Genomic DNA, 57,671 nt, shown 5'->3' on the forward strand with positions numbered 1-57,671 from the left:
GCTTTCTAGGCATGACTACTGGTGTGATTGTTAATGAAGCATCTTTTGTTTATGACAAGAATTTTGATAATGAAGAGCATACTGATCCTCGCATGCGTAAGCTACGTCCTGTCACTCGTAAGGAAGCCTATGCAGCTGATATCACGTATGGTACCAACAACGAATTTGGATTTGATTATCTGCGTGACAACATGGTGAATGAAGTTGATCTTCTTCGTCAGCGTGACCTTCACTTTGCTATCGTAGATGAAGTCGACTCGATTCTTATTGATGAAGCACGAACGCCATTGATTATTAGCGCGCCAGCAGCTGAAAACCCAGAGAGCTATTATCAATTTAGTAAAATTGCTGCGAAATTGACAGAAGAAGACTACACTCTTGACGAAAAACGACGTAGTGTTGCGTTGACTGATGAAGGTGTTGAAAAAGTACAGAAGATGCTTGGTATAAAAAACTTATACACTCCTGATTATGTCCGCTCTGTCTATCATATGGATCAGTCTCTTCGTGCACAAGCGTTATTTAAAAGGGATAAAGATTACGTCGTAACAACCGAAGGCGAAGTTATTATTGTTGATGAGCACACGGGTCGTTTGATGCAAGGGCGCCGTTACAATGAGGGTCTTCACCAGGCAATTGAAGCTAAAGAAGGTGTTCCAGTTCTTCAGGAGAGCATGACGCTTGCTACAGTATCATTTCAAAACTATTTCCGCCTATATAGTAAGTTGTCGGGTATGACAGGAACGGCATTTACTGAAGCTGAAGAATTCCAACAAATTTACAGCCTTGATGTTATTCAAATTCCATCAAATAAGCCAATTCGTCGTAACGATCATCAGGATTTAATCTTCAAAACCGAAAAAGGGAAGCTTAAAGCAGTAGCCGATGCAATTAAGCAGTACCACAAAGATGGTCGTCCAGTTTTAGTCGGATCAGCATCAATTGCAAAGAATGAACTTATCGCAGCATGGCTTGATAAAGAAAATGTTCCATACGAACTATTAAATGCAAAAAATAACGAACGTGAAGCAGCTATTATAGAAAAAGCAGGTGAGAAAGGCGCAATTACTCTTGCGACAAATATCGCCGGTCGTGGTACAGACATTAAACTCGGCAAAGGTGTAGTTAAACTTGGCGGTCTAGTCGTCATCGGTTCTGAACGCCACGAGTCTCGTCGTATCGATAACCAGCTTCGTGGTCGTGGTGGCCGTCAAGGTGATCCAGGTGAAACACAATTCTATGTTTCAACTGAAGACGATCTTATGCGTATTTTTCAAGGTGAGCGTATCGCAAGCCTTATGGACCGTCTAGGTGTCGACGAAGACCAGCCAATTCAAAACAGTGCCGTCAGTAAGACACTTGAAGCTGCGCAAAAGCGAGTCGAAGGATACAACTTTGATACTCGTAAAAATGTCGTGCAGTATGACAACGTCATTAACCGACACCGTAGGGTTGTGTATGTGATTCGTCGCAAGATCTTAGAAGGTGATGATATTCGTCCAGAAATCGAGAGGCTTTTAGAGGCCAAGATTCGTGAATTAACGCTTCTTCCAGCTAAGAATAATCCTAACTTTGCTGAAAACTTCGGAAGTGTCTTCCCGCTAAGTGATAAGAAAATTAAATCGATTGGTCTTGAGAAGAAAGATAAGCTACGTTTTGAGCTTGCACAAAAAGAAGTCGAAACATTGTATAAGGCAAAAGAACAAGAACTGACGAGTGAAGTTATTCGTAAGGTTGAACGCGAAGTTTATTTACAAGTACTTGACACTCTTTGGATGCAACACCTTGAAAATATGCAACATCTTCGTGAAGGTATTCATTGGCGTAGTGTTGGTCAGCGTGACCCATTAGTCGAATACCGATCAGAATCACAAAATTTGTTTGAAAGTCTTCAAGCGACACTTCGTGATGAAGTACTTCGTGCGGTTTTCCATGTTCACAAGCATGATGTGGTCGCAAGTGAAGAGGAAGATCATGACACTGAATTAACTCGTCTTGCAGAACATTCTGTCGAACGCGGTGTTAACGAAATAACTAGTGGTGAAGTGAGTCGTGATGGCGATTTCAAAACAAAGAAGGCAAAGACCGTTGGTGAGGTTCAAAAAGTAAAAAATGATGCACGTAAGAAAAAGAAAAGTCAGCGCCAAAATCGTAAAAAGAACCGTAATTAATCCTTCAAGAAAAGTAAACGAGAATATATGCAACACACCACAACAGAGGTACGTTTAAAAAACGGCGCACGAGGCTTACTCATAGACATACCAGGCGCAACAGTTATGAGTTTTCAGTTCCAGTTCCGAGCGGGCAATCGATACGTCAAATCACCAGACATTTATGAGACAGCTCATATCATGGAGCATATGGCGTTTGGTGCTAATGCCAGATTTAAGACCGAGCATGATTATGAAGCTGAATTTACAAAAAACGGTGCTTACCATAATGCATACACAAGTGATTTGTCTATGGTTTACGTAGCTGATTGTGCTGATTTTGAATGGGAAAGAATTTTTGATCTACAGCGTGTTGCTATATGCCAACCAAAGTTTAACAAGAGTGAGCTTGAGGCTGAAAAAGGTAATGTTCGCAGTGAATTAACAGGATATTTGAATAATCACAACCGGGTGTTATGGCCAAAAGTACAGCAAGTGCTCGGTGAAGATATACTAACGTTTCCGCAGCGTCTAAAGACAATTCAGAATGTTACACTCGCAGATATCAAGCGACATCACTTAGAAACACATACTGCAACAAATATGAGGTTTGTGATCGCGGGCAAGCTAACTGGGCGAAAAGCCGAGATTCAACGTCAACTAGAGGAGTGGGAGTTACTTCCAGGTTCACGGTTTGATGTGCCTAAAGATGAACTCTCACTTGCAAAGCCCGTACTTATTCGTCGTAAGGAAGCATCAAACCTGACATTTGGTTGGTCAATGGTGTTACCTCGTGAGTTAACAGATGAAGAGTCAGACGCAATGGATTGTCTTGACCATATTTTAACTGGAACGATGCACTCACGTATGTATGGTGCAGCTCGTAAAAAAGGTCTTGCATACGGTATGTTCAGTGATACGTCGGTTGGATTCCATGATAGTAGCTGGGACTTTGGTGGACAGGTGAATCTTGAAACAGCGGATGAACTATTTGATATCATTGTTCGAGAAATGAAACATGTTCTTGATGGTAAGATTACAGAAGACGAGATAAATGCAGCTAAGTCCTATGCACTCGGTAGGCATCAGATGGGAGCTCAAACTGTTTCTCAAATCAGTAATTTTTATACTGGTCGTTATTTTGCTGACGATGTCGTAAAAGACTATGAAAAAGTGCCCGATTCAATCAACAAGACCTCTCGAGACTGCATGATCTCAACTGCACGCGAGTTCATTCAGCATAACGCATGGGTACTTGCTGGTGTTACGAGTGGCGAAAAGAGTGATCTGAACGAATTAAACGCTAAACTCGAAACTTTGTTTGAAACGCGCTAAACTAAAACAATGAAGATAGCAATCGCTGGATACGGAGTTGAGGGCAAAGTAAACTATCTTTACTTTCGTGAAAAAGGTGAAATCACAATCGTTGATGAGCAACTCGATATTGATGATATTCCTGAAGGTGTTGATACAATTCTAGGAAACGGATGCTTTTCGAAGTTAGAGGATTTTGATTTGGTTATACGAACGGCAAGTTTGGCTCCAAATAAGATTGTTACGAATGGTAAAGTTTGGTCGGCAACAAACGAGTTTTTCGCCGGCTGTCCAGCGAGAATTATTGGTGTTACAGGGACGAAAGGAAAGGGTACGACGTGCAGTCTCATTGCTGGCATGCTACGTTCGGCAGGTAAGACAGTACATCTTGTCGGGAATATCGGCATACCAGCGCTAAGCGTACTACCACATATCACATCAAATGATATTGTTGTTTTTGAATTGAGCAGTTTTCAATTATGGGATATTAAAAAGTCACCTGATGTAGCAGTAGTACTTATGGTTGAACCAGATCATTTGAATGTTCATGCCGACTTTGAAGATTATGTGTCTGCTAAAGCTAACATTGCAAGGTTCCAGCGTGCTACAGATTCTATTATCTATCATCCAACAAATGAAAATAGCGCAAAAATCGCAAATTTATCATTAGCGGATATAAAAAAGCGATATCTAACCCCAGAAGCTGCTCATATTGAAAATAACGAGATCATTATTAATGAACAAAGTATTTGTTCGGTCAAAGATGTTGCTTTGCTTGGAGAATATAATCTTCAAAATATATGCGCTGCCATAAGTGCGGCATGGATTTTTACTCAAAACCAAGCTGCAGTTTCTCAAACAGTCCATGATTTCAAAGGTCTCGAGCATAGACTTGAATATGTTGGAACTAAGCAGGGCATTAAATTTTATAATGATAGTTTTTCATCTGCACCAACGGCAACGATCGCAGCAATTACTGCATTTAATGATCCAGTAGTCCTAATCGTTGGAGGATTTGACAGGGGTTTAGATTTAACTCCTTTAGCTGAAAAAATATGTCAAACATCCGTAGTCAAAAAGGTAATTATCATTGGTCAAGTTAAGGAAAAATTAGCTAAAATTTTGAATGATCTGAACTACGACAGGTATGAGGTGACTTCTGAAACTGAGATGCCAAGTATAGTTAGTGAGGCAGTTAAGGCAGCTTCAAGCGGCGATGTTATTCTATTGAGTCCTGGATGTGCCAGTTTTGATATGTATAAAAACTTTGTGCATAGGGGGCTGCTTTTCAAACAAGCGATAGGAGCATTAGATGAATAAGTTTATCTTTGAAGAGTACTATTTTGACCGCACAACGTTGACGGCAACCTTTTCTTACAGATTTCAGGCAGGTATGTATTTCAAGGAAAGTATTACATTTAAGAATGCTATCGAATATAACGAGGAACTATTAGATAGAGTATTATTTCTCAGTTTTATGTTAGTTGGAACATCATACTATAAGCTTTTTCCGAGTTCAGAGATAGAGATTCAAACAGGTTCTCTTGACGATTGGCAAGTAAATTTTTTTAGCCATGTATATCAAGAAGGCCTAAGCCAATTTGCTTATGAAAATGGATTAACGCGTAATGATTTGGCACAATTCCACTCTTCTGCAACTGAGCTGCCTGAAGTCATCAACTTTGATGGTGAGGGTATAATCGCACTTCAGAGTGGCGGTAAGGACTCATTACTCACTGCGTCGTTACTGACAGGCATGCACCAAGCATTTAGCCCATGGTATGTTTCGTATTCTGAGCATCATCCCTTGGTGCTTGATACGCTAGGAAGCTCTTTGAACATTGCAGAGCGCCATTTGGACAAAGAAATGTTGAAAAGTGGAGCTAAAAATGGTGGCCTTAATGGACACGTTCCTGTTACGTATATAGTAATGTCATTTGCGCTAATTGAAGCTGTGTTAATCGGTAAGAATAAGATTCTTGTGTCTATTGGTCATGAGGGCGAAGAGCCTCACGGTTGGATAGGTGATTTACCAGTAAACCATCAATGGTCTAAAACATGGCCCGCGGAAAAAGCGTTCTCAGACTATGTTAAACGCTATATATCACCAGATATTGGTGTTGCATCGCCACTTCGAAGTTATAGCGAACTTAAGATTGCTGAACTATTTGTAAAAAATGCTTGGTATAAATTTGGCCATAAATTCAGTTCCTGTAATCGTGCTAATTATGCGCAGGGGAGCGATAATACAGCCTTGAATTGGTGTGGTGAATGTCCAAAATGTGCTAATTCTTTCTTGCTCTTTGCTCCATTTCTGCCAGCAGAAGAGCTAAAAAGTATATTTAATGGTCAAGATTTATTCAATAAACCACAATTACGAGATACGTTCAAGGGTCTTCTTGGTATCGACGGAGCTATGAAGCCATTTGAGTGCATAGGAGAGATCAGTGAGCTACGTTTTGCATATCATAAAGCACAAGCTACTGGAGACTACGACGGATTACCATTCGAAGTTCCGGTAGCAGAATTTAATTATGATCAGATTTACCCTCATCAAGAATGGGCAAGTCAACTTCTTGGTCAGCCTCTGTAACAGGTGAGCAGTGTTACAATAGATATAACATGCAGCCTCTAGAGAAAAGAATCAATCATTTACAACTGGAAGTAGATAATGCCTACGAACGTTTGAAAATAGCTAGTAAACAACGCGAAGCTCTTGATATAGAAACTGAGCTATCTGCGCCTGAAATTTGGAATAATCCCGCATACGCACAAGATAAGAGTAAGCAGTTGTCAGCACTTAATTCGATGACTGAGCCTTGGATAACTTTAAAAACACAGATTACAGACATTATGGAGTTAATTGAGCTTGGTGACGACTCTCTGCTGCCTGAGTTTGATGTTCAAATAGGGGCACTTGAAGCTGAGTTTGCCGCACGACGTAAGGAACTACTCTTTAATGGTGAGTATGATGATCATAATGCGATTATTCGCCTAAGTGCTGGAGCTGGGGGTACAGATGCGCAGGATTGGACGCAAATGCTCGAGCGCATGTATCTCCGTTGGGCAGAAAAATCTAGACTCACCTCAACCTTAATTGAACGTTCAAATGGAGAAGAGGCTGGTATAAAATCTAGTGTTATAGAGATCAGCGGTCCCTATGCGTATGGCAAGCTTAAAAGTGAGCACGGGGTTCACCGCTTAGTTCGTCTTAGCCCGTTTAATAGTGATAATTTGAGACAAACGAGTTTTGCACTTGTTGAGATACTACCGCAAATTGATCAACCTGATGAAGTTCAAATTGAAGATAAAGATTTAAGAATTGATGTTTATCGTGCCGGCGGACATGGTGGCCAATCTGTTAATACGACTGATTCAGCTGTACGTATTACGCATCTTCCAACAAATATTGTTGTGGCAATTCAAAATGAAAGATCACAGTTACAGAATCGTGAAACGGCAATGAAAATTTTGCGATCAAAACTAGCTCAACTCCAACTGGAACAACATGCTGAAAACATCACCGATCTACAAGCAGGTGAGTCTGCTAGCTGGGGCAGCCAGATCCGAAACTACGTTCTTCACCCCTATACAATGGTGAAAGATACCAGAACAAAATATGAAGATCGAGACACAAGTGGGGTTCTTGACGGCAAGCTTGATGGCTTCATGGAAGCATATCTTGAAAGACCTCTGTAATTGACGAATGTATATAAGTATAGTATAATCATACATATTAGTAAAAGAACGGCGCTGCCGTTTTTTGTTATACTGTACATTTAAAATAAGTAGATATGAGGCTCCAACCGGACCTCTACACATCCTATTCATAGGAGCCATGACATGTTCGAATATTTCTCAGATCGAGCGCGCCGGGTCATCGTGCTATCCCAAGACGAGTCCCGTTCGCTTGGCCACAACTACATTGGGGTGGAGCACGTGCTACTTGGCCTTATTCGTGAGAACGAAGCAAAGCGAGGCGCTAATACTGGTGTTGCGGCTATGACCTTGAAGGCCATGGGTATTGACCTTACTGCACTTCGACTCCAAGTTGGAGGTGCTGTCAAACGAGGCACGTCCGTGCCATCTGGACACATTACGTTCACTGACGAGGTCAGGAACATGCTCATTTTGAGCCAAGAAGAAGCAAAAGTGATGCACCATGATTATACTGGTACTGAGCATCTTCTACTCGGCCTCATTGGGCAGGGAGGTGTCAACTCAGCTGTCTTCACAACGATGGGTATCGAGCTCAATGCTGTTCGTAATAAGGTAATTGAATTGCTTGATTACCCTGTTCGATCCTCTGACAGATCCTCATTCGCACGTCTCAATGAGATTTTCGAACAGAGAAGAGGGCAACGACTCAGAAAAAGCGACATTGCGGATATCAAAGCTATCGCACTGGAGCTATCGCGACGAATATGACTCACGTGGATAGGATTTCCCAAAATGCAGCTGATGGTTCGGTTGCATTTTGGGCTATCCCAAGAACTTCATACCTGCTTATTTTACCACTCCTATGGTCCTTCGCTTATGCTATAATAAGTCAAGTAATGATTCTTTTAGATAGGGTAACTAAAACGTACGGTAAAGACATGAAACCGGCCATTAACCGAGTTAGTTTGCATGTCGAACCAAAAGAATTTGTCATACTTGTGGGGACATCAGGGGCTGGAAAGTCTACGCTTTTGAGATTACTAACACGCGAAGAGAAACCAACTAGCGGCAAAATTGTCGTAGGTGGTATCGACTACGACACGTTAAAGGATAAGCATATCCCATTGCTTCGACGTAAAATAGGTGTTGTGTTTCAAGATTTTAAACTCCTTCCACAACGTACAGTTTATGAAAACGTGGCTTTCGCACTCGAAATTGCAGGTATGACTGGAAGAGAAATCCGATCAACTGTACCAAAAGTTATCGAACTAGTCGGCTTAACAGGCAAAGAGAAGAATTTTCCACATCAGCTATCAGGTGGTGAACGCCAACGTGTTGCGATTGCGCGTGCGGTAGTTCGTCAGCCAAAGATTTTAATTGCTGACGAGCCAACTGGTAATTTGGATCCGCGCCACAGCTGGGATATCGTACGACTACTTGAGAAAATTAACAAATATGGAACAACAGTTCTCCTTACGACACATAATGTTGAAATTGTGAATCGCTTAAAGCGACGAGTCGTTACACTGGATCACGGCAAGATTACAAGTGATCAAGCAGAAGGGAGCTACAGACAGTAATCATGGGATCTAAACGTAAGCTAGACGCTAGATCATTTGCGCAACAGAAACGCAAACGTCGCCAGTGGCTGACGTTTGTTCGCATGTGTCGCTATGGTATTAATAACTTCAGTCGTAATGCTTGGCTTACTGTCGCTGCAACTGCGGTGATGACCATAACTCTTTTAATTGTCTTTATGACTATGGCCGCTCGTCAGACATTAGTTGACACTGTTGATCAAATTAAAGAAAAAGTTGACATGTCTATTTATCTCAAAAGCGACACTTCCGATTCTGATGCGAATACCATTAAATCTCAATTGCAGAAATTATCATCAGTTCGACGAGTAACATTTATTAGTGCAGAACAGGCTAGGACTGATAATGCAAATAACAATAAAGATAATATTGATGTACTTAACGCTATAAAAGAAGCTACCAATAAGCTACCAAGTACTCTTCGTATTAACCTTAATGACATTAATGATACTAGCCAACTTGATAATTTTGTTAAGATGAATAAAGATCTTAAAGATCACATCGATCCAAATCGTCCGCCATCATTCGCGGGTGAAAGGCGAGATGCAATTCAAAATATCGGTAGATGGGTTGGATTTGCTGAAAAAATTGGTTTAGGTGCAAGCGCACTCTTTGTCATCATTTCATCACTCATAGTCTTTAATACGATACGTATGGCAATCTTCAATCGCAAAGAAGAGATTCAGATGATGAAGCTTATTGGTGCTGACCGTAGCTTCATCCGTGGTCCATTTGTCGTAGAGGCAATTGTCTATGGTTTTATTGCTGCAATTACCGCAACTGTGCTTGGTATGGTCATTTTGTATACCTCAAGCGAAAAACTGTTAAGTTATGGCGTTGTCATTCAGCCAACAATAGATTTTGCTACAACCTATATTGGTCTCGTACTACTTGCTATGATTATCCTGGGTGCTATTATTGGAGTTCTTTCATCCTTGTTTGCAACACGTAAATATTTAAAGATTTAACGAAGGTGAATAGATTGACATTATATAAAGCTTATGCTAAAATCAAATTAATGAAACAGCGGTCCGCCACACCAGTTTCGATCTCTCTTCCGACAAAGATTTCTCTTGTCGCAGTTGCTATCTTAATGGCAGCAGCAGGACCTCTTGCTATGACTCAAAAAACGTATGCAGATAAGTACGATGATCAGATTAATTCAATTCAAAATGATATTAATCAGTACGAGGCTCAAGCTGCAATTCTTCGTGGTCAAGCTGACACGTTACAACAGAAGCTTACTTCACTTTCAATTGAGAAGGCGCAAATTCAAGCACAAGTTGACATCAGTCAAGCACAATACGATCAATTGATCGCGAAAATTGTTCAAACTGAAAAGGATATCAAAAGTAATCAAGATGGTCTAGGCGAGATAATCGCAAATATGTATGTTGATGACTCTATTTCACCTCTTGAAATGCTTGCAAGTAGTAAAAACATTGGTGACTACGTCGATAAGCAGGAGTTTAGAACTGTTATTCGGGATCAACTTAGCACAACGATTGATTCTATTAAAAAGTTGAAAACTGACCTTGAGACACAAAAGGCTGATGTTACGAAAGTTCTCGCTAATCAGAAGAACTCACGTGATGCACTCGCGGCTAAAGAAGCTGAACAGCAAGCACTCGTTGACCAAACGAGAGGTCAGGAAGCAGCGTACCAACAACTTTCAGCTCAACAACATGCGAAACAGGATCAGATTCGTCAGCAGCAGCAGGCTGCAATCGCTGCGGCGATCGCTTCAAGTGGCGGTAGTACACTAATTGCAGGTGGTGCTGCTCCAGATTACCCATGGAATAGTGGTAACTGTCCTATGACTGGCTACTACTCTCTAGGTGGTGCAGATGGTAATGGCGGTGATGGCAAAGGCTACGGTTGTCGTCAATGTGCTAGTTATGCTGCGTGGCGTGTTGCTCGTGAAACAGGGTTGTATCCGATAAACTGGGGTAATGCGACTAACTTCCCAGCAAGTGCACGTGCTTCTGGATTTAGCACCGGCTATTCACCTCGAGTTGGATCACTTGCGGTTATGCATGCTGGTACAGGTCCAGAAGGACATGTAGCTTGGGTTGAGGCCGTGAACGGTGATGGTACTCTTATCGTCAGCCAATACAACTACAACTATGGGGCTGGGTGGGGTATGTATAGTAAGATGCAACTATCAGCAAGTATTTTCCAAGAATACGTCTATATCAAATAAATATTAACTGCAGTTAAAAATACATAGCGCATCACAAGAGTGGTGCGCTATAATCATAAGAGTTATTTAGATAGAAATAGGGGCTAACGTGCACGTAAACCAGGATATCGTAGAAGCAAAGTCACGCGAACATGGCGTATCAAAATCGACACTTTTCATTGCAATTGCACTTACTGCAGTCATTGGATTTATCGGAGGAACAAGAAGCGACGAAATTATTGGTGCAGTCGGACCTGTACTGGGTCTTAAGGTAGCGACTGGAAAAGTCGATCTAAGTTCTGTTCAGGCGACATACCAACAACTAAAGTTACATTTTGATGGTACACTCGATGATAAAAAATTAATAGAAGGTGCAAGCCGTGGACTAGTTGCAGCGGCGGGGGATCAATACACTGTATATATGAATGCCCAAGAAGCTTCTGACTTTGACAAAGAGCTTACTGGTGACATCGGTGCTGGTGTAGGGGCTGAAATAGGAGTTAAAGACGGCCATCCGTATGTTATCCGTGTCCTTGCGGATAATCCAGCTGAGAAGGCAGGGGTGCATGCTGGTGATGTTATAATCACCGTCAATGATGAGGCTACGAGCGGCTGGACATCTGATAAGACAGCGACGAAAATTCGTGGTGACGCAGGGACGACAGTTAAGCTAACTGTGCAGCGAGGTGCTGAATCGAAAGAATTCACGCTCACGAGGGCAAAAGTAAACAATCCAAGTGTTAGTTCAACTATTGATAATAACATTGGCATTATGACCATTACGCGTTTTGATGAGCAGACAGGTGACGAGGCACGACGTGCAGCACAGTCATTTAAACAGGCCGGTGTGAAGGGTGTCATTCTTGATCTTCGTGGTAATGGGGGTGGTTACGTAACTGCCGCTCAGGATGTGGCCGGGCTGTGGCTAAATGATAAAGTTGTCGTAAGCGAAAGAACGAATGGTAAAGTTACAGATGAACTACGATCTGGCAGTAACGCGATCCTAGAGGGTCTTCCGACAGCCGTAGTCGTTAATGGCGGAAGCGCCAGTGCCAGCGAAATAGTCTCAGGTGCGTTACAAGACAATAAGGCCGCTACATTAGTTGGGGACAAGACGTTTGGCAAGGGAACCGTACAGCAAATTATAGATTTTGCAAATGGTACTAGGCTAAAAGTTACTGTCGGCAGGTGGTATACACCAAACGGTAAGAATATTACAAAAGAAGGCATCATGCCAAATACAAGTGTCTCGCTTACGCAGGCGGACAGCGATGCGGGCCGTGACCCGCAGCTTGATGCCGCTAAAGCGGTAGTCACGAAGTAGCACCGCTTGTGCTTTTTGTGATAAGTATGTAGTATAAGGATATATATGGACGAAAAGAAAAAGATTTTACTCGTAGAAGATGACGTGGCATTGGCTGCGGTATATAAGTCCCGACTAGAGTTGGAAGGATTTATCATTCAAGAAGTCAATAACGGCGAGGAAGCGTTATCTGCAGCGGTATCATTCAGGCCTGACTTGATTTTACTCGATGCAATGATGCCGAAAATTAGTGGTTTCGATGTACTAGATATTCTACGTAATACACCAGAAACAACTAATATCCGCGTCATCATGCTTACCGCTCTTAGTCAGACGAAGGACAAAGAGCGTGCTGAGTCGCTTGGGGTTGACGATTATCTTGTTAAGTCACAGGTTGTTATCGGTGATGTAGTTGCTCGAGTGAAATTTCATCTTGGCATAACAGTTTAAGTTTTTTAAATTCTAAATTATATACAGCTCCCTTCGAGGAGCTGTATTGACTTATTAGTATAAGTATGATATTATTTGTTTATAAAAGAATAACATAAACATGTCTGAAAAATTATACATTACACCAGAACCAGGCAAGACAGTACTTGTCGAAAATCCAGAAACAAATGTTATTTCTGTTGAAAATATGACAGGTAGATCTTACTCTCCAACGAATAATGGAGGTGACTATCTCATTGAAGTTGGCACTCCATATGAAAGAAATAAAGGCGCTATATTGTCTGTTGACGCTGCTCATGAAATGTCACACGAGCTTTTAACTGATGCCTATCAAGCGCATTTAGCCGAACAACTAAGTGGCTTATCTGGAAAAGAGCCTTTCTATCTTCCACCTGAGCACGTTCGTTCCATGAGAATGAATCTTGGAAATGGAAAGGTACTTGACTACAATCACATCGGCTATATAAAACGTTCAAATGGAGATAGAGGTTCTATTATTCAGCATACTGACGAGAATGGTCGTCTTCATACCGAGAAGGCTGAACTGTTATTTGCAGATCCTATGTATGAATACATTGATGATATTGAAATAACTCGATCACGAAAAATCGGCTTATCAGTTTTAGATAAAGTTAAAGTAGAAGCTCCATCTACACATGAAATTGCAAAAAATCCTCGACTTCAAAAACTATTTGAACCATTTGTACGTTCAGACAATTCTCGAGAAAAACAAATTCAATATGATAGATTCGTTGATGAAGATACAAAACTAATAGCAGAAGATCGACTTAAGAGAACAGTCATGTACGAGGATGGTCTGAGGGCTATCCTGGAGAGTCACGCACACTCCGAAATTACAGCATCTACGGTTGATGCGCTCCGCGAGGATGCTAATTTACGATATGAAGTAGGAGTGTACTTTATAGATAAGATAAATAGACTTGTAAAATCTGACGGTGCAATAAAGGAATATGGATTTGGTGATAGGATTATACGTAACGGCCAAAAAAATCCGAATGCTCGTACTATTCCCGTTCCTATAACTAGTCGAGAGTGGTCGGCTGCGTTGGCCCTATCGATGATAGACGGCACGTTTAATGGTCTTCATGGTGGTAAGAACGATACTGTTGAATATAATGACAATAACCAAGCAATTCAAGGTCAGCACCGAGATGCTGCCTACACATTACTACAAACTAGATAGCAAATAAATAACTCCGCCACAAAAGCGGAGTTATTATAGAGATGAATTGTTTCTACTTAACAGAAACTTGCGTACGAGAAACACTCTTGCCAGTAAAATGGCCTTTTTTAACTTTACTAAATTCAATGATGCCATCGATAGCAGCATGAATAGTAAAATTACGGCTGATGAACGTACCAGGACCAGCAACTTTTGTACTACCAGTTTGGCGTACGAGTACTTCGCCCGTACGAACCGTTTGACCACCAAAACGTTTGACACCTAGTCGTTGACCGGCGTTGTTGTGGATATTTTTAGCGGAACCGCCAGCTTTCACATGTGACATAGAGCAAACTCCTTATAGTTTCTAAAATCAATCTGTTCAATTGTAGCGAAATTACGACTATTCGTCAAGGGCTAGGCTGTATGTTTCTAGATCTTTGTTAAAACTAGCAGCTCACGTGCTACGATTTGATCATCACGGTAGTACAAGAGGTCAGATCGCTCTAAGCCAGCAAACTTAACATGTTCAAATCCATATTTTTCAACGGCCTGAGTTAACTGGAGATGAGTGAATCGTCCAGATTCATCACGCCATGCGGGGATAGCTATGCAGAGTGGAGTACCAGCCTGTAATTGAGTGGAAATATTAGCGAGAAAAGTACTCATGATATGCTGGCAATTCTTACGTACTTGATCGAGCTTTACCGGAGAGGGCGGTGCGCTAAATGGCTGCCCTAAATAACCTTCACAAATAACAGCATCTATAGGGCTATTCCAGGTAGCTGTCATCGCATCATCAATTTTTAAGGTAATAGTAGGATTCACTTGATGTGTTTCTTTCAGCCAATCAAGGTTAACTTCTGAATATTGAATCATTTTTTCTGATATATCAGTACCGTAGGTATCGTAGCCTATCAGGGCTGCTTCTTGTAAGACAACACCTGTTCCACAAAAAGGATCGAGGATTCGTGGACGTTTTGTAGTATCCGTTATATGAATTTTGGCGAGATTAATCATGATTTGAGCTAGTTTTGGCGGCAACATACCAACAAAGGCGTCACGCTTAGGTCGCATTTGATCACGACGAGTGTATGCTGTGATATTTTGCGCGCCAGTACTTTCGGCAATAATAATACGACCACCTCGCGAACGAACTACGAGCAGTTCGACTTTATTATTAGATAGCCCAAGTTTATTATGGTGTGAAGTTGCAGAATTTAATGCGAGGTCATTGTTAGGTATTAATCTAAGGCTAACACCTGATTTTTTTAGCTTTTGTTTAAGAATAATTCCTGTTTTTTGGATATCATATGGCGAAGTATCAAATCCGTAGGTACTAATACCGAGCGTGATTTTACCTTCAAACTGTGCCCAGATTCGTAGATACTCTTGTACAATTTTTGTGCTTGTTTTATGCCAGTCACCAGTAGGGAGTTCGGCAATCACTTTTCCTGCTTTAAGGGTGCCACCAAGTTTAGTGATATCAAAATCATCACTCAAGATGGTTGCTGATGTGTCAGAAAACCAACGAACATTGTCACTTTCGAAGTAACGTTCTAATTCGGCGACACCTATAACGGGCTGTCTGCCAAGGATCGCAATATACATATCACTTAGTATATAATACATATATGTCTTTTCGAGCATGGATGAGTATTTTTACCTTTTTATTGATTGCAGTAATTGTATTTTTTTCAAGGCACGAACTTTACAGAGCCTGGGAGCTACTAGGTCAAGTTAATATCTGGCTTCTTTTATTGCTTATACCTTTGCAAATCCTTTCATACTACGCAGTAGGTGAGATGGTGTTCTCGTATCTTCGTTCAAAAAAATCCATTGATCATATACCACCACTAACACTTGCTAGATTGTCTCTTGAAATGAATTTTGTAAATCATATTCTGCCAAGCGGTGGCGTTAGCGGCGTCTCATACATGAGCTGGCGCCTTGGAGGTTATGGTGTATCGGCTGGACGAGCCACGATGGCGCAGGGTGTTCGCTTTACTATGGGATTTGCTGCATATATTACGCTTCTTCTTTTGGCACTTCTAGCAGTAACTATCGACGGTAATATTAATCGATGGATTATTTTAGTGAGTGGTGCGCTAATCACATTTCTTGTTGGTACGATGGTCGGAGGAGTATTTCTTATTAGTAGTTCTGCGAGAATTACAAAGTTCGGCCAATGGCTAACGCGATCCATCAACACACTTGTTCGGAGGGTGAGTTTCGGTCGTGTTAAGAAACTATTAAAGGATGACAAAGTTCATAATTTTCTTCATGATATACATACCGATTTTGTTGAACTACGCCGTGAAAAAAGAATCTTACTGAAGCCCTTCTTGTGGGGTATTCTTATGAATATTACAGAAGTTGGGTTATTCATGGTGACGTTCTGGGCACTGGGTGAGAGTGTTAATCCAGCGCCAATTATGATTGCCTTCGGAGTGGCTACTTTTGCGGGTGTGTTCGTCGTAACCCCTGGTGGAGCAGGTGCATATGAGGCAATTATGGTGGGCTTTGTGACACTTGCTGGGGTGTCGGGTAGTGTTGCGATCGCTGGAATTGTTCTTACTCGTGTTATTTTGCTCTTTGGCACCATCGTTCTAGGATATGTGTTTTATCAACTTGCACTTTTAAAATATGGAAAAGGCAACAAACCCAACCTTCAGCGTTAGCGATTTCATTGCGCTAACTAATCAAACTCTCGAGTATTCGTACCCGACTGTTGAAGTCGAGGGTGAGGTGAGTAGCTTCAAAATTAATCAAGGTAAGTACGTTTTCTTCGACATTAAGGATGCTGGAGCAAGTGTTGGCTGTTTTATGACTGTATGGCAGTTACGTGTTCCGATCGAAGATGGTATGAAGGTAGTTGTCACTGCAACACCTAAATTAACGCAGTGGGGCAAGTTCAGTCTTACCGTTCGCATGGTTCGACCTAGTGGTGAAGGGGGTCTGAAAAAAAGTTTTGAAATCCTAAAAGAAAAACTTGACAAAGAAGGACTGTTTGCGGAAGATCGTAAACGTTCTTTACCGACAATTCCGACTCACGTTGCGGTAATTAGCTCAATTCAAGCAGCAGGATATGCAGATTTTATGAAAATTATCGATGATCGCTGGGGAGGTATTGTTATAGATGTTGCGCATGTACAGGTTCAAGGTACGAGCGCACCGGATCAAATTATCAAGGCACTTGCATACATAAATGCACAGGAAACTCCTCCTGAGGTCATTGTCATTATTCGAGGGGGAGGAAGTGCTGATGATCTCAGTGCATTTAATGACGAGCTCCTCGTGCGTGCAGTAGCCGCAAGTCGCGTCCCAACGTTAGTCGGCGTTGGTCATGAGATTGACACAAGCTTAGTAGATATGGTGGCTGACGTACGTGCGGCGACTCCGAGCAATGCGGCTCAGCTATTAGCTCCGGATCGCCATGAATATATCCGTCATGTTCAGCGGCGAGTGGTTGGGCTCCTTCCTCGTGTTGAACAGAGTATTCTAGGCCAACAAGATGCAGTACGGAAAGTAATAGGTTCGACTATTGATAAAATTGATTTGCGTATTAGTGATAGACTCACGCTTATAGCCGGTGTTCGCCGAGTTCTAGATGAACTTGATCCAAATCGCGTTCTTACTCGAGGCTACGCACTTATACGCGGTACCATAAAGATCGGCTCAATTATAGAAATTGAAAAGACAGATGCTATTATAAAAGCAGAGGTAAAACATGTCGACACGAAGTAAAACAATCCAGGAAAAGATGAGTGAGCTAGATCAATTAGTATCTTGGTTTGATGGAGATGCGTTTGAACTTGAAGGTGCTCTGGATCGATTTAAAAAGGCTGAGGCTCTAGCTGCAGATATTGAAAAAGATCTTCAATCTCTTAAGAATGATGTGAAAGTGATAAAACAAAAATTTGATAGTGAGACCTAATTCGTGATTTGGATATTTTGGGTAATTGCAATTCCAGTCCTACTATTTGGTTTCGTAGTTTTTCGAGGCGCACCGTACGTTCCAAGTAAGAAACGCGATGTTATATTAGCATTTACGCAACTATATCCACTTTCAAAAAAGGATCTAGTTGTTGATATTGGATCTGGCGATGGTATCGTACTGCGTGCTGCTGCAATGCTCGGTGCTCGTGCAGTCGGATATGAACTCAACCCTTTATTAGTGATGATTGCACGATTTCTGTCTCGTAATCAACCAGACGTACAGACAATACTAGCTGATTTTTGGCGAATCAAGTTACCACGCGAAACAACAGTTATCTATACATTTGGTGAATCGAGAGATATTAAAAAAATGGCTGCAAAAATTCAGAATGAGGCTACCAGGCTTCAGAAAACACTAGCATTTATTAGCTATGGTTTTGAAGTCCCCGGTCTCACTCTTAGCAATAAAACAAATGCTCATTTTTTATATCACATTACGCCTTTACAGCGACATGAACCATAAGTATAATGGCAACATGACGAGACATGAATATAAAAATGAAGACGGTGCTGTTAGCGGTTCACTAATTACAATTATTGGACTAGTTATCTTGGCTGCTGCATTTGGATCGCTCGCAATCTGGGCTTTTTTGAATTATAACGAACAAAAAACAAATGTTGATGGAAAAATTGCAGTCGCCCAAGCTGATGCAAAAAAAATGCAGGCTGATTCAGACGAAAAGAAGTTTGCTGAGCGTGACAAAGAACCAAATAGAACATTTGTTGGCCCAGAAGACTACGGTCGTCTATCATTTGATTATCCAAAAACCTGGAGTGTATACATAGCAAAAGATGTGACTCAGGGTGGTACGTACGAAGCATATCTAAATCCAGTAACGGTACCACCAGTCAGTTCAAAGCAACAGTATGGCATTCGAGTGCTTATTGAAGAAAAAAGTTCTGACTCAGTCATCAGTTCATACCAGGCATTGGTTAAGAAGGGTGATCTTCGTTCGAGCGCAACCAGCTCTGATGGTAATGACGGAACCCGCCTAGATGGTAGTTTTAGTCCCGACATTCGTGGAGCTGCTGTTATCTACAAGATACGAGATAAAACGGTTACGATTAGGACTGATGCCGATACATTTAAGCCAGATTTTGAAAATATTATTAAGACTATTAAGTTCAATACATAGCAACTTATCCCATGCTACACTATATGTAGGATGAATGGGGATGTCAGTGCAAAGAAATACGTGTCAATGGGGTTATCTTTGTATGATCTTCCATCGCTCGTAACTGCTGCCCATGAGCTAAAAGCGCCTCTTGCATTAATTCGTCAACTGGCACTTGAATTAGAAGCAGGTGAGCTGTCACGTGCTGATCAGAACCGGCTTTTCCAGCAAATGACATTGACGAGTGAACGAGCGCTACGTCTAACGACTGACTTAACAAAAGCACAGCGATTGCAGGACAGTTTATTTGAGGTCGAACCACTTAACCCACAACAATTATGTGAGGAAGTTGCACACGAACTAGCACCACTTTATGAAGCGATGGGTCGCTCGATATATGTTGTACCAAGAGTAAAGCCTCTTTTAGTCGTTGCCAATAGGGAATTACTGCGGAGAATTATGCTAAATTTTGGCGATAATGCGCTTCACTATGCGGTATCAGATGTACCAACTGAATTACGTGCTGTATCTTATAATATGGGTCAAAAGGTAAGAATTGGTGTTCGAGATTTTGGACCAGCACTTGCCCAGAACACTTGGAATCTAGTTCGGGATGAACTGGGCGTAGCAGCAAAAAGCATTCATGCGCGCCCCGCAAGTAGCGGGCTTGGACTATATATTGCAGCGCAGTTTGCAGAAGCAATGCATGGGTCGATTGGTGCGACAAGACATCGTGATGGTGCGACATTTTTTGTAACCATAGATGCTTCGACGCAGTTATCGTTATTATGATTACTCAAAAAAAAGTTCTAGTTGTCGAAGATGATGCTTGGCTTGGTGATCATCATGTTCGTATGCTTGAAAGTGCAGGGTATAAAGCCTGGACAGTACCGCACGCGCTAGCAGCAATTGATGATATAGATACCTACAGACCAGATATTCTTGTACTTGATATGCTATTAGTTGGTTCAACTGCCTTTGCATTACTGCACGAGGTGCGTTCGCACGTTGATATTGGAAATACCCCCGTTATTTTATGTACAAACGCTGCTGGAGAACTTGCAGGCGAAGATATGACTGCATATGGTATTAAAGCAGTTCTCGATAAGACGACTATGCAGCCGATCGATCTCATTCATGCTGTCGACAAGGTTCTGCTATGAGCACACAACGAACATCTGCTATAGTACTCCGACGAACAAACTATGGAGAGGCTGATAGAATTCTGCAATTATTAACTCCACTCGGTAAATTTAGTGTTATAGCTAAAGGCGTTCGTCGTGAGAAGTCACGGCTTGCTGGTGGCATCGAGCTATTTGCGATTAGCGATATCGTCATAACAAGTGGGAAGGGTGATCTTGGTATTCTTACGTCTGCCCGGCTAGATGATTTCTATCATCATATTTTAGAGGATTATGATCGTATGCAATTTGCATACGAGGTATTAAAGCAAGTAAACCGTGCAAGTGAAATGGTAAATGAACCAGAATGGTTTGATGTTCTTCTAGAGGTTCTTGCTGGACTTGATGCGATTACACTTGATCTGAGAATTGTACAGACATGGTTTTATCTTCGATACGCTGCATTACTCGGCCATGAGTTGAGTGTGTGGCGTGATGTTTCCGGAGATGAGCTACTTGCGAATGAAACATATCGATACGATGAAGGTGAGAAAGGATTTTTACAGTCGAAAAACGGTGATATTACCGAGGGTCATATTAAATATCTCCGACTTGTGAGCCAGAAACCACTCAAGATTATTGCACAGATTGGTGGGGTAGAACTAATCCTTCCGAGTTGTCTAGCTATTACTCGCCAGCACGCTGCTATCTACTAGTATCTGTTATAATAGTAGAATTATGGCATCACAAAAAAACGAAAAGATGGAAGCAATTGTTAGTTTAACGAAACGCAGAGGCTTTATTTACCAAGGTTCCGAAATCTACGGAGGATTATCGGGAACATGGGATTACGGTCCACTAGGTATCCAGTTAAAACGAAACATAGTAAATAATTGGTGGAAATTTTTTGTTGAAGATCGTGAAGATGTATATGGCATTGATGCTGCGATTCTTATGAATCAAAATGTCTGGAAAGCAAGTGGTCATGTTGGTGGATTTAATGATCCACTTGTAGAAGATTTAAAGACAAAAAAGCGCTACAGAGCTGATACGCTCCTAGAAGACAACAATGTTGAAGGCGTTACTTCAATGACATTTGGTCAAATGGATCAAACGATCAAAGATCAAGGTATTAAAAGTCCAGATGGTAATGAGCTTAGCGAAGTCCGTCAATTTAATATGATGCTTAAAACTCATGTTGGTGCGGTCGAAGACGACACCAGCGTAAGCTATCTCCGTCCAGAAACTGCCCAAGGAATGTTTGTGAACTTCAAGAATATCATTGATAGCTTTAGTCCAAATATTCCATTTGCGACAGCACAGGTTGGTAAGGCATTTCGTAATGAAATCAGCCCACGAGATTTTATTTTTCGTGTTCGTGAATTTGAACAGATGGAGATTGAAGTTTTTGCGCACCCCGATAACTGGCGGGAAGTCTATGATGAATGGTTGGCTTTGCAAATGAATTTTTTTGTTAACCTTGGATTACCAGAGGATAAGATTCACCACATTGAGGTGCCTGCTGAAGACCGAGCGCACTATAGCAAACATTCAATTGATACAGAATTTGATTTTGCAATTGGCCAAAAAGAACTTGGTGGTTGTGCATATCGAGGTGATCACGATCTTTCGGCACACATGCGTGCGTCCGGTAAGAATCTTGAATATCGCCCAAAAGATGGAAGCACTGCATATATTCCACATGTGATTGAACCTACTATTGGTCTAGACCGAACATTTCTCGCTGTCATTGATTCAAGCTATCGTGAAGACGAACAGAATGGTGAAAAACGCATATATTTAGCGCTACCAGAGCATCTTGCGCCAGTTAAATATTGCGTTTCGCCGCTTTTGAAAAATAAACCAGATTTAGTTGCCAAAGCTCGTGAAGTATATGTTGCATTAAAGAAAAAACATGGAGCAGTTATGTGGGATGACAATGGAAACATTGGTAAGAGGTACCGTCGTCAAGATGAGATAGGCACACCTTACTGTGTCGTTATAGATTTCGACTCACTCGAAAACGACACCGTTACAATTCGAAATAGAGACACAACAGAACAGACACGCATTAGCATACAAGACCTAACTAATCGATAAGTTTAAGTACAATTTATTGCGCTCGGCTTATGTCAGGCGCATAATAGGGTTATAAACAAAGAAGAGGTATATAAAATGAGAGCTATATGGAACAACACGACAATTGCCGATGCTGCAAAAGATGATTTAATTCGTATTGAAGGCAACTGGTACTTTCCAGCTGAAAGTATGAAAAAAGAATATTTTACGCCAAGTGATCACCATACGACATGTTTTTGGAAGGGCGAAGCTAGTTATTACGATGTTGTCGTAGACGGACAAACGAATGAGTTTGGAGCATGGTATTATCCAAAGCCAATGGATGGATCAATTGAAAAAGTAGGCAAGGACTTTACGAATTATGTGGCGTTTTGGAACGGTATTACCGTCACTGAGTAGTACTAGTAGGCTATACTTACATAATGACTATTTATTATACTGACGGTAGCGCCAGCCCAAATCCTGGCCCAGGTGGCTATTCGGTCATTTCTGACGGTAAGCCTGTTGCGCTTGGTAGTGAGCCAAGTGGTAAAGAAACAACAAATATTCGTATGGAAGGATATGCGATTATTGCGGCGTTAAAGCATGCAGCTGGATCGGAGTGTCAAATCTATACAGACAGTGAATTCTGGATAAATGTTATCACTAAATGGTCGCTAAGCTGGGAGGCGAATGGCTGGAAGAAGAAAGGTGGTGAGATCAAAAATCTTGATATTGTTCAAGAAGTTTGTCCACTTTTTCGACAGTCAAGAGCAACACTGATTTGGGTACGCGGTCATATGGGTGATGAAGGCAATGAGTTAGCTGACGAATGGGCAAATAAAGCAAGAAAAGGCTCAAGATTGTGAAAGCCGAGATTGAAGCTAAGTTTCTAGACATTAACCACGATGAGATACGTGAGAAACTAGAGAAATTAGGTGCGACATGTGAGCAGCCGATGCGTCTCATGAGGCGAGTCACAATTGACACACCTGATATGAAGAGTAAGGATGCTTTCCTTCGTGTTCGTGACGAAGGTCATAGGGTAACAATGACATATAAACAGTTTGATAGCTTATCTGTTGACGGTGCAAAGGAAATCGAAGTCATAGTAAGTGATTTTGATGCTACGATTCAGCTACTTACTGCCGCTGGACTACCGTATAGTTCATTCCAGGAATCAAAGCGTGAGACATGGCATTATGATGATGTAGAAATTGTACTTGATGAGTGGCCATGGCTAAAGACTTATATTGAAGTTGAATCACATAGCGAGCAGAAGCTACATGATATTGCGAGCAAGCTTGACCTCAATTGGAGTAGCGCCGTATTCGGTGATGTAATGGCTGCATATCGCGTAGAGTATCCACATCTTAGTGAAAAACAAACTGTTGGACGACTACCGATCGTAAAATTTGGTGATCCACTACCTAATTTACTGAAAAGTGATATACCACATGCGTGAAATCGAAATTAAAGCAAGAGTACTTGACCGGGCTTCACTACTTGATGTCCTAACTTCTAAATCGATTGATTTATCGGATCCGATTACTCAACACGACGAGGTTTATGGAGAGCCTGGTATCAACGGTGGAGATGAGAATTCAGCAGCATGGCTTCGTATCCGTACCGAAACGAAAAATGGCAATACAGTTCAAATCCTCACTTTAAAAAAATCTGTAACAAACCAGATGGATAGTATTGAACACGAAACGATAATAGGCAACAGTGATGAAATGAAAAAAATTATTCATCATTTAGGTTATGAACCGTATTCAGACATTACGAAAACAAGACAAAAAGCAATGATAGGCGGTATCGAGATCTGCGTTGACGAAGTAGCGCCATTAGGCGTATTCATTGAAGCGGAAAAGTTAACGGAGGAAGATGCTGACTATGAAATAGTTGCAAGGGAGTTATGGGAATTACTTGAAAGTTTTGGTATTACAAAAGATAGTCATGTGACAGATGGATATGACGTATTGATGCGTCGTCATGATGGACTTCAAGGCTAAGGCCCTAGCACTGCCCGCGACATAAAGCTATAATATCTTCTAGTCGTTACTAAAAAAGAAAGAAAACTTATATGGAACAAACACCCGAGCCAACTGATATTTTTCTATGGGCAAACAACACCGATGGTATAAAAAAAGAACTTGATGTTGAATTTTTCTTGTTTAACAAAAATTACACACCGTATACAGTCAGCTTCGCTAGCGAACTTAATGCTCAGATAAAACCACTATTTTTATATGAGCTAATCGGGCAAGTTATAATGGGCGCCGGAACAGGTCTATCTGTCCGTGACTTTGAGCTTTCCGATAATGAAGACAACGTTCTACTAAGAACTGATCTTGCTAAGGTTGGACGTGCTGAGACGTTGCTACACCTTATTGAGCATGAGCGCCATGATATTGTGGAATTTAGCGAACAAGAACATGAATTTAAGCGGATAAAGGGTATTGTTGCACGTTTCACGCATAAGGATACACCTAAAAAAGCGTTTTACGCGATCAAGCAAATTAATCAGTCTTCAATTCTAAAGGGTGCAACAGCATGGGAATTTCGTGAGGGTAAGTTCCAGACTTTTGCAGCAGATGCTGGTTTGAAAATTCCATCAGATAACCAGGTGCTTATTATAGATAAAGATATCTTTGCTTTTAATCAAAGTAAATTTGAACGTTTATTCAACTATGATTACAAAAAACAGGCAATTGCTGATCAGAAGGTTGTCGAAATCGAAAAGCAATTTAAACTTAGCTTTCCTGACGGGCTTGATTTACAGTCTTTGGTTCGCGAAAGAAGAAAAACAGTTACAAAATTACAGAAAATTGAAATCGGTGAAATAACTCAAGAGCAAGTTATCGAGTATGCCGATACTATGCAGCTTGAGCTAATGACCGACGATGCGGGTGCAATAATCATTATGGATGGTCGTGATTTAGATATGTTCGTTAATCTTATAAATGAAGATTACATTACAAGTGAAATTACTGGAAAACGTTACGAGATTAAAACAAAAAAACTCCTAGATGAGGCAGAAGGTGAACCACCAAGAAGTTAGCGTACATAACAAAAAGAACAACATTGTTCATGAGTATGTTAATTCATCTAGCGTATAATATAAAGTGATGAATCAGGGACTAGCACTTGAAATTATGCTGGCAGGTGAAAGCGTGCTATTAACTGGACCGGCGGGTGCTGGTAAGACTTTTGTATTAAACCAATTTATCCGTATTGCTAAAAATGAAGGCAAGCATATTTCTGTGACAGCAACGACAGGGCTCGCGGCAACGCATCTTGGTGGCACGACTATTCATAGCTGGGCTGGTATTGGGGTACTGGATGAATTACCATCACGTTTTGCAGATAATATCGCTAAAGGAAGACGCGAAATTATTGAAAAAACAGATGTTCTTATCATCGACGAAATTAGTATGCTTCACGACTACCGACTTGATATGGTTGACGAGGCGTGTCGTTTGGTGCGTAAAAAGCCAGATGTGCCATTTGGCGGTATTCAACTCATAATGAGTGGAGATTTTTTCCAGTTACCACCTATTAATCGAGGAGATACACGTGCCGGTGGATTTGTTGTCCACTCAAAAGTATGGGAAGAACTTGACCCTACAGTCTGCTATCTACAAGAACAGCATCGCCAGGACGACGAACAGCTCCTAGATATATTAAATGCACTTCGTGCCGGGGATATTCGCCGTCATCACGCAGAGCAGTTACTTGCCCGTGTAGACGAAGTTCCGCCAGCAGATATGATATTAACAGAACTACATACGGTTAATGTTGATGTCGATAGGCTTAATGAACGTAAACTTGATGAGTTATCTGGAGATGAATTATTTTACACACAAACAACAACGGGGAATGACAACTACGTTGAAAATCTACAGCGCTCGGTTTTGGCACCAGCGACGCTAAGACTCAAAAAAGGTGCACTTGTTATGTCTGTGAAAAATTCACTTGATAGAAAATATGCAAATGGAAGCTTAGGAACTGTTTCTGGGTTTGAACCGTCAACTGAATACCCGATAGTTGAATTCTATAATGGTCGAACTGTTACTATGCAGCCTGACACCTGGGAGCTTCGTGATGGAGATAAGAAGCGAGCTAGTATTTCTCAAATTCCTTTACGTCTAGCTTGGGCTATTACAGTTCATAAAAGTCAGGGAATGACACTCGACGCCGCTCGGATTGACCTTCGAAAAGCATTTGTCGAAGGTATGGGTTACGTTGCACTGAGCCGAGTAAAAAATTTGCGCAATCTTTATTTACATGGCATTAATAGGATCGCACTTCAGGTTAGTGAAGACGCTCAGTTAATAGATGGTAACTTACGTACACGGGCTACAAATGATAGTAAAAAATTTTCACATCTTTTAAAGAATATTGAAACCCGTTCAACTGAACCAGTGAAAGAAAAAAAATCAGCAAGTGGTTGGCAAGATAAAATTACAAAAATGCGTGAAACACACCCAAACGCGTATAAGCCATGGCTACCAGCTGACGATGCTACCTTAAAACAAGAATTTCAGAACGGTGCATCAGTTGATGATCTTAGTTTGCTTCTCGGTAGGCACCAAGGTTCAGTTACAATGCGACTTCAAAAACATTTTGGAGAAGATATTGTCGCAACGAGCTAGATTTACTTGAGTTTTATCTTTAAGAGTGTCATAGTACCAACATGTCGAGAAGAGTTGAGCCAGGTTCGGGGGAGTTCTATCTCACATTAGACTCAGATGAGTCGCTTGGTCATATTTTCATTAAAGAACTCATTGAACCAGCACGCGAGAAGGCTATGAGACGTAAGGGCTTTATAGTGATGTCTGCAACCGATAGTGGTGATATGACACGTCACACTTATACTTTTCATGATATGACAAATCTTCAGCTAAACGGAAAAGTCCATATTATCTCAAGAGAAATTGAAGCGCATAATGACCCAGTCCCAGATGTAGAGCTAAATTGTATTCGTGAACAGATGCTAGAGCTTGATACACCACCTAAAAATCGGCTATATAAGTATAGTAGCGACGAGATTACAGTCAACTCATTAGCATGTTGTGACGTACATTTTTTTATTGAAAGAGAGTATATTGCAGATCCTGTGAGTAGCGCATTCTATGTGCATACATCCTTTGGGTATGAAATTAATGGGGAGACTATTTTTATTGATTCACCTTTCGAAATTCACGATGTCGATAGTATGGAGCCAGAAAAAGCACATGAACTCGATCTTATAGATGAGTATATGAATTATACAATTGACGCTGCGCGCCTTAAGGAAGTGAGCGAGGCTCTCTTAGTGATGGGACTATGTAGCATTGAGGATATTGCGCGTTTTAAGTCCCGCTTAGCGTAATTTATTTTTTAGTTCAGCCACTTTTAATGTACCATCCGTTACGATAGTGACGCCAAATGTTTGCCCACGAAATTCGAGAGGTTCACCAGCGGTAATTGTCTCCAATCGTTTTATGAGCCCCTTATTTTTTAATGAATTCACAACAAAATCTCGTTCTTTGTCAGTTTCATCGTCTATCTGATGCGTAACCTGGAGGTTTTGAATACGAAATGCGATCGACCGACTATCATATGTTGCCGCACCAATCCAAATTTCTTGTTGTCTTTTTGTAAATATACTGAGAATTTTATTCCAAAAGGTGGTATGACCATACTTATCTGGAGAGTCTTTAGTTTGAAGTTGCCAGAAGCGGATATGGTGGCGGTGACGCGGTGAGGGTTGTTCTCCTGATTCAATCTGAAATCCGATATCATGAGCACGACCAAATAAGTACAGATTAGTAAATGGTGCAGTAGCGTATGATTTACGAAGGATCATTGAAAGAATCGTTCGAAACGTTGAACTAAGAGTTGCCTTATCTGCAACTGACCAGCCTGCTTTATGCATATTTTTTATTAGTTGATTCTTACTTTTACAAACAATAGCAATATTAACAGGATCACTAGACCAGCCATCTCCAGTCGTCGCGTATACGGGTAAGCGAGATGGCTTAAAGACAGAACGCCAGATACGTACCAGCACGGGAATACCGACATATGCAAGCCATAAATATAAGACGATAAGTACTATTAAGAATGGAAGATGATTATCAAGATAGGGGTATAGAAGAAAAAAAGTCACATACGCAAGGATTATTACCAGTCCACCGACTAAAAGCCGCCAGAGGGTATGAAGGACTGTTAAGTGCATAACTTTATTTTACAGTAAAATCTGTCGTATAATGGAATAGTATGCAGAAAAAACCAGTGCTCCAGTTTCCTAAGAAATTTCTTTGGGGAGCAGCCATCGCAGCCCATCAAGTTGAGGGCAACACACACAATCAATGGACGGTGTGGGAACTTGAAAATGCAAAATCTTTAGCAGCCAAATCACAGTATCAATTCGAAGATATGGAAAATTGGCAAGAGATTAAAAAAGAAGCAAAAAATCCAGATAATTATGTATCCGGTGATGCAACAGACCACTATAATTTATATCCACATGATTTTGATCTTTTAAAAACAATGAACATGAACAGTTTTCGATTTAGTGTCGAGTGGTCACGTATCGAACCCGAAGAAGGCGTCTGGAGTGCAGAGGCAATCAATCACTATAAACAATATGTAGAACTTATGAAAAAGCAGGGTATTGAACCTGTCGTGACACTATTTCATTTCACACTTCCTGTTTGGTTTGCGGAGAAGGGTGGGTTTGAGAAAAAATCTAATGTGACCTATTTTACGCGCTTTGCTGAGAAAATCGTTAGTGAATTAGGGCTTGATATTCGTTTTATCATTACACTCAATGAACCCGAGGTATATGCATACGAAAGTTATATGGCTGGTACATGGCCACCGAATGTAATGAGCAAATGGAAACTTTGGCGCGTATTGAAAAATCTAGCATACGCACATCAACAGACTGCGAAGGTTATTCACGGTATCAACCGTCGTTATAAAGTTTCGATCGCCAAAAACTCTCAGTATTTTTATGCAGGTGATACCGCATGGCTAAGTCGATTTTCAGCTGCCATTATGCAATATGTGCAAGACGACTATTTTCTAAAAAAGGTTACTAAGAGCTGCGATTTTCTTGGCGTAAATTTCTACGGTAGTAGCAGAGTTTATGGGTATCGTATCCACAATCCAGAAGTTCGATTGAGTGATCTTGGCTGGGACTTAAGTCCAGTAGATATTCAACATGCACTGGAGCGATTAGACGAAAAGTATCATTTACCGATTATCATAACTGAAAATGGCCTAGCTGATGCTGATGATAGTAGACGGCAATGGTGGATTAGCCAGACACTTATTGGAATACAAAGAGCATTAGATAATGGAGTAAGACTTGATGGTTATATGCACTGGAGTTTGCTTGATAATTTTGAATGGGCACATGGTAAATGGCCACGCTTTGGTCTGGTAAAAGTCGACTATGATACCAAGCAGCGTACTCTTCGCCCAAGTGCTCTATGGTATGGTAAAGTTATAAAACATTTACGGAGTACAAAATAAATGAATGAACCATTTGCCCCAACAGAATTAAAGATTGCTGTGATTGGTGGTGGAACAGGTAGTTTTACCTTGCTGTCATCATTAAAAGAGCACACCTCTCAAATTGCTGCACTTGTAAATATGGCAGATGATGGCGGTAGCACAGGTACGCTTCGTGACGAACTCGGCGTCTTGCCACCGGGAGATGTACGACAATGCCTAGTCGCACTTTCTGGTTCAACCGAAATACGCGATCTTTTTAATTATCGTTTCGAAGAAGGTAGCCTTCAGGGGCATGCATTCGGAAATCTATTTCTTACGGCACTTGAAAAAATGACGGGTGATTTCGTAAAAGGTATTGAAACAGCCAGTACCGTACTTAATATCACTGGAACTGTTGAGCCAATTACACTGACTAATGTTAAATTGGTCATGCGTGACGATGAAGGCCATGAAACATACGGTGAGTTTGAAATTGCTAATAAAGATTTTAAGGGCGGAAGACCTGAATTCCGCCTAGAACCAGCTGCAACGGCTAGTCCACGTGCTCTTAGGGCTATCGAATCAGCCGACATGGTTGTTATAGCACCGGGGAATCTGTATGGGAGCCTTGCACCTGCACTAATAGTTCCTGGTGTTGGAGAAGCTCTCGCAATGTCAAAAGCTGTCAAAGTTTATGTATGTAATCTCGTAACCAAACCAGGCCAGACAGACAATTATGATGTATGTGATTTTGCCGATGAGATCGAAAGATTAGCTGGCGCATCTTTTCTAGATGCTGTTATTTATAATACTGAGGCACCATCTGATGATCTTTTGAAAAAATACGCTAGAGAAGGTGAGCTAAGCGTAACTTTTGATGAAGATAAACTTGCAAATGCTCACTACCTTGCAGTGGGCGCCAATCTTTTGTCGAGTACAATCTGGGAAAATAGTAACTCTTCAGACCCAATCGCAAGTACTCGCACACTTATTCGTCACGACTCCCAGGCCATTGCACGTGCACTAGTTGATTTATATCGTTTTACTCAACCCGAGACTAACGGCATAACTCGTGCTGCGCATTAAATCACAAAAAGTCATTGAGATTTTTTTCGTACTAGACTTTGACCGTACGCTTGGTAATACAGATTTACTTTTTGATATTTTTCAATCGGTCACAGAAACAAACACGAGCTTTAGTGTCAACCAGTTAGCTGCAGGACGAAGAGAGGTTGAAAGCAAGGGAGAATCATTCGATGTAATAGACTATGTTAAGTCAGAGCTATCATCAGATAATAAATCCTCCGTTTGGCATGGTATTGAAGGATTATTTATCAAAAGTTCCAATCAAGCTGATTGTATGATGCCAGGAGCTCAAGAACTTCTTGCGATTCTAGATGAAACACATAAAAGTTACGGTATTCTTACGTATGGTGGCGAGCAGTGGCAGACGCTTAAGATAAAAGCCACCGGACTAACATATGTACCAATGTTAGTAACGGATAGTTATGCAAAAGGAAAACTAATAAGTACATGGCGACAACCGGATGGTACGTTTCAGATTCCTGACAGTTTATCAAAAGGTCAAGGTTTGATTGCTAAGAAGATAGTGCTCATAGATGACAAAAAGCAAAACTTTGATCACTTGCCAGCAAATTGTACAGGTTTTTATATAGTAGGTAAGACTACATATACTGATAATAAGTTTTCTAAACCACCGAAGGGTGTCATCGAGGTGGAGAATTTACTTGAAGTGATCTCGCTATTAGATCATGATATTGACAAAGCATAACTAGTATGCTAACATAAATATATTATGACAAAAACAACAAAAACCACAACAAAAAAGCAAATTAAAGAATCAGTAGATAACAGTGTAGATATTCAGGCAATCGATCGCCAGACAAATCGTGATATGTTTGTTGCAGCATTCATCGTATCTGTTGCAGTAAATGTTTTCATCCTAGCACTTTGGGTTGCTTTGAATACTACCAATAGTGAGGCAACAACTCTCAGTGTCATTCTTGGACGCTAGAAACTAACAAACCATAGTCAAAAACACTACTTCAAAATGGAAGTAGTGTTTTTTTGTATCTGATAGATAATTATTTATCCACATTTCTGTGGAAAAGTGTCAACTACTGTATTTAAAATTACTCATTTGGGGCTTGTCGTGGGTAACTGTGGGTATTATAGTAAAGTAAGTGGAAACAAGTGGGTAACACCACAAACATAAACAAACACACCACTAATTAAAAAATAACCTAACAAACAAAGCCTGGAAAGGCGAACAATGGCAACAGTAGATTATTTTCAAAGAAAGCTCGATGATAAGCGTCGGTTGACGATACCAACAGAGCTTCGAAATGAATTTGCTAGCGGCGTTGTCGTAACCAGAGGCTTTGGCCAGTATCTTCACTTGTACCCTCAGAATGTTTGGGACAGGGAAGTTGAACCAGCACTTAGTGGAAGCATTCTCGATGAGAGAGTAGCAGATCTAAATGTCAGGTTTCGTCGTGGCAAGATTGACGCAGCACTTGACCTTAAACAGGGCCGAGTGACAATCGAGCAGCACCTGCTTGATTATGCCGGTATCGACCACGAGCTGGAAGCAGTCCGCGCAGGCGCATATTGGCGCATTATTCCGCCGGGCGCTGATGTATAGGTAAAAATCCCGCACTTTAACAATTTGATTAGATTAGTAAAGAATACTCTCGAGATCAACTATCTGGTAATTCATTGTTGTGGATAACTGTTGTGACCACATAAAAAAATAGCAAAGTACCTAAATTAAAACACAACACCTCCCAAAAAACTCCACCTCACACATAAGTCTCTCAACCATCTTGTGATAGGGCATGAGTTGCAAAACAACCCCCTAATTACCACAACATGGACACTTATATTACAAAAACAAACACACTACGCGAAAACAAAAATACAATGAATTGCCAGTTAGGTGATCTCGAGTAAGAAAATGGTATAATACCAAAAGCTTATGAGTATCAAAGAACATCCACCACAAGACATACATGTTCCGGTTTTACTAGAAGCGACAGTTGACACGCTACGTCCCATTCAAGGCGAGAATTATCTCGATTTGACGGCGGGATACGGTGGTCACGCAAGGCGCTTCTTAGATATAACCGAAAACTATAACGATTCTATTTTGGTTGATCGCGACGATTATGCAATAGCAAAACTTGTCGAGTTCGAACAAAAAGGGGTCCGCTTACTGCATACCGATTTTGTTGACGCTGCTCGCAGTCTGATTCAAGAAGGAAAACAGTTTAGCATTGTACTCGTTGATTTGGGGGTGTCATCACCACAGCTCGATCAGAGTGACCGAGGGTTTTCTTTTATACACAGTGGTCCACTTGACATGCGTATGGACCGTCGCCAGAAATTATCAGCTTCAACGCTGGTAAATAAAGCATCAAAAAACGAACTAACGCTTATCATCACCAAATATGGTGAAGAACCAATTGGATTTGCTTCGAGAACTGCAGCAGCAATTATCAAAGCAAGACCTTTAGAGACAACCCAAGAGCTCGCTGATCTAATCAAATTAAACTATCGTGGCAAATGGAAAAAAACCCATCCAGCCACGCGTACTTTTCAAGCTCTCCGTATCGCGGTGAATCAGGAGCTTCTCCAGATTGAAGAACTATTACCACTATTACCAAAATTGTTAAAACAAGGCGGTAGGATAGGGATAATAAGTTTTCACAGTCTTGAAGATCGGTTAGTCAAACTCTATCTGAAAGAACAGTTTGAAGCCGGTTATGAAGCAACTCTGCAGCCACTTACCAAGAAGCCGCTTGACGGAGCCACTTACGATGTTCACAATCCGCGATCACGCAGCAGCAAGCTACGTGCCGCAGTGAAAAAATAAAACAAACATAGAAAGGGCACTATATAAATGCCAGTTCACATCCAAGTACAAAACGCATCAGTCGAAACAAAAGTGACTGTACGTTTTAAATAACCACAATTTGGTATACCCACTGTCATGGTGGGTATACCGCCAAAATAAAAACATAAAAACGAAAACACACACCAATGTCTTATCAACGTACACAAAATTTTAGCTCTCGTCGTACTCAAAATTGGAGTCGTAATCAAAACACAACTCGATTTGTTTCAAGCGTGAAACTTGGCCCCGTGACACATACAGTGCTAGTCGCACTTATGATTACAGTGCTTGGTTTGATATACTTAACACAGGCGACTCGAGCAACAGGATATGACTACGAAGCACAGAAAATTGATAGTCAGATCGCTACCTTAAAAGAGAAAAAAGCAGATCTTGAAGTTGAAAATGCTCGTCTTACCGCGCTTGATACTGTCTCTAATAGCACTGTCGCAAAGGAAATGACCACACCGCAAAAGACCGATTACGTTCGTGAATAGATATCTATGCAACTAGAAATGATTCCAAAAAGTCGCTCAAAAATACTCGCCTTTATAACACTCGGTATTATGGCTGTATTTGTTGTGCGGCTTTTTTATTTACAGATTATCCAGCATGATTATTATGTTGGTCTTGCTAATAAAGAACAGCTCAAGCAATTAGTGATACCTCCAAAACGTGGTGAAATTTATATAATGGATGGATCTACCCCTGTTAAGGCTGTCCTCAATGAGACAGTGTATACTATGTTTGTCGATCCTGTAACTGTTAAAAATCCATCAGGAATTATCGATACATTGCGCCAGGTTGCTGGTGGTAACATGCGTGATGACCCAGCTGGTTTAATAGCAACGAAAGATTCTCGTTATCAGATTCTTGCAACAAAATTAACGCGAACGCAAGCTGAGCTCATTAAAGCGAAGTCGTATGCAGGTATAGGCTTTCAAGAGGAGAGCCAGCGAGTCTATCCAGAAGGTCAGCTTGCAGCCCAAGTGTTTGGATTTGTAGATTATGAGGGTAAAGGTCAGTATGGAATAGAAGGTGGCCTTAATGACCGCCTAACTGGTAAAGAAGGTTTACTGCAATCTGTTACCGACGTAAGTAATGTTCCTCTGACTATTGGTAATAACAATATTAATCGTCCTGCAATCAATGGGGATAATGTTGTTTTGACAGTTGATCGCAATGTTCAAGCGTACGCCGAAAAAGCACTTGCGGCTGGTTTGCAAAAATCAGGTGCTACTAATGGAAGTGTTATGGTAATGGATCCGCAGTCGGGTAAAATCATGGCAATGGCAAATCTCCCAACATACAAGCCGGCTGAATATAATACTGTTCAAGATGCCGCTGCATTTAATAATTCAACGATAAGTGAGCCATATGAAGCTGGATCTGATATTAAAACCCTTACAGTTGCGACGGGGCTAGATAAGGGTGTTATTGAGCCTGACTCTACATATAATAATACGGACTACATTACAGTGGGTGATAAAGTAATTAGTAATGCAACAAAAGGCCAGACGGGTAATATTACTATTCAACATGCACTTAATTACTCACTAAACACCGGTATGGTGACAGTTGCTGAGCGCTTAGGTGATGGGGTTAACATAAATTTAAATGCTCGTAATACAATGTACCAGTATTTTCATGACAAATTTAGACTCGGTCAGACGACGGGTATAGAGCTTGCAAATGAAGCTAAAGGAACAATTATTCCTCCTACTGATCCAGATGGTGGGGCCGTACGATATTCAAATATGGCTTTTGGACAAGGGATGGATGTCACGATCATGCAGGTGTGTGCTGCTTTTAGTACCATTATTAATGGTGGAACATATTACACACCTTCTGTTGTCGGTGGCACAATGAGCGATGACGGCACAAATTTCACGCCGGCAGCAGCAAAACCATCACAAAAAAATGTTATTAGCCAGGTTGCTTCAGATAAGGTACGAAATATGATTCATGAGGCAAGGAGTACGTTTTACGCAGGTACAGACAGGCCAGGATATTTTATTGGGGGTAAGACAGGTACATCTCAAACTCTCATTAATGGCAACTATGATAATAATCAGACAATCGGAACGTACCTCGGTTTTGGCGGCGTTGATCAGCCAAAATATGTCATAATGGTTGAAGTATCTGGTAAAAATATGAATCTAGTTGGAAATAAAGACGCAATGCCAATTTTTACCGATATTTCTAACTGGATGCTTAATTACTTGAAACTGCAACCGAAGGGATAATATGACAGAGTTAGCACTTCACAATTTTACACATGAAATGACACAAACCTTTTTACTTAGTGTTGGTGCATTTTTACTTGCAATGCTCCTGACGCCACTCTATACATCTGTTGCGTATAAGTATAAATTTTGGAAAAAACAGCGAGTGACCAGTACGACAGGTGAAAAACTCGAAATATTTACTAAGCTACACGCTGATAAGTTCAAGCGTAATATTCCAACAATGGCGGGACTCATCGGAGTAGTTTCAATCACGCTAATAACATTTTTTTATAATCTTGATCGTGCACAGACTTGGCTGCCACTCGCTGCACTCGTAGGCGGTGGGGCGGTTGGGTTACTTGACGATGTCATTAATATCCGCGGACGTGGACTTGGCGTGGCTGGGCTTCGTTCGAGTTTTAAGTTTGCTATGATAACTATTTTGGCCCTGGTACTAGGATGGTTCTTTTATTATAAACTTGGTATTAACGCAGTACATATTCCATTTGTTGGTGATATTTTCCTTGGTTGGTTAATCGTGCCTTTGTTTGTCTTTGCTGTGGTAGCAACAAGCAATGCGGTAAACATAAGTGATGGCTTAGACGGTTTGGCCGGTGGCCTGCTTACTATTAGCTTTGGAGTTTTCGGTCTAATAGCACTTTTACAAGGTCAACTTGCACTGTCCGGATTTTGCTTTACGGCAGTGGGTGCGTTACTGAGCTATCTTTGGTTTAATATTTATCCAGCAAGGTTCTTTATGGGTGATGTAGGTAGTTTTGCATTTGGTACGAGTCTTGGCGTTGTTGCAATGCTGACTAACACGCTCTTTCTTCTACCGGTCATAGGAATAATATTCGTGATTGAAGTTGGGTCAAGCGCAATTCAAATTCTTAGTAAGAAATTATTCCATCGTAAAGTTTTTTTGTCAGCACCAATCCACCATCACTTAGAGGCAAAAGGCTGGCCAGAAACAAAAGTCACCATGAGATTTTGGGTGATCGCTTGTGTTAGTGGATTTATAGGTATTTTGCTCGCGCTTTCTGGTGGTCATATTACATGAGAAGTTCACTTGTTAAGAGTACAACTGAGAGGGTGAAGTCCGTCATCCGTCGACACCGTGCTGATCATCAGATAATTATGTATATGGGCATACTCATGATGCTCGGGTTGGTAGTTATTTATGCTATTGGCCCACAGAGAGCGAACGTTTTAAATAATGCATACGGAGCAGATTATTCAAACTCATACTTTTTTATTAAGCAGGCAGTGAGCCTTGCACTTGCCCTCGGGTCATTTGCATTAATGTCTGTTATCCCAGTTCGATTCTTCCAAAAGTATGCTAAAAATATACTTTTGATCGGATTTGCATCCTGCGCGCTTCTATATTTACTCGGAAATGTTGGCCATGTTAGCCAGGTTGTTCAATGTAGCCTAGGTGCATGCCGATGGTTCTCACTTGGCCCGCTCGGTACTATTCAGCCAGCAGAATTTTTGAAGTTTGGTTTGTTGCTGTTCGTCGCAAGTTTTCTAGGGATGCGCGTTAATCAAGGGCTTATAAATGATGTTCATCGTACGCTAATTCCTATTGGCGTGGTCGCACTTATTTCAATCATTTTTGTTATCGGTCTCCAACAAGATATGGGAACTGGCCTCGCACTTGTCGCTATTTTGGCAAGTATGCTCGTTATGGCTGGTCTTCATAAGAAGTATGGCGCAATTTTACTTGCAGGTGTTGTACTGCTGGGGATAGGTCTTATTCTTATAGCACCGCATCGATTAGAGCGCGTGGGCACATTCTTTGCAGGGGACAGTGCATCAACAGATAATGCGAATGATTATCATATTGTCCATGCAAAAATTGCTATCGGTAGTGGGGGACTGAGCGGAGTAGGTATTGGCAATAGTGTACAGGCAACGGGCTATCTTCCGGAAGCAATTAATGACTCGGTATTTGCAATTATGGGCGAAACCTTTGGGTTTACCGGTTTAGTTGTTATTCTGGCACTGTTTACAGCACTTCTGATGCGTCTGCTTAGGATAGCTGACCATTTAACTGATATGAGAATGAAGTTGATCGTAGCGGGTGTATTTGGCTGGCTAGGTGCACATGTTATATTGAATGTAGCTGCCATGATTGGAGTATTTCCACTGACAGGCATAACATTACCGTTACTTAGTTTCGGCGGGACAAGCATGATATTTATTGCCGGAGCGCTTGGACTTGCATTCCAATTGTCGCGTTACACCGAACACACATCAACTATAAAGGAGAAGAGCCATGAAAATCCTAGCAGTCGGCGGGGGATCGGGCGGACACGTGACGCCAGTCGCCGCCGTTCTTCGTGAATTAAGACAGCGTGATTCGAGTGTTGAAATTCGCTTTTGGTGTGATCGTAAGTTCTCGTCTCAGGCACGAAGTCTCATCGGTAATGTTGACTTAAATATTCCAGTCAGCACGGTCATCTCAGGTAAACTACGTAGGTATCACAACATACCAATATGGCGACAGCTTCTTAGGCCTTTTAGTATCGTACTACCAAATATACGTGACGGAGCACTTGTCATTATCGGGTGTATACAGAGCATCGCCAAGTTACTCATATGGCGACCAGATGTTGTTTTTACAAAAGGCGGATACGTATGCTTACCGGTCGGCATTGCTGCAAGGTTACTCCGCATCCCACTTGTGATTCATGATTCAGATGCACACCCTGGGCTTACAAACAGAGTACTTGCTAGATTTGCGCAGTCAATTGCAACTGGCGCACCATTAAAAAACTACTCTTACCCAGCAAGTATTACACGCTATGTCGGTATACCTATAGCAAATGATTTTAAGCCACTAACATCTATTGAGCAACAAAACGTTAAGGCAGAACTGGGGTTTAATATACTTAAACCACTCATTGTTGTGACAGGAGGTGGTTTAGGTGCAAAGCGTATCAATGAGGCAGTTGCTAATGTTCTTCAAGATATAATCCAGCTAGGTTCGCTCGTTTTGATATCAGGTAGTCAGCAGTATGATGAAATGCGTTCAATGACACCAGAAAATGATTCTAGGTTTCAGCTTCACGCATTTGTATCTAGTGGTATGGCATCGATGTTGGGTGCTGCTGATATCGTTGTCACTCGTGCTGGAGCAACGACTATTTTGGAACTTGCAGCACTTGCAAAGCCAACTATACTTATACCAAACGGCTACCTTACCGGTGGCCATCAGTTAAAGAACGCGCAAGCTTATGCTGAAAATGGTGCGGTCATCATTATTGATGAGCACGATTTGGACGCAAATCCAAAAGTTTTAGTAAAAACTCTCCGTAATCTGCTCGATGACTCAACAATGCGTACTCGTATGAGTGAAGATTTTCATTCATTTGCCAAGCCTCACGCGGCTAGTGATATGGCGGACATGATTATTGACGCTGCGAACCAGTCATAAATTTGGTACAATACCTTTAGTTCTTATGGCTTTATTTTCTAAAAAACAACCTGATGCGGCACGTCGTCGTAAAAGTGTGCCCGAACAACGGGTGTCTCCATTAGAGCTAGATGAAAAGTATAGTTTTAGGCGAAACCGGACACTAACGGGAAGTTCTTCGTCACGGATCGCAAGTGCAAACGAAGCGTCCGCACAGATGAAATCTCCCCGTGTTCATATTCATGATCTTGCAAAAAAACGTCGTCATCTAGGCCTTACACTTTTTCTTGTTGTTGCAGTTCTAATGATCCTCTATGGTATGCTAAGCCAGTTTACGGCAGGTGTCAGTTTACGAACTGATGACATTACGACAAAACTTAATGGATCGTATTCAAAAATAATCCAGGACTACTTTAATGCACAGCCTATAGAGAGGTTTCGTTTCCTGCTGAATATTGATCATCTTAGTACTTATGTTCAGACAATGGCTCCAGAAGTACTAAGTGTCACATCAACTGGCTCTAACGGCGTCGGAACGACTAATATGACACTAACAATGCGTCATCCTGTTGCAGGGTGGAATATTCAGGGTAGTAAGCAATATGTTGATAGTAGCGGTACGGCATTCGAGCAAAACTATTTTGCAGAACCTGCCGTGCAGATCATTGATGATAGTGGCGTGACAGTTACCAGTGGTCAAGCAGTTGCGAGTAATCGCTTTCTTAGTTTTGTCGGACGCCTTGTTGGGTCGGTAAAGGGTCAGGGTTATACGGCAGAACAGATTATTATACCTCGGGGGACTACCCGTCAGGTGGAGCTACGGCTCTTAGGTATTACATACCCAATAAAATTTTCAATTGACCGACCGGTAGGTGAGCAGACCGAAGACATGAGTAGGGCACTAGCATACCTTAAAGCGCAGAATGTTAATCCTCAGTATATCGATTTAAGGGTTAGTAACAAAGCGTTCTATAAGTAATAGATATGAAAGGGGTAATCTACCCTTTCATACAAATGTTCTACTTTTGTTCTATATTTAGAAATATGTCAAAAAAACATATTAATATATATAAATAATAAAAAAGCAAATAGGGCAGTAATAGAAAAAATAGGGCAGTAGGGCAATAAAAAAATAAAAAAGCAAATAGCAATAATTAGACCAAAAACTTACATAAATGTGGATAACTATTTGAACGGGTCTAGACCTAAATGTCGTAGACAGAATAACAACCTGTATGCTTCACAAGCACCTAAGTGATGTGTGTATATAGTCTAAGCAATAAATATAGTAACGATGTAAGTAGATTAATGAATATAAGTAACGCGAGTTAAATGAGTAGTATATACCCTCTTAGAATAGATATAAGTAAATTTTGTCTTACATATAGATGAGTACTCATTCATCTATATGTATTATATCTAATGTCGTAAAAGATATATTGTGCGACGTATAGTCACTATAACTTACATTACATACATTGCCTATAATTAACCAATATACCTAACGTTACCTACTTACTTTTGTTCGACCATTCACACCCTACTACTTCACAACGTCCTTCACTACATTTATACTAGCTATATCAGATTTATATTCAGTCTGCAATTAGTAAGTATCTATGTGGATTTTGTAGTGTTTGCGCGACGATGTTTGGTTTATTTAGACAATATATAATGTTCTATATTTGTTCTGTTTTGTGTTTACTATTAAAAACATTGTTTATCTATTCGTTGATGAGTAGGGGGACGATTTAACGAAGGTGGAGTTCGTTAGAAGCTTCTGTGCTTTGATTAGACCCCTGCCCTGCGTTAACAGGAGGAAGCATAGTATCAGAGTTTGTTTTTTTCTTACGTGATCGAGTACGCTTTTTCTTTACTGGAGAGCCATCTTCGTTTAATTGCTGAATAGGGGTATCACTTCCCTGTCTAGCTGGGCTAACAGGATTGTTCATTGCTGGACGCTGAGGCGTAATAACTTGGGACTGAGCATTGATAGGCCACCTGGCGCCTTGTGAGTTAGATTGTGGCGGTTTCTTTGACTGGAGATGTTCTGGTGGCTGTATAGCTTCAGAAATCTCACGTTCAACTTCTGCTCGACTACGGCTAAAGAGACGTCGTGTATTTTCAATAATAAGAGGGGTATTATCGTTTTGAGCAGGTGGAAGCTCAAGCGTTTTAGCACTAAATGCTGGGGATTTTTCACCATTAATAACCATATTAATAATAAAGTTTCTGTTATGCATTTGTAGAAGATCGGTTGGCTCAAACTGAGGCTCAAACTGCTTTGAGAGCACTGGGGAGTCATCAGCTGAGACACGGAAGCTTATCATAGTACCGACGTTTCCGAAGACAGCATCACGAACGGTATCACTCATCTGGGATATATACTGATTCGCTACAGTCAAATTAAGCCCGTATTTACGTGCTTCGGATAGAATGGTCGCGAAACTGTCTGTTGCAAAGTTCTGGAATTCGTCTACGTATAAATAGAAAGGACGTCTATCTTCAACATTTGGGATATCACTACGACTCATTGCTGCAAGTTGAATTTTTGTTACTAAGAAGGCGCCAAGAATTGCAGCATTGTCTTCACCGATAAGACCTTTAGACAAGTTGACCACTAAGATCTTACCCTCATCCATTATTTCGCGAATGTTAAAGGTACTCTTTGGTTGTCCAATTATATTACGAATAGTAGGGTTTGCTGTAAATGCACCGACTTTATTTAGAACAGGAGCAACGGCTTCCGAGGCAAATTTATCTTGCCAACTAGCGAACTCAATTTTCCAGAAGTTAAGGACAACCGTGTCTTTACAGTAGCTAAGAGTTTCTTCGCGGAACTTCTTATCTGTTAACATACGAGTTATATCGAGCATCGTCGTCTCTGGGCGGTCAAGTAGGGCCAGAATAGTGTAGCGAAGGATATACTCGAGACGAGGTCCCCAACTATCGACAAACATACGCTTAAGTACCCCTATCACCTCCGAGCTGATATTGGTTTTCATCGTAGGGTCTGTTACCTCAAGAGGGTTGAACCCAAGTGGAAATGCAGTATCTGCAGGGTTGAAATAAACGACGTCTTTTAATCTGTGTGCAGGAATGAATTTCATATTATTCACTGCAAAGTCACCATGCGGGTCGATAATTGCGTAGCCTTGGTTGTGATAGATATCAGATAGTGCAAAGAGTTCAAGAGTACCTGATTTACCTGCACCAGTTTGGCCAATAATATATATATGTCGTGATCGGTCTGATCTTAGCATACCAAATTGGTGATTAATGCCACGGAAATTTGTGAGTCCAAAAGCGCTGATGTTTTCATCGATAGCATCGTTACCAGTTATGACCGGCAATTTAGCAGGTGGTTCAGCGGTCTTGTTACTCGCCCATACTATGTTTGGCGTTTCTACGTTAGTGTGAGGTAAGTGAAAGACTGACGCGAGCTCTTCTATATTTAGAATAAAGCCTTTATCTGTAAACAAACGTGCATTGTATTGAGCAAGATCTTCTTTTTTAAAACTTGCATCGGCAATCTTAAAACCGTTCAAGTTAGTACTATTAAATTGCTTAAATGTACCAACAAGTGCCTGCATGCGTAGGCGTGCATTCGTCGTGCTTTCACCAAGGTATACTAGTCGTATTTTTACTTGATAGCCAAGTTTTGTGGCTTTCTTCTCAGCTTCAGCGATACGTGTTTTATCACGGTCGGATATTTCTTTTACAGCCGGTGCGCCACCTATCCCCTGTTCTGGTGGTTTCCATAAAGCCTCAAATAAGCCACCAACCCATCGCATATTAAAGCCCTCTCCTGTTAGTAAGGAGAACGATTTACCATTTTTTACAGATTTAATCCAAGTATCGGAAGATTTATGCCAATCGTCAGGTAATGGGCGCGCTAGTACTTGAATCCACAGCTCTTCTCCCGTCGACTCCATCTTGGCAAGGGTTCCTGTGATACCCGCAAGTGGATCTACTTCAAAACTTTGAAATGTCTTAATCGGAAGAAATTCACTGTCGCTGAGAACGACTTCACCGGTATAGACGACACTGTGTTGTCTCTCATGCGCTACGTAATCCTCATCTGCTTCATGAATTTGTACAGTTGGGTACTGAGAATAAATTTGACCTTCAACGAAGCTTTGCAGAGACCGAGGAACCCACACGTAAAAACGGATCTGTCCATTAACAGATGCAATTTCGAAACTTAGGTGCTCTTGAATACCGTGTGTCTCACGAAGTTCATCTTTGTCACGCAAAATACCGTGCAAGCTAGCAAAAAGTTGTTCCGCTGCAAGTTCGGACTTATCATTCGCTTTTGGAATTTCGAGAATCAGCAGAACGCTTTCAATCTCTTTTACGATGTCGATACGTTTATAATTACGCCACGTAAGGTACGCTAATATGAGTACGATCGGGAGCCAGACGTACCATTGAAGTAACAAATTTAATATCCACGACAAAATGCCCATGTTTACCTCTTATTGTCGCACCTTAGTGCGACCTTGGCAACTTATTTTACTGCCTGTTTGTCAAATGCGTAAGTTGCTTTTGATACGCGCTTGAACTGCGGTTTGCTTTGAAGGTTAAGTAGAATAGTTGTCTCTTTTACTTGACGACTTTTGAGAACGCGCTTAACAATTTCATCACGGTGGAGTGGCTCGCCTGCGCTTGTAAGAACGTCAGAGATAATATCTGAGACTGTTCCTTTTGAGAAGCCCCAGTTATCAAGCGCATATATACCACGCCCGATAAGAACGAATCTTTTATCTTTAATAAGCTCGTTGTGGATCGCCTGTGTTGTGACATCTTTTCGTTTGAAGTCACTTCCCTTAATAGCCCCAGCTATCTCTGAGAAATGCATAGGTTTACCATTCTCAGCGAGAATAACATAAATTTTATCACGGATGTTCTTTGGGTTAACTGTTGGCCACTTTGTAAGTCCCCAGCTATCTTTAAGATGTGCTAGGTGTTTGCTTGTGCTTGCAAGAGCACGAACATGATCAGGGTGTTCATGATTTAGTTGTGTGTGTAACTCTTCAATTTCAAGAGGTTGACCGTGCTTTTTAACAGTTTTAACTATTTCATCCACGTTCTGCTTGATCTTTTTTTCGTCACCATGTTCCTTGATGCCAATTGTATGGTGATAATTATCATTTTCACTGACAACAACGAGTTTTGGAGAGAGCTCTGAGACAAATGCAATATGTGCTCGGCTACGTGCATCACTTTTACTACCCATAAGTCGAGTTGCGACATCTTGAACGCGTCCAACGCGACCGTTTTCAGATAGATCACGGATAAGTACACGTTCTACTTCGTGCACAGCTGGGACCTTATTATCTTCACCGGCGATCTTAAGACGGATGAGGATAGCTTTTTCAAGCTGACGAACACGCTCACGTGTGATACCAAGAAGATCACCGATTTGCTCGAGGGTTTCACGTCGATCAAACAGACCAAATCGTCGTGTAATGATTTCACGTTCACGATCTTGTTCGATCGTAGCCAAGATTCCATCGACAGCTAGTTTTAGCTGAGCAGTGGTGTCGATTTTGTTCGTTTCGTCCATCTTTTATCTAATCCTCTCTAGATCTTGCGTAGAAAGTTACTTTATTATATATCTAACATTGATTATAAAACAATGTATATTTAATGTCAAGTATTTCCCCTTGTTTAGACAATTATAGCATACAATAGACGCTTATGGTAAATAGTGTCCTATGACTTTATTAAAAAAAGCGATATTGTATAGTTCGTATACAATATCGCTAATAAACAGAGGTGAAATCTATTTTTTTGTTGAAGTCCTTCGTTTTGTAGTTGTCTTTTTTCGAGTTGTTATTTTGCGAACTGGTCGTTTTTTGGACGCTGGAGCAGCCGCTAGGAGTTCCTTTGCTTGATCATGAGTAATAGTTTTTGGCTCAGTTCCTTTAGGGATCTTTGCATTCTTGTCTCCATCAGTGATGTATGGTCCGTATCGTCCATTTAGAACTTTGATGCCATCCCCAAAATCACTTATATTTTTCTCAGCTTCAGCCTGAACCTTAGCTAGGTAGAGATCCTTAGCTTCATCTAGGGTAATAGCATGTGGATCAAGTGGTTTTATACTTACAAATAGCTTATCAACTTGTATATATGGTCCAAATCGGCCTATATTTGCTTTAATCTCAAACCCATCATCTGTTTTTCCTACTATTCGAGGTAATTGAAACATTACGAGCGCTTGTTCTAGTGTGACCGTTTCAATCTTCGCTCCAGTTGGGAGTGGCGCAAATCGAGGCTTGTCGCTTTCGTCTTCAGTGCTACCCATTTGTAGCATTGGACCATAACGGCCGAATCTCGCAACGACTGGTTTGCCTGATTTTGGATCTATACCTATTTCTCTAGACTGAGCAACAGAAGCTCTGTCGATTGTTCCAGATTTTTCAATCAGTTCATGAAATGGAGTATAGAAACTTTGTAACATTTCATTTCGATCTAATTTGCCTTCTGCGATTTGGTCAAAGTATTCTTCGACATTTGCTGTGAAGTCATAATCAACAATTTTGTCGAAGTGGTTTGTGAGGAAATCACTCACTACTTGGCCGCTTGGTGTTGGAATTAATTTACCACGATCAGACCCTGTTTTCTCTGAAACGATATCTCTTACTACGTCACTACCTTTTACGGTTAGAGTAATAATTTCTCGAGGCGTACCTTCTGCCTCACCTTTTTCAGCGTAGCCTCTTACCTGCACGGTATTAATAATCGTAGCGTAAGTTGATGGTCTTCCTATACCAAGTTCTTCTAATTTTTTTACGAGTGCACCTTCTGTAAATCGAGCAGGAGGTCGGGCGAATGTTTGGCGAGCGTTAGCTTCGTCGAGAATAAGTGCTTCTCCGCTTTTGACTGCTGGCAAAATGTCGGCATCTTTTTTACTACCGCCGTAGACTTTAAGAAATCCGTCAAAGATGATAACTTCACCTTTTGCTTCAAATACTTCAGTCCGTGTACTTATGTTAATTGTTACAACTGTTCTTTCAAGTTTTGCAGGTGACATCTGACTTGCAAGTGTACGAGTGCGAATGAGATTGTATAGTTTTTGGTCATATTCATTGCTACTGCCACGTTCAAGACGCATATCTGTTGGGCGAATTGCTTCATGAGCTTCCTGAGCACTTGCATTCTTCGTTTTGAATTGACGTACCTGGCTATACTCTGGTCCATACGCTGAAGTGATAAAGTCTTTTGCGCTAGCAATTGCTTGCCCGCTTAGATTCATCGAGTCCGTACGCATGTAGGTTATCTTACCTTCTTGGTATAATTTTTGAGCACTCGACATTGTTGCTTTAGATCCAAATCCTAGCTTGCTATTGGCATCTTGCTGAAGCGTACTGGTTGTAAAAGGAGCGCCAGGATTTCTAGTTGATGGACTTGTTGTGACATTAGAGACTTGGAAGTTTGCTCCAGTAAGCGATTCCAAGAATGTATGAGCTTCCTGCTCTGTATCAAATCGCTGTGGTAATTCAGCTTTGAATTCGTCGCCTTTATTTGTAAAGAGTGCCGTCACTTTAAATTGATATGAACCTTCGAAAGACTCAATTTCACGCTCACGCTCAACGAGCAGACGTACAGCCGGAGACTGGACGCGTCCAGCGGATTTTCCTCCAGGTACTTTTTGCCACACTACTGGAGATAGTTCGAAACCTACGAGACGATCAAGAATTTGTCTGGCTTGTTGAGCCTTCACTAAACTCATATCGACAGTTCGGGGATGCTTAATAGCCTCTTCTATGGCAGATTTTGTGATTTCATGAAAAACGATACGTTTTGTTGTTATCGGATCAAGATTCAAAACTTCACAAAGATGCCAAGCGATTGCCTCACCTTCTCGGTCTTCGTCGGTTGCAAGCCAGACTTCATTCGCTGTCTTAACTGCTTTACGGAGTTCTGCGACAGTTTTCTTTTTTTCTGCATCAATTTCATAGGTCGTTTTAAAACCATTTTTTACATCGATTGGTGGAGTACCGTCTTTGGTCTTTTTTACGATACCGCGGATATGCCCTACGCTTGAGAGTACAGTAAAAGCACTACCGAGATACTTCTCGATTGTCTTTGCTTTTGCAGGTGACTCTACGATAACGAGGTTCTTGCTCATAATTATATTCCTTGTGCTTGTTAGCTAAACACAATGGTTGATTGTACGCAAGTTTTTTAATTTTGTAAAATTTACCCCTGAAATCGGAAAAGCGGCCACCTTGTAGGGTGACCGCTGCTCCCAGGGATTTCTCCTTGGTAAAGCATCTACCTTTTTTATCGAGTGTAGATCTCGAACCTACCTCAGTTCGGCATGTAGCGGCCGCAGAGGGTCAGCGAGGTGATACCGGCATTCGCGAAGTTCTTCGTTGCCAGGTAGAACCCTGCGGGGTCCTTCGCATCTTCCGGTACGTTCACCGGAATGGTTTTGTTCACGATAGCCGAAACGGTCAACGGAGTCCCCTGGAAGGAGACCGTCATACCGAGCTTGCTTCTCGTGACAGTAATGTTGGTTCCGTCGAGTGTGACGGTACCGCCGATCGTCAGACGAGCTGTGGTGCCACTCTTGTCACAGCTCAGAACACCTCCGGTGCCCTTCACCAGATAGGGCGTGTAGCCTTCCTGGGGAAAGAGCTCCATGGGACCGGCGACAACGGGTGTCGTCGAGACCTTGGAGGGGCTCGGGGCCGGTGCGCTCGAGTTCGACGAGCAACCGGAAACGAGCAGAATGATGATGGTGGCCACGCCTGCCATCAGGGGCACTGCGAGTTTTTTGCTCACTTGCGGACTATGTCATATTACGTATTATTAGTCAATAATTTTTCTATGCTCCTACCGCAAAGTGGAATGTCATCATAATGTCATTAACTTTAAAAATGGAAAAACCGCCGTTCAAATCGAACGGCGGCGGTTCCCACCACAACAGAATTTAGCCTAAGGCTGCGGCTCTGTCATACCGCCTTGTGGCTACACGCTAGCTGCGCAAAGTGGCGATCCGAGGACCGACTTCACGTAGGGAGCGAGTTCATCCACGCTTCCGATTCCGATCATCTTGCCCGGATCGGAATCCAGGCGGTGGGCTATGATCACTGCCATGTGGCTGGGATCGACGGTCCCGGGTGTGACGACCATCACCAGGATGCACTTGGCACCGAGCGGGCCGACGCCGATGTACCCCTTGCTGAGGTACCGGTCCTTTGGTGCGAAGATGTCGTCTACGCCGAACGTCTTGGCGACGGAGTCCATGCCGGGCAGCTTTTCGCCGCTCGACAGGGTCTTGACCAGGTCGGTACCCGGAGGTACCTTGTCTGCCTGGACGAAGTCCGCGACGATGATCTTGTCTTTCGACTGCGGTACTGACGGCGACGGTGTCGCCGTTGTCGTGCTGCAGCCCGTCACCAGGACGATGCTGAACAGCATGAGGGCGGCCACGCGCACCCTCGTAAAACTCCACTTGCGGGGGGTATTCACGATATATATTATATCACACTATTTATATAAAAGCAATAAGATACCGCTATTGACGGTAGTATTACTACGCTGCATAATGATTTAAATCAGTCAGTTGAGTGGAGTAATTCAATCCTGACCGGTACTTTGACAGTTAGGTAATTATAAACTCCGGTCTGATCTGCATTGAACGTGCTTCAAGATAGATCAGACCGGAGTGAGAACACTTCGGCAGACAGAAAGAGGTATCTTTTATGTTCGTTTCGACCCGTACCACGCGCTCCGGTCCAAGCCCTCAAGGCCGAGGACGCAGTGCGCGTCTTGGCAGGCGAAGAAAGGTTGCGAGGAACCGTACGGCGGGATTGCTCCTGGCGCTGGCGCTTGTCTTCGGCTTCCTGACGGTGTCCGCACCGGCAGCAAGCGCCTCGACGGTGACGATGAAGGCAGCAAGCATTCGCCCTCTCGCCGTCCTGTACTGGGACATCAACTACAAGGGGCACAGCAAGCTGCTGTCAGCCAGTCCCGATCAAGGCAACTGTGATTCGAGCGGGTACAAGCGTCGGTTCGCTGCTTTCGATGAAGAGCACCTGAACATCTCATCGATCGGCAAGCTCGCCGGCCCGGGTATCCGCTGCAACCACGTCATCGTGAACACGATGAACTACCTCGGACAGGTCGGCAGTGTGTGCTTCTCGGCAAGGCTGCCGGTAGCAAATGTGGGTAGCAAATGCAACGACGCGGTCGGTCAGATCACGACATTCTTTGACGGGCAACTCTGACCATAGCTGTGCCGAAGATGTTCGCCGATCGGTAGAAGATTCAGGATCGGCTTTAAGGCTGGTCTGCGTCAGCGAGAGCTGAAGTAGCGGCCCGAAATAGTCCTGATCCATCCTCCTATGTAGAGCGAGTACCCTGCCAGGTAGTACTGGGTACTCGCTCTCGTAGGATGGGTGACAACAGTGTACTACGGAGCGAGAAAGCCGGTTACGAAAGTGATGGATCTCGTCAATAAGCACGTATAATTACCTATCTGTCGATATTTTAATCGATGACATTTAACGCCAAGTGGCGTTTTTATTTGTCACAGTTACTTTCGAAGTTAGTTGTTATGAGGCTATTATTTCCTTCAATCCTATAAAATGTCGCTCTAGTAATAGGAATAAATGCTCTTTTTGAAACGTTTAGCTGGGTTATTTTGATTTTACGAGTGGTCGTCCGTTTGTCTTTATGAGGAGTGATACGAGGAGCCCACTTACTGCGACGATACATATCGTAATAATTGTCATTAGGATAGGCTGATACAGAAACCATGACGGGACAAGACGCGTGGGCACTACGATGACTCCTATGAATGCACCTAAAAGTCCAAAATAGCTTCCGAGCATAAATGCTTTATGCGCATTTATGTCGCCTCGACGCGCATTGTAAATACCAGCACAGATACTAAAAATTGTCCAAAGCGCGAGCCCTCCTAGGAAAATATCTATTGGCTCATGTGTCTTAATGATAAATAAGCCGCTGATGGATACGAAGAGCATCATATAAGCCCATATACGCCCGACTGCTCGGTGGATTGTATCACCTCTCACGGTTCTTATTGCGTTGAATGTGCCGAGGACGAGGGTAGATGTAGCGATGACCGCATGGAGCACGATAACAATAGTCCAGGGAGCATGCATTATGTAGTAATGATATCATAGCCGTGCATCACAATAGACTATTAATTTGTAGAAAACCTGTCTCGTAAGTATATGGTAAGCAATGATATATATTTGATCGAATAAAATATATTATTTATATAATGCTTTTGTTTTAAATACAATTGATTTACTTATCTGTTAGCAGTTCGTTCCATCTGACACATTAACATTGATTTTTATTATTATATGTGTCAGTAGGTATTGACTTAATACGAAATACGTGCTAATATGATAAACGATTGATTGCTTCTGCGAGAACAATCAAACGCACCTTATACCCCCTATTCTAACTTATGTTAGGTTGTATGCAATGTGCTTACCAGTATCTACCCTCCACTGATAAGCCTAGAAAGCATTGCATATATACTAACCCCTTTCACCAGCGGATATCTGCGTTTACACGAGATGATCACGCCTGCCCCCGGGTGGGTGAAAGGGCAAAACGGCGCCAGGTGATGCCCACCCTTACCTGGCGCTTTTTTGTTGGAATTTTTTATGGCGTATAATTTGTTTAACTGTCGATATAAATAAGTACTATCGAGTCTATTAGTTGTTACAATAGATATATTCTATGTCAGATAAACCGAATATGATGCATCCTAACCATCCACTGCGCATATTCGCAATTTCTGGCATTCTCACTATTATCATCGGTGCTATTTTTGGAATAATAAGTGGTCTCGATGCGCTGTGGTTATTTATCGTTCTTGCAGTTATGGAAGTAACATTCAGCTTTGATAATGCTGTCGTTAACAGCCGAATACTCATAAGATTGTCTCCACTTTGGCAAAAGCTATTTTTAACCGTAGGTATATTTATTGCAGTATTCGTGGTTCGATTTGCTCTTCCTATTCTTATAGTGATGGCTGCTACGAGCTTGGATTTTGCTAGTGTTGTGAACTTGTCATTAAATGAACCGGCAAAGTATAGTGAAGCGCTACATAAAGCTGCTCCTGTTATTGATGCTTTTGGTGGAACGTTTTTACTGATGATTGGGATTAATTATTTTCTTGACCGTGATAAGGTAATTCATTGGCTACATCCTTTAGAAAGACGACTAGTCCTGCTCGGGAAAGTGAAATTTATTAAGCCGATTATTATGATTTTAGTCGCTTCTTGTATATATCTGACTGTCGATCAGAAACTTCAACAAATAGTCCTTATATCGAGTCTTGTAGGTATTATATTGCACATTGGGCTTGAGTCTATGGGGCATTACTTTGAACAGTCTATGACAAGAAAAAAATCAAGTATGACAGCGACTCACTTAGTAGGATGGGCCGCATTTGCGTCGTTTATGTACCTCGAAGTACTCGATGCTTCTTTTTCATTTGATGGCGTTATTGGGGCATTTGCGATCACAGATAATATTGTTCTTATTGTAGCCGGGCTAGGTGTTGGCGCACTCTGGGTTCGTTCGATGACTGTCTATTTAATGCGCTCGGGAACGCTCGCAAAATATCGATATCTTGAGCATGGAGCTCACTGGGCCATTTTTGCCCTAGGTACTGTCATGCTCATCAAGCTATATCACATTGAACTTCCGGAATGGGTTACTGGGTCTCTTGGATTAGTTTTTATTGTGACGGCAGTTATTAGTAGCATTATTGAAAAAAGACGTCAGACAAAAACTTCATAGGACCGTATGATATGATAAAAAGCATATGACAATCGTCTACTTACTCTCTGCAATTCTAGCTGGTAGTGCGATATCTCTGCTCGGAGGTGCGCTTCTTTTACGCGCAAAAAAACAGCGGCGTCGAGCGCTTTTGATCACATTACCGTTTGGTGCTGGTGCATTATTAGCTGCAGCGTTTTTTGATTTACTACCCGAGTCGTTTAACAGAGGTGTTCCACGTACGATGCTTCTTTGGGCTCTTGCTGGCTTCACTATCTTTTTTGTTTTAGAACGATGTGCCACTTGGTTTCATCATCATCACGAACACGATCAGGATGTGAAGAATAAGGGTCAACGCCGGCTTATTGTCGCTGGAGATATTATGCATAATGCGATTGATGGTCTTGCGATCGGAGCGGCATTTTTAGTGAGCGTGCCAACTGGAATCATTACCACTCTTGCAGTAAGTGCTCATGAAATTCCTAAAGAGCTTGGCACATTTGCAATGCTGCTTTCTCGTGGCTGGAAAGACTCAACTGTTCTTATTGCAAATATTTTAACGGCAATTGCTACTGTCATTACAGCACTTCTCGTATACCTCGCTGGCTCAGATCTTAACTTACCTGTCGGTCCTCTTTTAGCACTTACTGCTGGATTCTTTATCTACGTTGCTGCGAGTGACATTATTCCAGACATACACGAGCAACCACGACGTATAGGCACGATACAGGCAGCCGTACTCGTATTTGCGATCGGACTTGTCGGTACGGTCGTGACGCTACTAGGGGTGTAAAGTATTCACTACATAAATCACCTCTTTAAATGATATAATAGTAGCACAAACTTCAAACACAAAAAAATATGACAGAAATCCTTTTACTCATCGGTGGCTTTTTTATGGGCGTAATGAACGCTATTGCTGGAGGTGGTATTCTTCTTGGTTTTCCAGTGCTACTCGGAGCTGGGTTATCGCCGCTTGTTGCTAATGCGACTGCAAATATTGTAGGCCTCCCAGCATCCCTCAGTTCTGCGTATGGATACAGAGCATATATTAGAAAAGTTCCTCGCATGTATCTTCTTTTACTTGTCCCCTGCTTTCTCGGTGCGATAGTAGGCTCTTTACTCCTCCTTCATACACCGACAACTGAATTTCTTCGACTTGTTCCGTGGTTAGTAGCTTTTGCGGTCATTCTTTTTACCGTGCAGCCGTATCTTCACTTCCATCTCCACAAGACAATCAAGAAAAAGCAACATCACCTTATTCCTATACTCTCCCTGTCTCTTGCTATAGCAGTTCTGTCTATATATGGAAGTTATTTTGGTGCTGGTTTTGGACTGATCATGTTAGCATTTTTGGGTCTTACAAAACTTCACGATATTCACCAAATGAATGGGCTAAAGAACCTGGCAGCTGCGACAATATCTCTTACGACGATCATTATCATTTTTCCAAGCGGGCTTATTAATTGGCAGACGGGCCTTATCATGGCAGTCGGCTCTACAATTGGTGGGTATTATGGTTCAAAGATCGCACAGCGTGTTTCCTCACATGCTCTGAGGGTCGCTGTTATTTGTATCGGTTTTGTTACTGCGACGTACTTATTTATTCATACAATTTAAATAACATCAGCTTCAGGGAGTGCTTTTACTGTGTGATGTGTGAGGGTACCTGTAACGAAAAGATTGATGATGCCATGGGCAGATTTAGTGATATCAGTTAATGCGACTTCCTCGTCCGCTGTAAACTTACCAAGAACAAAATCAGCGTCGCCGACAAGCGAGCGTTTGTCATTTGCTATACCAACACGAAGACGAGCATAGTCGGTGCCGATATGGGCATTTATTGACTTTATTCCATTGTTTCCCGCATCAGAACCATCTTGTCTTGTCCGAAGTGTTCCAAACGGAAGTGCAAGCTCATCATGTATAACGAGAATTTGATCATTTTCAATTTTATAAAAGGCTTTAATAGCACTCGCGGCTTCACCTGTTGAATTATAAAAAGTTGTTGGTTTAAAGAGCAGTATCTTTTCGCCTTTGATCATCAACTCTGTGTATTCCGATTTAAACTTTGTTTTCGTCTGCCACTGCGCATCATGTTTTGCTGCATAGGTATCAAGCAGGAAAAAGCCCACATTATGTCGTGTGCCATTATATTGAGACTCTGGATTGCCTTGAGCGATAATGATTTTCATTACAGGTCTAAGTATAGACCATTGACAATGTATATAAAATAAAGCATTGTACTACTAGTCTTCACCCTACTGAAAGGACTGTAAGATGAACCTGCACGTTAACTTCATACTGCTCGTGGCCGCACTTGCTATACTGGGCTTTGCAATCATCCTTTTCAGGATGAAAACAAATGTCGGCGTCAAAGTGATGGACGACCGTCTGAAAGTACTGCGGTACTCTCAGCGCGCCGTTGCTACCTGTCTGGTATGCCTGGCGCTTGCTCTTGCGCTGTTCGGCTGTGGTGGTGGACCGGATAATGTCCTGACTGTTATTGGGATCTTTCTGGTCGTGGGCGCTGCGCCGCCTGCAGTCAGTGGAGTCGCCGCATTAATACTGTTCACGAATCTCCGAAAAGACGAGAACAGTGATCAGTCGACAGGGCTGTAGGGAAAACTTGTGTGCGGCAAGATGTGTCGGGGTGGTATCGTAAGATACCGAACCGTCACCGCACAAAGTTTTTTATCTGCCGCTCAACATGCGGATATTTTTTTGTCTATTGTTCTTGTTCTGGAGTACGAGCGAGCTTAAGTCGTAGTTCTTCTTTAGCTGCTTTAGATTTTTTCGTAACTGGTTCTTTGCCTTCTGCAATACGAGCTTTATTAGCTTTAATCTGTTTTTCATCACGGAAGCTGAAACGAATAGGCGTTCCCGCAAAATTGAATTCTTCACGAACAAGACGTTCGAGATAGCGCTTATATGACCAGTGGATAAATTTAAGATTTGAACCATAAATAACAAACCATGGTGGTGACATATCTGTCTGAACCATGTAACGCAGTTTTGGATGCGTGTTTTTAAGGCCTGCAGGCGGATGTCGCTGAATTGCAGTCTGGAGAAGATCGTTTAAGACACGTGTCTTACATTCGGTCTTGCGACGTGCATCGATATCAAGTGCAAGATCAAATAATTTCGTGACATTCTGTCCCGTAACGCTACTTGTAAAAATAAGTGGAGCCCAGGGAGTAAACTTAAATGTTCGGCTAATAGTTGGTGCAATTGCATCCCTAGTATAAGCATCCTTACCTTCGACACTGTCCCACTTGCTTATGACGATCGCCATTCCCTTACCTGCCTCGTCGATAATACCAGCAAGACGCTGATCTAATTGTGTATTAAGCTCGTTTGCATCCATGAGGAGGAAACAAACGTCTGATTCCTCAATAGCTTGAAGTGTACGTAGAACGGAGAATTTCTCGATACCGACTTCTTGCTTACCTGGTTTACGCATACCAGCAGTATCAAGAAGTTCAATATCTCGGCCACCATATCGAACTGAAATGCGGTTCACATCACGAGTTGTACCTGCAATGTTTGCAACAAGTGCCTGTTGCTTACCGGCAAGTGCATTGAATAAGTTTGACTTACCAACGTTTGGTCGTCCAATAAGTGAAACCCTGAGAACATCATCAGGTGTTTCTTCATGTGCCGCAGGAATCATGCTAACAATTTCATCGAGTAACTCTTCTGTACCCTGATTGTGCTCAGCTGAAGTTCGGAGAATTTGTTTTATACCGAGTCGTTTGAATTCGTCACTCGGAAGACTCTCTTTAAGATCAGATTTATTAGCGATAAGAATAACTGGCTTTTTACTACGAAGTGCTTTTTTGGCAACAACTTTATCTTGGTCGCTGGCATACTGACTACTATCAATTACAACTAAAATAACGTCAGCTGCATCAGCGGCTTCAGTAATTTGTTCCTGGATTGATGCTTCAAAATCATCGTTAGGATCTTTAAGACCGGCTGTATCGACGAGCCAGAACGTGTGATATTTGTATTCGACGCGGCCAAGTACGTTGTCTCTTGTCGTACCCGCTTCTCGTGCGACAATTGCCTGCTGAGATTGGACGAGACGATTAAAAAGCGAACTCTTACCGACGTTCGCTTGACCAATGATCGCAACTGTTGGAAGTTTTGAAGCCATAACTTGTTCGATTATAACAGATGTCAATTATATTGACAATGTTAATTTGTAATAGTATAGTATGTAAGATTATGAGTCAGACGAATGAAACGAAGCCACCATTTCAAGATGCTACGGAACATGTAAATCCTAGCTTTGATAATGCGCGTCGCGTTGAGATGATATTTGATAGATTACATTTTCAGAAATTACTTGAATTTGTTAATACAGTCTCCTTAAAAAAGGACCTCGTCGCAAGACGATAAGATTATCGAGTGTGGGAGTCAAGTAGCTCGGCTGAAAGCTCGACATTCCTTCGGATAATCGAGCTGCGTGTATCCGTGAATAAATTTGTTTACACTAGGTTTGGGTGCTTTACTCTGTATCGGATGCTCTGCCTAAGATATGTTTTGCGCTAATGAGTACTATTATAAAATGGAGCACAGCAAGAGAAGGAACCCATAGAATGTATGTATAATTACCTATCCAGCTACTTAGCCATAGACCGACCATAATCGCAATAATGACACCATAAGTAAGCCAAAATAGCCGCAATAAACCTCCAAAATAAGAAAACTGTCTATTAACAAATCCCACCCAAGCTATAATTAAGAACACTAATCCAAGCCCAAGGATAAATGAGAAGAATACGATACTCATGGTTGCGCCACTATCACTAGGATTACTAAACCACCATACATTGAGACTTTGAGCGAATCTAATGATCAATCCAAATAATACACTACCATATACAGCTATATTGAGCGCTGGGTATTTTGGCCACTTCCGACGGAATGATTTTTGACGTAATTTATCATCCATTTCTCTCTGCGCGTAGGTTTTTGGTTTTGGATATAGCGCAGTAAGGTTAGACCGATCTGCGTCACTCAGCTTAAATGATTTAGTTTCGTACACGTCTGTTTGAGCGTAATGAGAAATCTTTGGTTTATCGGTCATACATAAAACTCACTATATTACTCATCTCGAATATCGCGTATCGGTGGGCGCCGTGCATTTCTAATAAGTGGCTGAATACTGGCCACTATGCCGATTATAAATATTGAACCAATGGTAACCGGTAGAAGCGGTGATCCGAGGTTGAAAAGGCTGAACATTGGAGCGCCATCAACAATACCAAAGGAAGTCACGGCAATATCTGTCAGTTTTTGAGCGTACACATAATTGACGGCGAGCGCGGCTACAATGCCTAAAACCGTCGAAACCACAGCAATCCTTAGAGCTACCAGCAAGATGTACATGAAGTAAACAGCAGTCACATCACTGCGTTTTGCCCCCATTGCTCGGTACACTGCCGTCTCTTTACGGTTCTCTGCCATGATGCGTGATACCGTAAACCAGATGATTATCGCCGCCATTGCTAGGGCAACCGGGAAGGCAATCGCTGCGATTCGGGTAAATAGTTTGCTGACCTCATCTAAAATCAGGTAGTTTGAGCCATAAGGGCTGGCGAAAAATCTCTTGTCACAATTTGATGCGGATACTGAACACGTTTCATTAGTTAAGAATGTCCGTGCGTTATTGACAGTAGTAAATTCAAGAACAT

The 57,671-nt window shown here is 41.8% G+C and carries 59 protein-coding genes (1 of these 59 running past the window's edge); 46 read left to right on the plus strand and 13 right to left on the minus strand.

Annotated features, from left to right (window positions below; genetic code table 11):
* The 12 genes from ABIS22_04070 to ABIS22_04125 all read left to right on the plus strand — a co-directional run.
* On the plus strand, nucleotides 1–2,171 hold a 2,171-nt coding region (locus ABIS22_04070), incomplete at its 5' end, for a preprotein translocase subunit SecA (GenBank protein ID MEO7741060.1).
* A 27-nt stretch (nucleotides 2,172–2,198) separates the two neighbouring features.
* Nucleotides 2,199–3,485 (plus strand): pitrilysin family protein, encoded by a 1,287-nt coding sequence (locus ABIS22_04075; GenBank protein ID MEO7741061.1) that lies wholly within the window; start codon nucleotides 2,199–2,201, stop codon nucleotides 3,483–3,485.
* Between the two features lie 9 nt (nucleotides 3,486–3,494).
* The gene (gene murD, locus ABIS22_04080; protein MEO7741062.1) at nucleotides 3,495–4,784 is read left to right on the plus strand and encodes a UDP-N-acetylmuramoyl-L-alanine--D-glutamate ligase; all 1,290 of its coding nucleotides are present in this window, start codon (nucleotides 3,495–3,497) and stop codon (nucleotides 4,782–4,784) included.
* Entirely contained in the window at nucleotides 4,777–6,057 is a 1,281-nt protein-coding gene (locus ABIS22_04085; protein ID MEO7741063.1) for a hypothetical protein, read from the plus strand. The genes murD and ABIS22_04085 overlap by 8 nt, the downstream gene beginning before the upstream one ends.
* A gap of 29 nt (nucleotides 6,058–6,086) precedes the next feature.
* Nucleotides 6,087–7,163 carry a peptide chain release factor 2 gene (prfB, locus tag ABIS22_04090; GenBank protein MEO7741064.1) on the plus strand — a complete coding sequence of 359 codons (1,077 nt, stop codon included), beginning with the start codon at nucleotides 6,087–6,089 and terminating at the stop codon, nucleotides 7,161–7,163.
* A 144-nt stretch (nucleotides 7,164–7,307) separates the two neighbouring features.
* On the plus strand, nucleotides 7,308–7,892 hold the full coding sequence (locus tag ABIS22_04095; GenBank protein MEO7741065.1) for a Clp protease N-terminal domain-containing protein: 585 nt from the start codon (nucleotides 7,308–7,310) through the stop codon (nucleotides 7,890–7,892).
* Nucleotides 7,889–8,704 carry a cell division ATP-binding protein FtsE gene (gene ftsE, locus ABIS22_04100; protein MEO7741066.1) on the plus strand — a complete coding sequence of 272 codons (816 nt, stop codon included), beginning with the start codon at nucleotides 7,889–7,891 and terminating at the stop codon, nucleotides 8,702–8,704. Before ABIS22_04095 ends, ftsE begins: the two co-directional genes overlap by 4 nt.
* A 2-nt stretch (nucleotides 8,705–8,706) precedes the next feature.
* Entirely contained in the window at nucleotides 8,707–9,690 is a 984-nt protein-coding gene (locus tag ABIS22_04105) for a permease-like cell division protein FtsX (GenBank protein ID MEO7741067.1), read from the plus strand.
* A gap of 50 nt (nucleotides 9,691–9,740) precedes the next feature.
* Nucleotides 9,741–10,925 (plus strand): CHAP domain-containing protein, encoded by a 1,185-nt coding sequence (locus ABIS22_04110; GenBank protein MEO7741068.1) that lies wholly within the window; start codon nucleotides 9,741–9,743, stop codon nucleotides 10,923–10,925.
* 88 nt (nucleotides 10,926–11,013) lie between these two features.
* Nucleotides 11,014–12,228 carry a S41 family peptidase gene (locus ABIS22_04115; protein ID MEO7741069.1) on the plus strand — a complete coding sequence of 405 codons (1,215 nt, stop codon included), beginning with the start codon at nucleotides 11,014–11,016 and terminating at the stop codon, nucleotides 12,226–12,228.
* Between the two features lie 45 nt (nucleotides 12,229–12,273).
* On the plus strand, nucleotides 12,274–12,657 hold the full coding sequence (locus tag ABIS22_04120; protein ID MEO7741070.1) for a response regulator: 384 nt from the start codon (nucleotides 12,274–12,276) through the stop codon (nucleotides 12,655–12,657).
* Between the two features lie 100 nt (nucleotides 12,658–12,757).
* On the plus strand, nucleotides 12,758–13,861 hold the full coding sequence (locus ABIS22_04125; GenBank protein MEO7741071.1) for a hypothetical protein: 1,104 nt from the start codon (nucleotides 12,758–12,760) through the stop codon (nucleotides 13,859–13,861).
* 52 nt (nucleotides 13,862–13,913) lie between these two features.
* Here ABIS22_04125 and ABIS22_04130 read toward each other — a convergent pair whose 3' ends face one another.
* Both ABIS22_04130 and ABIS22_04135 read right to left on the minus strand, forming a co-directional pair.
* On the minus strand, nucleotides 13,914–14,186 hold the full coding sequence (locus ABIS22_04130; protein MEO7741072.1) for a 50S ribosomal protein L27: 273 nt from the start codon (nucleotides 14,184–14,186) through the stop codon (nucleotides 13,914–13,916).
* 86 nt (nucleotides 14,187–14,272) lie between these two features.
* Nucleotides 14,273–15,451 carry a methyltransferase domain-containing protein gene (locus ABIS22_04135; GenBank protein MEO7741073.1) on the minus strand — a complete coding sequence of 393 codons (1,179 nt, stop codon included), beginning with the start codon at nucleotides 15,449–15,451 and terminating at the stop codon, nucleotides 14,273–14,275.
* Nucleotides 15,452–15,474: 23 nt separating this feature from the next.
* Between ABIS22_04135 and ABIS22_04140 the strand changes: the two genes are divergently transcribed.
* The 16 genes from ABIS22_04140 (at nucleotide 15,475) to ABIS22_04215 (ending at nucleotide 27,510) form a co-directional block, all read left to right on the plus strand.
* The gene (locus ABIS22_04140; GenBank protein ID MEO7741074.1) at nucleotides 15,475–16,521 is read left to right on the plus strand and encodes a lysylphosphatidylglycerol synthase transmembrane domain-containing protein; all 1,047 of its coding nucleotides are present in this window, start codon (nucleotides 15,475–15,477) and stop codon (nucleotides 16,519–16,521) included.
* Nucleotides 16,487–17,587, plus strand: a complete 1,101-nt coding sequence (gene xseA, locus ABIS22_04145) for an exodeoxyribonuclease VII large subunit (GenBank protein MEO7741075.1) — start codon at nucleotides 16,487–16,489, stop codon at nucleotides 17,585–17,587. The genes ABIS22_04140 and xseA overlap by 35 nt, the downstream gene beginning before the upstream one ends.
* Nucleotides 17,571–17,777, plus strand: coding sequence for a hypothetical protein (locus ABIS22_04150; protein MEO7741076.1), 207 nt, complete (start codon nucleotides 17,571–17,573; stop codon nucleotides 17,775–17,777). The genes xseA and ABIS22_04150 overlap by 17 nt, the downstream gene beginning before the upstream one ends.
* A 3-nt stretch (nucleotides 17,778–17,780) precedes the next feature.
* Nucleotides 17,781–18,302 carry a class I SAM-dependent methyltransferase gene (locus ABIS22_04155; GenBank protein ID MEO7741077.1) on the plus strand — a complete coding sequence of 174 codons (522 nt, stop codon included), beginning with the start codon at nucleotides 17,781–17,783 and terminating at the stop codon, nucleotides 18,300–18,302.
* Between the two features lie 13 nt (nucleotides 18,303–18,315).
* On the plus strand, nucleotides 18,316–18,975 hold the full coding sequence (locus ABIS22_04160) for a hypothetical protein (protein MEO7741078.1): 660 nt from the start codon (nucleotides 18,316–18,318) through the stop codon (nucleotides 18,973–18,975).
* A gap of 30 nt (nucleotides 18,976–19,005) precedes the next feature.
* Nucleotides 19,006–19,746 (plus strand): HAMP domain-containing sensor histidine kinase, encoded by a 741-nt coding sequence (locus ABIS22_04165; protein ID MEO7741079.1) that lies wholly within the window; start codon nucleotides 19,006–19,008, stop codon nucleotides 19,744–19,746.
* Complete coding sequence (locus ABIS22_04170) at nucleotides 19,743–20,117, plus strand: response regulator (protein ID MEO7741080.1); 375 nt, start codon at nucleotides 19,743–19,745, stop codon at nucleotides 20,115–20,117. Before ABIS22_04165 ends, ABIS22_04170 begins: the two co-directional genes overlap by 4 nt.
* The gene (gene recO, locus ABIS22_04175) at nucleotides 20,114–20,791 is read left to right on the plus strand and encodes a DNA repair protein RecO (protein ID MEO7741081.1); all 678 of its coding nucleotides are present in this window, start codon (nucleotides 20,114–20,116) and stop codon (nucleotides 20,789–20,791) included. The genes ABIS22_04170 and recO overlap by 4 nt, the downstream gene beginning before the upstream one ends.
* A 22-nt stretch (nucleotides 20,792–20,813) precedes the next feature.
* Entirely contained in the window at nucleotides 20,814–22,175 is a 1,362-nt protein-coding gene (locus ABIS22_04180; protein MEO7741082.1) for a glycine--tRNA ligase, read from the plus strand.
* A 75-nt stretch (nucleotides 22,176–22,250) separates the two neighbouring features.
* The gene (locus ABIS22_04185) at nucleotides 22,251–22,553 is read left to right on the plus strand and encodes a DUF427 domain-containing protein (protein MEO7741083.1); all 303 of its coding nucleotides are present in this window, start codon (nucleotides 22,251–22,253) and stop codon (nucleotides 22,551–22,553) included.
* A 23-nt stretch (nucleotides 22,554–22,576) separates the two neighbouring features.
* Nucleotides 22,577–23,002, plus strand: coding sequence for a ribonuclease H (locus tag ABIS22_04190; protein ID MEO7741084.1), 426 nt, complete (start codon nucleotides 22,577–22,579; stop codon nucleotides 23,000–23,002).
* Complete coding sequence (locus tag ABIS22_04195) at nucleotides 22,999–23,598, plus strand: class IV adenylate cyclase (protein MEO7741085.1); 600 nt, start codon at nucleotides 22,999–23,001, stop codon at nucleotides 23,596–23,598. The genes ABIS22_04190 and ABIS22_04195 overlap by 4 nt, the downstream gene beginning before the upstream one ends.
* Entirely contained in the window at nucleotides 23,591–24,148 is a 558-nt protein-coding gene (gene cyaB, locus ABIS22_04200) for a class IV adenylate cyclase (protein MEO7741086.1), read from the plus strand. The genes ABIS22_04195 and cyaB overlap by 8 nt, the downstream gene beginning before the upstream one ends.
* A gap of 71 nt (nucleotides 24,149–24,219) precedes the next feature.
* Entirely contained in the window at nucleotides 24,220–25,197 is a 978-nt protein-coding gene (locus tag ABIS22_04205) for a Kiwa anti-phage protein KwaB-like domain-containing protein (GenBank protein ID MEO7741087.1), read from the plus strand.
* Nucleotides 25,198–25,264: 67 nt separating this feature from the next.
* Nucleotides 25,265–26,791: a PIF1 family ATP-dependent DNA helicase gene (locus ABIS22_04210; protein ID MEO7741088.1), complete on the plus strand. Its 1,527-nt coding sequence runs from the start codon at nucleotides 25,265–25,267 to the stop codon at nucleotides 26,789–26,791.
* Between the two features lie 41 nt (nucleotides 26,792–26,832).
* Nucleotides 26,833–27,510: a hypothetical protein gene (locus tag ABIS22_04215; protein MEO7741089.1), complete on the plus strand. Its 678-nt coding sequence runs from the start codon at nucleotides 26,833–26,835 to the stop codon at nucleotides 27,508–27,510.
* On the opposite strand, the gene ABIS22_04220 is transcribed toward ABIS22_04215, so the two are convergent.
* Nucleotides 27,502–28,359, minus strand: coding sequence for an LssY C-terminal domain-containing protein (locus tag ABIS22_04220; protein MEO7741090.1), 858 nt, complete (start codon nucleotides 28,357–28,359; stop codon nucleotides 27,502–27,504). The two genes, ABIS22_04215 and ABIS22_04220, sit on opposite strands and share 9 nt — an antisense overlap.
* Before the next feature lie 41 nt (nucleotides 28,360–28,400).
* Here ABIS22_04220 and ABIS22_04225 point away from each other — a divergent pair, with 41 nt between their 5' ends.
* From ABIS22_04225 to ABIS22_04280, 12 genes are all read left to right on the plus strand, one after another.
* Nucleotides 28,401–29,663, plus strand: coding sequence for a family 1 glycosylhydrolase (locus ABIS22_04225; GenBank protein MEO7741091.1), 1,263 nt, complete (start codon nucleotides 28,401–28,403; stop codon nucleotides 29,661–29,663).
* Nucleotides 29,664–30,710, plus strand: a complete 1,047-nt coding sequence (locus tag ABIS22_04230; protein ID MEO7741092.1) for a gluconeogenesis factor YvcK family protein — start codon at nucleotides 29,664–29,666, stop codon at nucleotides 30,708–30,710.
* The gene (locus ABIS22_04235) at nucleotides 30,697–31,416 is read left to right on the plus strand and encodes a hypothetical protein (protein MEO7741093.1); all 720 of its coding nucleotides are present in this window, start codon (nucleotides 30,697–30,699) and stop codon (nucleotides 31,414–31,416) included. The genes ABIS22_04230 and ABIS22_04235 overlap by 14 nt, the downstream gene beginning before the upstream one ends.
* A 24-nt stretch (nucleotides 31,417–31,440) precedes the next feature.
* The gene (locus tag ABIS22_04240) at nucleotides 31,441–31,659 is read left to right on the plus strand and encodes a hypothetical protein (GenBank protein ID MEO7741094.1); all 219 of its coding nucleotides are present in this window, start codon (nucleotides 31,441–31,443) and stop codon (nucleotides 31,657–31,659) included.
* A gap of 258 nt (nucleotides 31,660–31,917) precedes the next feature.
* On the plus strand, nucleotides 31,918–32,289 hold the full coding sequence (locus tag ABIS22_04245) for a hypothetical protein (protein MEO7741095.1): 372 nt from the start codon (nucleotides 31,918–31,920) through the stop codon (nucleotides 32,287–32,289).
* 333 nt (nucleotides 32,290–32,622) lie between these two features.
* Nucleotides 32,623–33,519, plus strand: a complete 897-nt coding sequence (gene rsmH, locus ABIS22_04250; GenBank protein ID MEO7741096.1) for a 16S rRNA (cytosine(1402)-N(4))-methyltransferase RsmH — start codon at nucleotides 32,623–32,625, stop codon at nucleotides 33,517–33,519.
* Between the two features lie 167 nt (nucleotides 33,520–33,686).
* A complete protein-coding gene (locus ABIS22_04255; protein ID MEO7741097.1) occupies nucleotides 33,687–34,037 on the plus strand; it encodes a hypothetical protein in 351 nt (116 codons plus the stop codon).
* An 18-nt stretch (nucleotides 34,038–34,055) separates the two neighbouring features.
* On the plus strand, nucleotides 34,056–35,786 hold the full coding sequence (locus tag ABIS22_04260; protein ID MEO7741098.1) for a penicillin-binding protein 2: 1,731 nt from the start codon (nucleotides 34,056–34,058) through the stop codon (nucleotides 35,784–35,786).
* 1 nt (nucleotide 35,787) lies between these two features.
* The gene (gene mraY, locus ABIS22_04265; GenBank protein ID MEO7741099.1) at nucleotides 35,788–36,828 is read left to right on the plus strand and encodes a phospho-N-acetylmuramoyl-pentapeptide-transferase; all 1,041 of its coding nucleotides are present in this window, start codon (nucleotides 35,788–35,790) and stop codon (nucleotides 36,826–36,828) included.
* Nucleotides 36,825–38,114: an FtsW/RodA/SpoVE family cell cycle protein gene (locus tag ABIS22_04270; GenBank protein MEO7741100.1), complete on the plus strand. Its 1,290-nt coding sequence runs from the start codon at nucleotides 36,825–36,827 to the stop codon at nucleotides 38,112–38,114. The genes mraY and ABIS22_04270 overlap by 4 nt, the downstream gene beginning before the upstream one ends.
* Nucleotides 38,047–39,207, plus strand: a complete 1,161-nt coding sequence (locus ABIS22_04275; GenBank protein ID MEO7741101.1) for a UDP-N-acetylglucosamine--N-acetylmuramyl-(pentapeptide) pyrophosphoryl-undecaprenol N-acetylglucosamine transferase — start codon at nucleotides 38,047–38,049, stop codon at nucleotides 39,205–39,207. Before ABIS22_04270 ends, ABIS22_04275 begins: the two co-directional genes overlap by 68 nt.
* Nucleotides 39,208–39,232: 25 nt before the next feature.
* Nucleotides 39,233–40,165, plus strand: coding sequence for a hypothetical protein (locus tag ABIS22_04280; GenBank protein MEO7741102.1), 933 nt, complete (start codon nucleotides 39,233–39,235; stop codon nucleotides 40,163–40,165).
* Nucleotides 40,166–40,937: 772 nt separating this feature from the next.
* Here the strand turns inward: ABIS22_04280 and ABIS22_04285 are convergent.
* The 5 genes from ABIS22_04285 to ABIS22_04305 all read right to left on the minus strand — a co-directional run bounded on the left by ABIS22_04285 (nucleotide 40,938) and on the right by ABIS22_04305 (nucleotide 48,672).
* Nucleotides 40,938–43,655 carry a type IV secretion system DNA-binding domain-containing protein gene (locus ABIS22_04285; protein MEO7741103.1) on the minus strand — a complete coding sequence of 906 codons (2,718 nt, stop codon included), beginning with the start codon at nucleotides 43,653–43,655 and terminating at the stop codon, nucleotides 40,938–40,940.
* 41 nt (nucleotides 43,656–43,696) lie between these two features.
* The gene (locus tag ABIS22_04290) at nucleotides 43,697–44,755 is read right to left on the minus strand and encodes a sigma factor-like helix-turn-helix DNA-binding protein (GenBank protein ID MEO7741104.1); all 1,059 of its coding nucleotides are present in this window, start codon (nucleotides 44,753–44,755) and stop codon (nucleotides 43,697–43,699) included.
* A gap of 219 nt (nucleotides 44,756–44,974) precedes the next feature.
* Entirely contained in the window at nucleotides 44,975–47,323 is a 2,349-nt protein-coding gene (topA, locus tag ABIS22_04295) for a type I DNA topoisomerase (GenBank protein ID MEO7741105.1), read from the minus strand.
* 182 nt (nucleotides 47,324–47,505) lie between these two features.
* On the minus strand, nucleotides 47,506–47,982 hold the full coding sequence (locus ABIS22_04300; protein MEO7741106.1) for a hypothetical protein: 477 nt from the start codon (nucleotides 47,980–47,982) through the stop codon (nucleotides 47,506–47,508).
* A gap of 186 nt (nucleotides 47,983–48,168) precedes the next feature.
* A complete protein-coding gene (locus ABIS22_04305; GenBank protein ID MEO7741107.1) occupies nucleotides 48,169–48,672 on the minus strand; it encodes a hypothetical protein in 504 nt (167 codons plus the stop codon).
* Between the two features lie 341 nt (nucleotides 48,673–49,013).
* On the opposite strand from ABIS22_04305, the gene ABIS22_04310 reads away from it, so the two are divergent.
* Nucleotides 49,014–49,430, plus strand: a complete 417-nt coding sequence (locus ABIS22_04310; protein ID MEO7741108.1) for a hypothetical protein — start codon at nucleotides 49,014–49,016, stop codon at nucleotides 49,428–49,430.
* Nucleotides 49,431–49,841: 411 nt separating this feature from the next.
* On the opposite strand, the gene ABIS22_04315 is transcribed toward ABIS22_04310, so the two are convergent.
* A complete protein-coding gene (locus tag ABIS22_04315) occupies nucleotides 49,842–50,330 on the minus strand; it encodes a DUF2306 domain-containing protein (GenBank protein MEO7741109.1) in 489 nt (162 codons plus the stop codon).
* Nucleotides 50,331–50,922: 592 nt separating this feature from the next.
* On the opposite strand from ABIS22_04315, the gene ABIS22_04320 reads away from it, so the two are divergent.
* From ABIS22_04320 to ABIS22_04330, 3 genes are all read left to right on the plus strand, one after another.
* Entirely contained in the window at nucleotides 50,923–51,990 is a 1,068-nt protein-coding gene (locus ABIS22_04320) for a DUF475 domain-containing protein (GenBank protein ID MEO7741110.1), read from the plus strand.
* Nucleotides 51,991–52,015: 25 nt separating this feature from the next.
* Nucleotides 52,016–52,762: a ZIP family metal transporter gene (locus ABIS22_04325; protein MEO7741111.1), complete on the plus strand. Its 747-nt coding sequence runs from the start codon at nucleotides 52,016–52,018 to the stop codon at nucleotides 52,760–52,762.
* 68 nt (nucleotides 52,763–52,830) lie between these two features.
* Nucleotides 52,831–53,589 (plus strand): sulfite exporter TauE/SafE family protein, encoded by a 759-nt coding sequence (locus ABIS22_04330; protein ID MEO7741112.1) that lies wholly within the window; start codon nucleotides 52,831–52,833, stop codon nucleotides 53,587–53,589.
* On the opposite strand, the gene pth is transcribed toward ABIS22_04330, so the two are convergent.
* Complete coding sequence (gene pth, locus ABIS22_04335) at nucleotides 53,586–54,164, minus strand: aminoacyl-tRNA hydrolase (GenBank protein ID MEO7741113.1); 579 nt, start codon at nucleotides 54,162–54,164, stop codon at nucleotides 53,586–53,588. The genes ABIS22_04330 and pth overlap by 4 nt on opposite strands.
* Nucleotides 54,165–54,249: 85 nt before the next feature.
* Here pth and ABIS22_04340 point away from each other — a divergent pair, with 85 nt between their 5' ends.
* Nucleotides 54,250–54,591, plus strand: a complete 342-nt coding sequence (locus ABIS22_04340; protein MEO7741114.1) for a hypothetical protein — start codon at nucleotides 54,250–54,252, stop codon at nucleotides 54,589–54,591.
* 106 nt (nucleotides 54,592–54,697) lie between these two features.
* Here the strand turns inward: ABIS22_04340 and der are convergent, their stop codons facing one another.
* Nucleotides 54,698–56,128, minus strand: coding sequence for a ribosome biogenesis GTPase Der (gene der / locus ABIS22_04345; GenBank protein ID MEO7741115.1), 1,431 nt, complete (start codon nucleotides 56,126–56,128; stop codon nucleotides 54,698–54,700).
* A gap of 71 nt (nucleotides 56,129–56,199) precedes the next feature.
* Here der and ABIS22_04350 point away from each other — a divergent pair, with 71 nt between their 5' ends.
* A complete protein-coding gene (locus ABIS22_04350) occupies nucleotides 56,200–56,373 on the plus strand; it encodes a hypothetical protein (protein MEO7741116.1) in 174 nt (57 codons plus the stop codon).
* A 109-nt stretch (nucleotides 56,374–56,482) separates the two neighbouring features.
* Here ABIS22_04350 and ABIS22_04355 read toward each other — a convergent pair whose 3' ends face one another.
* Together ABIS22_04355 and ABIS22_04360 are read right to left on the minus strand one after the other, a co-directional pair.
* Nucleotides 56,483–57,064 (minus strand): hypothetical protein, encoded by a 582-nt coding sequence (locus ABIS22_04355; GenBank protein ID MEO7741117.1) that lies wholly within the window; start codon nucleotides 57,062–57,064, stop codon nucleotides 56,483–56,485.
* 17 nt (nucleotides 57,065–57,081) lie between these two features.
* A protein-coding gene (locus ABIS22_04360; GenBank protein MEO7741118.1) for an FtsX-like permease family protein crosses the window boundary here: on the minus strand, nucleotides 57,082–57,671 show its end. The gene runs 1,369 nt beyond the window's last position; only the last 590 of its 1,959 coding nucleotides appear in the window; its start codon lies beyond the right edge, outside the window — the gene reads right to left on this strand; it ends in the stop codon at nucleotides 57,082–57,084.

The organism is Candidatus Saccharimonadales bacterium, from assembly GCA_039928925.1.
GTDB lineage: Bacteria > Patescibacteriota > Saccharimonadia > Saccharimonadales > Saccharimonadaceae > UBA6022.

Excerpts from the sequence above, each read along its gene's own strand:
- pth (MEO7741113.1), bottom strand. The coding sequence starts at position 54,164 with ATGAAAATCATTATCGCTCAAGGCAATCCAGAGTCTCAATATAATGGC.
- ABIS22_04220 (MEO7741090.1), bottom strand. The coding sequence starts at position 28,359 with ATGCACTTAACAGTCCTTCATACCCTCTGGCGGCTTTTAGTCGGTGGA.
- ABIS22_04355 (MEO7741117.1), bottom strand. The coding sequence starts at position 57,064 with ATGACCGATAAACCAAAGATTTCTCATTACGCTCAAACAGACGTGTAC.
- ABIS22_04110 (MEO7741068.1), top strand. The coding sequence starts at position 9,741 with ATGAAACAGCGGTCCGCCACACCAGTTTCGATCTCTCTTCCGACAAAG.
- ABIS22_04120 (MEO7741070.1), top strand. The coding sequence starts at position 12,274 with ATGGACGAAAAGAAAAAGATTTTACTCGTAGAAGATGACGTGGCATTG.
- ABIS22_04170 (MEO7741080.1), top strand. The coding sequence starts at position 19,743 with ATGATTACTCAAAAAAAAGTTCTAGTTGTCGAAGATGATGCTTGGCTT.
- topA (MEO7741105.1), bottom strand. The coding sequence starts at position 47,323 with ATGAGCAAGAACCTCGTTATCGTAGAGTCACCTGCAAAAGCAAAGACA.
- ABIS22_04135 (MEO7741073.1), bottom strand. The coding sequence starts at position 15,451 with ATGTATATTGCGATCCTTGGCAGACAGCCCGTTATAGGTGTCGCCGAA.
- ABIS22_04320 (MEO7741110.1), top strand. The coding sequence starts at position 50,923 with ATGTCAGATAAACCGAATATGATGCATCCTAACCATCCACTGCGCATA.
- ftsE (MEO7741066.1), top strand. The coding sequence starts at position 7,889 with ATGACTCACGTGGATAGGATTTCCCAAAATGCAGCTGATGGTTCGGTT.
- ABIS22_04240 (MEO7741094.1), top strand. The coding sequence starts at position 31,441 with ATGACAAAAACAACAAAAACCACAACAAAAAAGCAAATTAAAGAATCA.
- ABIS22_04280 (MEO7741102.1), top strand. The coding sequence starts at position 39,233 with ATGGCTTTATTTTCTAAAAAACAACCTGATGCGGCACGTCGTCGTAAA.
- murD (MEO7741062.1), top strand. The coding sequence starts at position 3,495 with ATGAAGATAGCAATCGCTGGATACGGAGTTGAGGGCAAAGTAAACTAT.
- ABIS22_04105 (MEO7741067.1), top strand. The coding sequence starts at position 8,707 with ATGGGATCTAAACGTAAGCTAGACGCTAGATCATTTGCGCAACAGAAA.
- ABIS22_04085 (MEO7741063.1), top strand. The coding sequence starts at position 4,777 with ATGAATAAGTTTATCTTTGAAGAGTACTATTTTGACCGCACAACGTTG.
- ABIS22_04125 (MEO7741071.1), top strand. The coding sequence starts at position 12,758 with ATGTCTGAAAAATTATACATTACACCAGAACCAGGCAAGACAGTACTT.
- ABIS22_04285 (MEO7741103.1), bottom strand. The coding sequence starts at position 43,655 with ATGGGCATTTTGTCGTGGATATTAAATTTGTTACTTCAATGGTACGTC.
- ABIS22_04215 (MEO7741089.1), top strand. The coding sequence starts at position 26,833 with ATGTCGAGAAGAGTTGAGCCAGGTTCGGGGGAGTTCTATCTCACATTA.
- ABIS22_04165 (MEO7741079.1), top strand. The coding sequence starts at position 19,006 with ATGAATGGGGATGTCAGTGCAAAGAAATACGTGTCAATGGGGTTATCT.
- ABIS22_04255 (MEO7741097.1), top strand. The coding sequence starts at position 33,687 with ATGTCTTATCAACGTACACAAAATTTTAGCTCTCGTCGTACTCAAAAT.
- xseA (MEO7741075.1), top strand. The coding sequence starts at position 16,487 with ATGGAAAAGGCAACAAACCCAACCTTCAGCGTTAGCGATTTCATTGCG.
- ABIS22_04205 (MEO7741087.1), top strand. The coding sequence starts at position 24,220 with ATGGAACAAACACCCGAGCCAACTGATATTTTTCTATGGGCAAACAAC.
- ABIS22_04330 (MEO7741112.1), top strand. The coding sequence starts at position 52,831 with ATGACAGAAATCCTTTTACTCATCGGTGGCTTTTTTATGGGCGTAATG.
- ABIS22_04315 (MEO7741109.1), bottom strand. The coding sequence starts at position 50,330 with ATGCATGCTCCCTGGACTATTGTTATCGTGCTCCATGCGGTCATCGCT.
- mraY (MEO7741099.1), top strand. The coding sequence starts at position 35,788 with ATGACAGAGTTAGCACTTCACAATTTTACACATGAAATGACACAAACC.
- ABIS22_04325 (MEO7741111.1), top strand. The coding sequence starts at position 52,016 with ATGACAATCGTCTACTTACTCTCTGCAATTCTAGCTGGTAGTGCGATA.
- ABIS22_04130 (MEO7741072.1), bottom strand. The coding sequence starts at position 14,186 with ATGTCACATGTGAAAGCTGGCGGTTCCGCTAAAAATATCCACAACAAC.
- prfB (MEO7741064.1), top strand. The coding sequence starts at position 6,087 with ATGCAGCCTCTAGAGAAAAGAATCAATCATTTACAACTGGAAGTAGAT.
- ABIS22_04340 (MEO7741114.1), top strand. The coding sequence starts at position 54,250 with ATGAACCTGCACGTTAACTTCATACTGCTCGTGGCCGCACTTGCTATA.
- ABIS22_04210 (MEO7741088.1), top strand. The coding sequence starts at position 25,265 with ATGAATCAGGGACTAGCACTTGAAATTATGCTGGCAGGTGAAAGCGTG.
- ABIS22_04160 (MEO7741078.1), top strand. The coding sequence starts at position 18,316 with ATGACGAGACATGAATATAAAAATGAAGACGGTGCTGTTAGCGGTTCA.
- ABIS22_04275 (MEO7741101.1), top strand. The coding sequence starts at position 38,047 with ATGAAAATCCTAGCAGTCGGCGGGGGATCGGGCGGACACGTGACGCCA.
- ABIS22_04185 (MEO7741083.1), top strand. The coding sequence starts at position 22,251 with ATGAGAGCTATATGGAACAACACGACAATTGCCGATGCTGCAAAAGAT.
- ABIS22_04140 (MEO7741074.1), top strand. The coding sequence starts at position 15,475 with ATGTCTTTTCGAGCATGGATGAGTATTTTTACCTTTTTATTGATTGCA.
- ABIS22_04230 (MEO7741092.1), top strand. The coding sequence starts at position 29,664 with ATGAATGAACCATTTGCCCCAACAGAATTAAAGATTGCTGTGATTGGT.
- cyaB (MEO7741086.1), top strand. The coding sequence starts at position 23,591 with ATGCGTGAAATCGAAATTAAAGCAAGAGTACTTGACCGGGCTTCACTA.
- ABIS22_04225 (MEO7741091.1), top strand. The coding sequence starts at position 28,401 with ATGCAGAAAAAACCAGTGCTCCAGTTTCCTAAGAAATTTCTTTGGGGA.
- ABIS22_04150 (MEO7741076.1), top strand. The coding sequence starts at position 17,571 with ATGTCGACACGAAGTAAAACAATCCAGGAAAAGATGAGTGAGCTAGAT.
- ABIS22_04290 (MEO7741104.1), bottom strand. The coding sequence starts at position 44,755 with ATGGACGAAACGAACAAAATCGACACCACTGCTCAGCTAAAACTAGCT.
- ABIS22_04095 (MEO7741065.1), top strand. The coding sequence starts at position 7,308 with ATGTTCGAATATTTCTCAGATCGAGCGCGCCGGGTCATCGTGCTATCC.
- ABIS22_04260 (MEO7741098.1), top strand. The coding sequence starts at position 34,056 with ATGATTCCAAAAAGTCGCTCAAAAATACTCGCCTTTATAACACTCGGT.
- ABIS22_04180 (MEO7741082.1), top strand. The coding sequence starts at position 20,814 with ATGGCATCACAAAAAAACGAAAAGATGGAAGCAATTGTTAGTTTAACG.
- ABIS22_04075 (MEO7741061.1), top strand. The coding sequence starts at position 2,199 with ATGCAACACACCACAACAGAGGTACGTTTAAAAAACGGCGCACGAGGC.
- ABIS22_04245 (MEO7741095.1), top strand. The coding sequence starts at position 31,918 with ATGGCAACAGTAGATTATTTTCAAAGAAAGCTCGATGATAAGCGTCGG.
- rsmH (MEO7741096.1), top strand. The coding sequence starts at position 32,623 with ATGAGTATCAAAGAACATCCACCACAAGACATACATGTTCCGGTTTTA.
- der (MEO7741115.1), bottom strand. The coding sequence starts at position 56,128 with ATGGCTTCAAAACTTCCAACAGTTGCGATCATTGGTCAAGCGAACGTC.
- ABIS22_04270 (MEO7741100.1), top strand. The coding sequence starts at position 36,825 with ATGAGAAGTTCACTTGTTAAGAGTACAACTGAGAGGGTGAAGTCCGTC.
- recO (MEO7741081.1), top strand. The coding sequence starts at position 20,114 with ATGAGCACACAACGAACATCTGCTATAGTACTCCGACGAACAAACTAT.
- ABIS22_04190 (MEO7741084.1), top strand. The coding sequence starts at position 22,577 with ATGACTATTTATTATACTGACGGTAGCGCCAGCCCAAATCCTGGCCCA.
- ABIS22_04350 (MEO7741116.1), top strand. The coding sequence starts at position 56,200 with ATGAGTCAGACGAATGAAACGAAGCCACCATTTCAAGATGCTACGGAA.